The sequence below is a fragment of the Microbacterium sp. genome, from assembly GCF_041641055.1.
GTDB lineage: Bacteria > Actinomycetota > Actinomycetes > Actinomycetales > Microbacteriaceae > Microbacterium.
This window is the reverse complement of sequence record NZ_JBEPZB010000001.1, coordinates 251,743-299,822: the sequence shown is the minus strand read 5'-3', so window position 1 is coordinate 299,822 and position 48,080 is coordinate 251,743. Positions and strand designations below refer to the sequence as shown.

At 69.8% G+C, this 48,080-nt stretch carries 45 protein-coding genes and 2 pseudogenes (1 of these 47 running past the window's edge); 25 read left to right on the top strand and 22 right to left on the bottom strand.

Annotation, left to right across the window (positions count from 1 at the left end; genetic code table 11):
* Together ACESK8_RS01385 and ACESK8_RS01380 are read left to right on the top strand one after the other, a co-directional pair.
* Positions 1 to 213: pseudogene (locus ACESK8_RS01385) on the top strand (transcriptional regulator); the annotation flags it as partial.
* Position 214: 1 nt separating this feature from the next.
* Positions 215 to 1,192 carry an SRPBCC domain-containing protein gene (locus ACESK8_RS01380; RefSeq protein ID WP_372966971.1) on the top strand — a complete coding sequence of 326 codons (978 nt, stop codon included), beginning with the start codon at positions 215 to 217 and terminating at the stop codon, positions 1,190 to 1,192.
* Between the two features lie 78 nt (positions 1,193 to 1,270).
* On the opposite strand, the gene ACESK8_RS01375 is transcribed toward ACESK8_RS01380, so the two are convergent.
* The 3 genes and pseudogenes from ACESK8_RS01375 to ACESK8_RS01365 form a co-directional block, all read right to left on the bottom strand.
* A complete protein-coding gene (locus ACESK8_RS01375; protein ID WP_372966970.1) occupies positions 1,271 to 1,690 on the bottom strand; it encodes a DoxX family membrane protein in 420 nt (139 codons plus the stop codon).
* 21 nt (positions 1,691 to 1,711) lie between these two features.
* Complete coding sequence (locus ACESK8_RS01370) at positions 1,712 to 2,086, bottom strand: hypothetical protein (protein WP_372966982.1); 375 nt, start codon at positions 2,084 to 2,086, stop codon at positions 1,712 to 1,714.
* A gap of 3 nt (positions 2,087 to 2,089) precedes the next feature.
* Positions 2,090 to 2,269 (bottom strand): annotated as a pseudogene (locus ACESK8_RS01365) (TetR/AcrR family transcriptional regulator); the annotation flags it as partial.
* 38 nt (positions 2,270 to 2,307) lie between these two features.
* Here ACESK8_RS01365 and ACESK8_RS01360 point away from each other — a divergent pair.
* Positions 2,308 to 3,495, top strand: a complete 1,188-nt coding sequence (locus ACESK8_RS01360) for an FAD-dependent monooxygenase (protein ID WP_372966969.1) — start codon at positions 2,308 to 2,310, stop codon at positions 3,493 to 3,495.
* A gap of 6 nt (positions 3,496 to 3,501) precedes the next feature.
* Here ACESK8_RS01360 and ACESK8_RS01355 read toward each other — a convergent pair whose 3' ends face one another.
* Positions 3,502 to 4,341: a ribonuclease H gene (locus tag ACESK8_RS01355; RefSeq protein WP_372966981.1), complete on the bottom strand. Its 840-nt coding sequence runs from the start codon at positions 4,339 to 4,341 to the stop codon at positions 3,502 to 3,504.
* 312 nt (positions 4,342 to 4,653) lie between these two features.
* Between ACESK8_RS01355 and ACESK8_RS01350 the strand changes: the two genes are divergently transcribed.
* Positions 4,654 to 7,323, top strand: a complete 2,670-nt coding sequence (locus tag ACESK8_RS01350; protein WP_372966968.1) for a hypothetical protein — start codon at positions 4,654 to 4,656, stop codon at positions 7,321 to 7,323.
* Between the two features lie 49 nt (positions 7,324 to 7,372).
* Here ACESK8_RS01350 and ACESK8_RS01345 read toward each other — a convergent pair whose 3' ends face one another.
* The 5 genes from ACESK8_RS01345 to ACESK8_RS01325 form a co-directional block, all read right to left on the bottom strand.
* Positions 7,373 to 7,606 (bottom strand): hypothetical protein, encoded by a 234-nt coding sequence (locus ACESK8_RS01345; protein WP_372966967.1) that lies wholly within the window; start codon positions 7,604 to 7,606, stop codon positions 7,373 to 7,375.
* 88 nt (positions 7,607 to 7,694) lie between these two features.
* Positions 7,695 to 8,021, bottom strand: coding sequence for a hypothetical protein (locus ACESK8_RS01340; protein WP_372966966.1), 327 nt, complete (start codon positions 8,019 to 8,021; stop codon positions 7,695 to 7,697).
* Positions 8,018 to 8,359: a protealysin inhibitor emfourin gene (locus ACESK8_RS01335; RefSeq protein ID WP_372966965.1), complete on the bottom strand. Its 342-nt coding sequence runs from the start codon at positions 8,357 to 8,359 to the stop codon at positions 8,018 to 8,020. Before ACESK8_RS01335 ends, ACESK8_RS01340 begins: the two co-directional genes overlap by 4 nt.
* Positions 8,334 to 9,398 (bottom strand): M4 family metallopeptidase, encoded by a 1,065-nt coding sequence (locus ACESK8_RS01330; RefSeq protein WP_372966964.1) that lies wholly within the window; start codon positions 9,396 to 9,398, stop codon positions 8,334 to 8,336. Before ACESK8_RS01330 ends, ACESK8_RS01335 begins: the two co-directional genes overlap by 26 nt.
* Positions 9,399 to 9,937: 539 nt before the next feature.
* Complete coding sequence (locus tag ACESK8_RS01325; protein ID WP_372966963.1) at positions 9,938 to 10,345, bottom strand: hypothetical protein; 408 nt, start codon at positions 10,343 to 10,345, stop codon at positions 9,938 to 9,940.
* Between ACESK8_RS01325 and ACESK8_RS01320 the strand changes: the two genes are divergently transcribed.
* The 3 genes from ACESK8_RS01320 (at position 10,320) to ACESK8_RS01310 (ending at position 13,849) form a co-directional block, all read left to right on the top strand.
* Positions 10,320 to 10,871, top strand: coding sequence for a hypothetical protein (locus ACESK8_RS01320; RefSeq protein WP_372966962.1), 552 nt, complete (start codon positions 10,320 to 10,322; stop codon positions 10,869 to 10,871). The genes ACESK8_RS01325 and ACESK8_RS01320 overlap by 26 nt on opposite strands.
* Positions 10,872 to 10,944: 73 nt before the next feature.
* Positions 10,945 to 12,150 (top strand): hypothetical protein, encoded by a 1,206-nt coding sequence (locus tag ACESK8_RS01315; protein ID WP_372966961.1) that lies wholly within the window; start codon positions 10,945 to 10,947, stop codon positions 12,148 to 12,150.
* Positions 12,151 to 12,331: 181 nt separating this feature from the next.
* On the top strand, positions 12,332 to 13,849 hold the full coding sequence (locus ACESK8_RS01310) for an SDR family NAD(P)-dependent oxidoreductase (protein WP_372966960.1): 1,518 nt from the start codon (positions 12,332 to 12,334) through the stop codon (positions 13,847 to 13,849).
* A 16-nt stretch (positions 13,850 to 13,865) separates the two neighbouring features.
* Here the strand turns inward: ACESK8_RS01310 and ACESK8_RS01305 are convergent, their stop codons facing one another.
* The gene (locus ACESK8_RS01305) at positions 13,866 to 14,204 is read right to left on the bottom strand and encodes a winged helix-turn-helix transcriptional regulator (protein WP_372966959.1); all 339 of its coding nucleotides are present in this window, start codon (positions 14,202 to 14,204) and stop codon (positions 13,866 to 13,868) included.
* A gap of 79 nt (positions 14,205 to 14,283) precedes the next feature.
* Between ACESK8_RS01305 and ACESK8_RS01300 the strand changes: the two genes are divergently transcribed.
* Positions 14,284 to 14,937 (top strand): FMN-dependent NADH-azoreductase, encoded by a 654-nt coding sequence (locus tag ACESK8_RS01300; RefSeq protein WP_372966958.1) that lies wholly within the window; start codon positions 14,284 to 14,286, stop codon positions 14,935 to 14,937.
* 286 nt (positions 14,938 to 15,223) lie between these two features.
* On the opposite strand, the gene ACESK8_RS01295 is transcribed toward ACESK8_RS01300, so the two are convergent.
* Positions 15,224 to 16,300 carry a sensor histidine kinase gene (locus ACESK8_RS01295; RefSeq protein ID WP_372966980.1) on the bottom strand — a complete coding sequence of 359 codons (1,077 nt, stop codon included), beginning with the start codon at positions 16,298 to 16,300 and terminating at the stop codon, positions 15,224 to 15,226.
* Positions 16,301 to 16,328: 28 nt separating this feature from the next.
* The gene (locus tag ACESK8_RS01290; protein WP_372966957.1) at positions 16,329 to 17,000 is read right to left on the bottom strand and encodes a response regulator transcription factor; all 672 of its coding nucleotides are present in this window, start codon (positions 16,998 to 17,000) and stop codon (positions 16,329 to 16,331) included.
* Between the two features lie 102 nt (positions 17,001 to 17,102).
* Here ACESK8_RS01290 and ACESK8_RS01285 point away from each other — a divergent pair, with 102 nt between their 5' ends.
* Genes ACESK8_RS01285 through ACESK8_RS01270 form a run of 4 tightly spaced genes read left to right on the top strand, consistent with a single transcriptional unit; the run spans position 17,103 to position 20,963 of the window.
* Entirely contained in the window at positions 17,103 to 17,711 is a 609-nt protein-coding gene (locus ACESK8_RS01285; protein ID WP_372966956.1) for a M15 family metallopeptidase, read from the top strand.
* Positions 17,708 to 18,952, top strand: a complete 1,245-nt coding sequence (gene alr / locus ACESK8_RS01280; protein WP_372966955.1) for an alanine racemase — start codon at positions 17,708 to 17,710, stop codon at positions 18,950 to 18,952. The genes ACESK8_RS01285 and alr overlap by 4 nt, the downstream gene beginning before the upstream one ends.
* Positions 18,949 to 19,905, top strand: coding sequence for a D-alanine--D-alanine ligase (locus ACESK8_RS01275; RefSeq protein ID WP_372966954.1), 957 nt, complete (start codon positions 18,949 to 18,951; stop codon positions 19,903 to 19,905). Before alr ends, ACESK8_RS01275 begins: the two co-directional genes overlap by 4 nt.
* Positions 19,902 to 20,963 carry an acyltransferase family protein gene (locus tag ACESK8_RS01270; protein ID WP_372966953.1) on the top strand — a complete coding sequence of 354 codons (1,062 nt, stop codon included), beginning with the start codon at positions 19,902 to 19,904 and terminating at the stop codon, positions 20,961 to 20,963. The genes ACESK8_RS01275 and ACESK8_RS01270 overlap by 4 nt, the downstream gene beginning before the upstream one ends.
* On the opposite strand, the gene ACESK8_RS01265 is transcribed toward ACESK8_RS01270, so the two are convergent.
* On the bottom strand, positions 20,941 to 23,454 hold the full coding sequence (locus ACESK8_RS01265; RefSeq protein ID WP_372966952.1) for a DEAD/DEAH box helicase: 2,514 nt from the start codon (positions 23,452 to 23,454) through the stop codon (positions 20,941 to 20,943). The genes ACESK8_RS01270 and ACESK8_RS01265 overlap by 23 nt on opposite strands.
* 267 nt (positions 23,455 to 23,721) lie before the next feature.
* Here ACESK8_RS01265 and putP point away from each other — a divergent pair, with 267 nt between their 5' ends.
* On the top strand, positions 23,722 to 25,236 hold the full coding sequence (gene putP / locus ACESK8_RS01260) for a sodium/proline symporter PutP (protein WP_372966979.1): 1,515 nt from the start codon (positions 23,722 to 23,724) through the stop codon (positions 25,234 to 25,236).
* Positions 25,237 to 25,270: 34 nt separating this feature from the next.
* Here the strand turns inward: putP and ACESK8_RS01255 are convergent, their stop codons facing one another.
* Positions 25,271 to 25,939, bottom strand: a complete 669-nt coding sequence (locus ACESK8_RS01255; protein WP_372966951.1) for a DNA alkylation repair protein — start codon at positions 25,937 to 25,939, stop codon at positions 25,271 to 25,273.
* A 104-nt stretch (positions 25,940 to 26,043) separates the two neighbouring features.
* On the opposite strand from ACESK8_RS01255, the gene ACESK8_RS01250 reads away from it, so the two are divergent.
* Positions 26,044 to 26,232 carry a hypothetical protein gene (locus ACESK8_RS01250; RefSeq protein ID WP_372966950.1) on the top strand — a complete coding sequence of 63 codons (189 nt, stop codon included), beginning with the start codon at positions 26,044 to 26,046 and terminating at the stop codon, positions 26,230 to 26,232.
* A 360-nt stretch (positions 26,233 to 26,592) separates the two neighbouring features.
* On the opposite strand, the gene ACESK8_RS01245 is transcribed toward ACESK8_RS01250, so the two are convergent.
* On the bottom strand, positions 26,593 to 27,627 hold the full coding sequence (locus ACESK8_RS01245) for an aromatic acid exporter family protein (protein ID WP_372966949.1): 1,035 nt from the start codon (positions 27,625 to 27,627) through the stop codon (positions 26,593 to 26,595).
* 117 nt (positions 27,628 to 27,744) lie between these two features.
* Between ACESK8_RS01245 and ACESK8_RS01240 the strand changes: the two genes are divergently transcribed.
* The 9 genes from ACESK8_RS01240 to ACESK8_RS01200 all read left to right on the top strand — a co-directional run bounded on the left by ACESK8_RS01240 (position 27,745) and on the right by ACESK8_RS01200 (position 37,506).
* Positions 27,745 to 28,200 (top strand): SRPBCC family protein, encoded by a 456-nt coding sequence (locus ACESK8_RS01240; RefSeq protein WP_372966948.1) that lies wholly within the window; start codon positions 27,745 to 27,747, stop codon positions 28,198 to 28,200.
* A gap of 174 nt (positions 28,201 to 28,374) precedes the next feature.
* The gene (locus ACESK8_RS01235) at positions 28,375 to 28,794 is read left to right on the top strand and encodes a hypothetical protein (RefSeq protein WP_372966947.1); all 420 of its coding nucleotides are present in this window, start codon (positions 28,375 to 28,377) and stop codon (positions 28,792 to 28,794) included.
* A 68-nt stretch (positions 28,795 to 28,862) separates the two neighbouring features.
* Positions 28,863 to 31,769 (top strand): AAA family ATPase, encoded by a 2,907-nt coding sequence (locus ACESK8_RS01230; protein WP_372966946.1) that lies wholly within the window; start codon positions 28,863 to 28,865, stop codon positions 31,767 to 31,769.
* Between the two features lie 76 nt (positions 31,770 to 31,845).
* On the top strand, positions 31,846 to 32,049 hold the full coding sequence (locus ACESK8_RS01225) for a cold-shock protein (protein ID WP_056310329.1): 204 nt from the start codon (positions 31,846 to 31,848) through the stop codon (positions 32,047 to 32,049).
* 521 nt (positions 32,050 to 32,570) lie between these two features.
* Positions 32,571 to 33,605 carry an iron-siderophore ABC transporter substrate-binding protein gene (locus ACESK8_RS01220; protein WP_372966945.1) on the top strand — a complete coding sequence of 345 codons (1,035 nt, stop codon included), beginning with the start codon at positions 32,571 to 32,573 and terminating at the stop codon, positions 33,603 to 33,605.
* Between the two features lie 32 nt (positions 33,606 to 33,637).
* Complete coding sequence (locus tag ACESK8_RS01215) at positions 33,638 to 34,681, top strand: FecCD family ABC transporter permease (RefSeq protein ID WP_372966944.1); 1,044 nt, start codon at positions 33,638 to 33,640, stop codon at positions 34,679 to 34,681.
* Positions 34,678 to 35,763: a FecCD family ABC transporter permease gene (locus tag ACESK8_RS01210; RefSeq protein ID WP_372966943.1), complete on the top strand. Its 1,086-nt coding sequence runs from the start codon at positions 34,678 to 34,680 to the stop codon at positions 35,761 to 35,763. Before ACESK8_RS01215 ends, ACESK8_RS01210 begins: the two co-directional genes overlap by 4 nt.
* Positions 35,760 to 36,560, top strand: coding sequence for an ABC transporter ATP-binding protein (locus ACESK8_RS01205; protein WP_060928660.1), 801 nt, complete (start codon positions 35,760 to 35,762; stop codon positions 36,558 to 36,560). Before ACESK8_RS01210 ends, ACESK8_RS01205 begins: the two co-directional genes overlap by 4 nt.
* Positions 36,550 to 37,506, top strand: coding sequence for a siderophore-interacting protein (locus tag ACESK8_RS01200; protein ID WP_372966942.1), 957 nt, complete (start codon positions 36,550 to 36,552; stop codon positions 37,504 to 37,506). The genes ACESK8_RS01205 and ACESK8_RS01200 overlap by 11 nt, the downstream gene beginning before the upstream one ends.
* Before the next feature lie 272 nt (positions 37,507 to 37,778).
* Here the strand turns inward: ACESK8_RS01200 and ACESK8_RS01195 are convergent, their stop codons facing one another.
* Both ACESK8_RS01195 and ACESK8_RS01190 read right to left on the bottom strand, forming a co-directional pair.
* Positions 37,779 to 38,180, bottom strand: coding sequence for a hypothetical protein (locus ACESK8_RS01195; protein ID WP_372966941.1), 402 nt, complete (start codon positions 38,178 to 38,180; stop codon positions 37,779 to 37,781).
* A 325-nt stretch (positions 38,181 to 38,505) separates the two neighbouring features.
* Positions 38,506 to 39,348 carry an alpha/beta fold hydrolase gene (locus ACESK8_RS01190; RefSeq protein ID WP_372966940.1) on the bottom strand — a complete coding sequence of 281 codons (843 nt, stop codon included), beginning with the start codon at positions 39,346 to 39,348 and terminating at the stop codon, positions 38,506 to 38,508.
* Positions 39,349 to 39,442: 94 nt separating this feature from the next.
* Between ACESK8_RS01190 and ACESK8_RS01185 the strand changes: the two genes are divergently transcribed.
* Positions 39,443 to 40,006 carry a TetR/AcrR family transcriptional regulator gene (locus ACESK8_RS01185; protein ID WP_372966939.1) on the top strand — a complete coding sequence of 188 codons (564 nt, stop codon included), beginning with the start codon at positions 39,443 to 39,445 and terminating at the stop codon, positions 40,004 to 40,006.
* A 288-nt stretch (positions 40,007 to 40,294) separates the two neighbouring features.
* Positions 40,295 to 41,089 (top strand): tryptophan-rich sensory protein, encoded by a 795-nt coding sequence (locus ACESK8_RS01180; RefSeq protein WP_372966938.1) that lies wholly within the window; start codon positions 40,295 to 40,297, stop codon positions 41,087 to 41,089.
* A 496-nt stretch (positions 41,090 to 41,585) separates the two neighbouring features.
* Here the strand turns inward: ACESK8_RS01180 and ACESK8_RS01175 are convergent, their stop codons facing one another.
* The 5 genes in view from ACESK8_RS01175 to kdpA are tightly spaced (at most 41 nt apart) and all read right to left on the bottom strand, a layout consistent with a single transcriptional unit that may run on beyond the window.
* Complete coding sequence (locus ACESK8_RS01175) at positions 41,586 to 42,257, bottom strand: response regulator (RefSeq protein ID WP_372966937.1); 672 nt, start codon at positions 42,255 to 42,257, stop codon at positions 41,586 to 41,588.
* Entirely contained in the window at positions 42,254 to 44,794 is a 2,541-nt protein-coding gene (locus ACESK8_RS01170) for an ATP-binding protein (protein ID WP_372966978.1), read from the bottom strand. Before ACESK8_RS01170 ends, ACESK8_RS01175 begins: the two co-directional genes overlap by 4 nt.
* Before the next feature lie 14 nt (positions 44,795 to 44,808).
* Positions 44,809 to 45,408 (bottom strand): potassium-transporting ATPase subunit KdpC, encoded by a 600-nt coding sequence (gene kdpC / locus ACESK8_RS01165; protein WP_372966936.1) that lies wholly within the window; start codon positions 45,406 to 45,408, stop codon positions 44,809 to 44,811.
* Positions 45,409 to 45,449: 41 nt separating this feature from the next.
* On the bottom strand, positions 45,450 to 47,594 hold the full coding sequence (gene kdpB, locus ACESK8_RS01160; protein WP_372966935.1) for a potassium-transporting ATPase subunit KdpB: 2,145 nt from the start codon (positions 47,592 to 47,594) through the stop codon (positions 45,450 to 45,452).
* Position 47,595: 1 nt separating this feature from the next.
* A protein-coding gene (gene kdpA / locus ACESK8_RS01155) for a potassium-transporting ATPase subunit KdpA (protein WP_372966934.1) crosses the window boundary here: on the bottom strand, positions 47,596 to 48,080 show its end. Its footprint extends 1,201 nt past the window's final position; only the last 485 of its 1,686 coding nucleotides appear in the window; the start codon falls outside the window, past its right edge; its stop codon occupies positions 47,596 to 47,598.

Sequence of the window (48,080 nt, the reverse complement as noted above, 5' to 3'; positions counted from 1 at the left end):
GCGAACCTCATCGTCAAGCGCGCCGAGGGACGCGAGCGGCTCGTCCGCGCGAACCCCGAGATGATCGCCCGCGCCAGGGCGCTCCTCGCCCGATACGAAGAGCTGTGGCGGTCGCGCATCGCCCGACTCGACGACCTGCTGGCCGAGACGCCGGCTCGTCGTCCCGATACCCCCGACACCACCGATGATTCACGAACCGAAGAAGGAGACTGACATGCCCGTCACGGATGTCACCACCGATGCCGACAACCTCACCATGACGGTCGTCGCCGATTTCGCGGCGCCGATCGAGCGCGTCTGGGCCGCCTACAGCGACCCGCGTCAGCTCGAGCGCTTCTGGGGCCCTCCCGGATGGCCGGCGACCTTCACCGCCTGGGACCACACCGTCGGAGGCCGCGCGGTCTACACGATGAACGGCCCTCGCGGTGAGCGGTCGTCGGGCTCGTGGGAATTCCTCTCCATCGACGCCCCGCACGCCTTCGAAGTACTCGACTCGTTCGTCGACGAGAACGGTGCGCCTCTCGAGGACTTCCCCGCGCAGCGCATGTCGTTCGCTTTCGAATCGACCGCCGACGGCACACGCATGGTCACGACCAGCCACTTCGACTCGGTCGAGGCGATCGAGCAGGTCGTGTCGATGGGCCAGGTCGAGGGCATCACGATGGCGATGAGCCAGCTCGACGCCGTGCTGCAGGACCTGCGCGACTACGCACAGAGCAAGGGCACCCGGGTCGAACTGCTCGACGACACCCACGTGCGCATCACGCGTCTGGTCGAGGGCCCGCGCGAGCTGGTCTGGCGTGCGCACAATGACCCGGAGCTGATGAAGCAGTGGCTGCTCGGCCCCGACGGCTGGGAGATGACGGAGTGCACCGTCGCGACCGAGGTGGGGCAGACCTACCGCACGTCGTGGGCGCCCGTGGGCGACACCGAGGGGCAGCCGTTCGGCTTCGAGGGGGAGGCGCTGCTGATCGACGCTCCCCGCCGGTCGGTGCAGACCGAGCGGATGATCGGAATGCCGGTCGAGACGCTCAACGACCTGAACCTCTATGAGGAGGACGGGGCAACGCTCATCACGCTCCACATCGAGTACCCCGACAAGGAGACGCGCGACATGATCCTCGCCACCGGCATGGCCGACGGCATGGAGACCTCGTACGCACGACTCGAGCGGGAACTGCTCGCGGTCTGACTTTCACAACTCCGGAAGACCGGTCTGCTCCTGGAGGAGCGGCCGGTCTTCTGGCGTGACAGACGCGTATCTCCGGAGTTATGGAGCGGAGGGGTCGGTAGCCGCTGGCCGGCGGCGCGGAGAGCGCGTCGACCAGAGTGCCAGGACGATGAGCACCGGCTGGAAGAACAGCCGGACGAAGCGCTTCATGTCGGTGTCGAGCCCGAAGGCGTCGCGGTGCTCGACCCACTGCGCGATGTTGCCGGGGAAGACCGCGACGAAGAACAGGGCCGCGATGATGCCGACGAGTCCGCGGCGCTTGCGGGCGACCAGGAGCGCGGCTCCGAGGCCGATCTCGACGACGCCCGACGCGAGCACGGTGACATCCGGATCGAGGGGGACGAAGTCCGGCACCTGGGCCTGGAACTCCTCGCGGGCGAACGTCAGGTGAGAGACGCCGGCGAAGACGAGGGCGGATCCGAGGAAGATCCGGCCGATGGTGCGGGGGACGGTCGACATGGTGCGAGTGTACGCGGCGACTCACCGCAGCATCGACGCGAGCAGCCGACCTGCCTCCTCCCGTGAGAGGCGGGCGAAGATCGGCAGTGCGATGACATACCGGCCGAACACGAACCCGATGATGGCGGTGGCCATCCGTCGAGCGTGCGCCCGGCCGAGATCCTCGACCAGCGGTTCGTAGACCGAGGTCTCGATGTAGTCGCCGATCGTGGACGATTCCACCGTGGCTGACGCGAGCCGCCGGGCGAGGGCGGCGAGCCGGTCGCCGTGCTCGGGGTGCTCCCATACCGCGAGGATGCCGTGCGCGAGCCGGTCGACATCGATGCGTCCCCATTCGTCGCGCGACAGCGCGATGACGTCGTGCGGAGCCGCGTGCAATGCGATCGTGGCCGCCACCAGTCCCTCTCGAGAGCCGAAATGATAATTGACCAGTGTGTGGCTGACCCCGACTTCGGCGGCCAGCTCCCGCGACGAGAGTGAAGCGAGATCGCCCCTTTCTGCGTGCGCCTGCGCAGCGCTCAAGAGCCTCTGGCGCGCGGTCGAGTCACCGCGCGGCCGTCCCGATCGTTTATTGACCATCGTCGTATCGTGGCACTCCGCAGGCGGATGCTCTACCCATGGACACTCGAATCGACACCACCTGCGTCATCGTCGGCGGGGGCCCCGCCGGGCTCATGCTCGGTCTGCTGCTCGCCCGCCAGGGACACGACGTCACGGTGGTCGAGAAGCACGCCGACTTCCTCCGCGACTTCCGCGGCGACACGATCCATCCGTCGACGCAGCAGCTGCTCGCGGAACTGGGGCTGCTCGACGAGTTCCTCGCCACCCCGCACTCCGACATGAGCAGGGTGACGCTCAGCTGGCACGGCTCGGAGCTCACGCTCGCGGACTTCTCGCGTCTGCCCACCATGCGCAGAGTCATGTCGTTCATGCCGCAGTGGGACTTCCTCGACCTGCTCGTGGCAGCAGCGGCCAGGCATCCGGGGTTCCACCTGCTCCGCTCCACGCTCATCGACCAGGTCGTGCGCGACCAGGACCGTCGGATCGTCGGCGTCGCCGGATCCGGACCCGAGGGTGCGGTCGTCATCCGCGCGGCACTCGTCGTCGATGCCTCCGGTCGGGACTCCGTGCTCCGCGCGGCAGCCGGGCTCGTGCCCGTCGGCGTCGCCGCGGCCATGGACGTGCTCTGGTTCCGACTGCCGAAGGCCGCCTCCGAGACGTACCCCTTCGTGCAGGCCGGTGCGGGGATGATCATCACGATCGACCGCGAGGACTTCTTCCAGATCGCGCACGTCATTCCGGCGGGATCATGGACCGGATCCGAGGACGACGTCGTCCGGATGAAGGAGCGCATCCGGTCGATCTCCCCGCGGCTGGGCGAGGCCGCGACCGGACTGGACGCCGAGGACGTGCACCTGCTGCGCGTGCGGCTGGAGCGACTGCGCCGGTGGTGCACCGATGGGATGCTCTGCATCGGCGATTCCGCTCATGCGATGTCGCCCGCGGGAGGCGTCGGGATCAACCTGGCGATCCAGGATGCCGTGGCGACCGCTCGGATCCTGGGGCCTGTCCTCGGCAGGCGCGTGCCTCATCCCCGTGATCTGCGACGCGTGGAGCGGCGTCGCACCTGGCCGGTCCGGGTGACTCAGGCGGTGCAGCGCGCGCTGCAGAGACCGCTGCTGACGACGACCGAACCGGGGGCTCCCGTGCCGTTGCCGCTGCGGATGCTCCGCGACCATGCTGCGCTCACCCGCGTCACCGGACGCTTCGTCGGCCTCGGCGTGCGACCGGAGCGCGTGAGGTGACCCGGATCAGATGAGACGGCGGAGCGCTTCCTCGAGCGGGATGCCCTGGGCGTCGGCGCGGTCGGCGAGGCGGGCATGCTCATCTCCGGTCAGCATGATGCGCAGCTCGATCGGTGTCGCGGTCGGCTCGTCGTCGAGGCCTTCGAACAGGTCGGAGGCCTCGGCCCAGAGCGGCTCGGCGGCGGAGGATCCGGCTCGCGCGGCATCGGCCTCGACAGCATCGGCCCACGCGGCATGGTCATCGGACGGGGCGGGGGCGGCCGTCGTTCCCGCCGGCGCTCCCGCACTCGCACCGGCACCTGCACCTGCCGTGGTGGCACCGGCGCGACCGGCGGCCGCGGCGATCGGAGCGGATGCTGCCGCGGCCGCCCCGGCATCCGTCGCCATCGTGAACCCGGGACCCCGTCGGGGCTCCTGCTTCTGCTGATACGCCTTCGCCGCGGCATTGGCCCGCTCGTCGGCCGCCTCGTTGAGGGGGTGACCCGCGTGGCCCTTGACCCAGGAGAACTCGACATCGCGGCCTCGGATCGCCTCGTCGATGCCCTCGAGCAGGTCGCGGTTGAGCACGGGTCCGCCGTCGGACTTCCGCCACCCCTTGCGCTTCCATCCCGGCATCCACTTCGTCACCGAGTCGATCACGTAGCGGCTGTCGCACTCGATCAGCAGCTTCTCGGAGATGCCCGCCGTGGCCTGCAGCAGCTCGAGCACGGCACGCAGCTCGCCCTGGTTGTTCGTGCCGTGCGGCGAGCCGCCGGCCGCCCAGTTCGCGTCGTCGATGTACCAGGCCCAGCCGTTGGGGCCGGGGTTGCCCAGGGCGGAGCCGTCTGCGGCGGCGGTGATCGTCATCCTTCCACCGTAGCCGGGGCGGACGACGCCGCCGTGCGCGGGGCGGGTGAGGGTGCTGCGCACCACGTCCTCCCGCATCGGCCGACATTCTTTCGCATTTCGCGTCACGAAACGCCTCCGACGTGATCTCGATTGTGTCGACGCCGATGCGGATCGGCAGGGGAGGCGATCATGGTGCGTTCGGGTTCGTGTCGGACCGATCCGGGAGTGCCGCTCGAGATTCCGCGCGATCCCTGGCGAAGGCTCGGGGAACGCTTCGCCCCGGCCCGGGGAACTCGCGGCCCGACAGCGAGACGAGGAACCGCCGCGCTGGTGCTCTGGGCTCTGGTGACGGGTGTGCTCACGGGCGTCGTCGTGCTCACCGCATCTGCGCCCGCGGCCGCTGCCACGATCGAACGGGGAACGATCTACGGTCTCGACTGGACGGGCACGGGGTCTCGCTGGATCTGGTCGATCACCCCGACCGGCCGGAACGATCACCTCTTCGCTCTCACGCAGGTGGCCGCCCACCCGTGGAACTCGACCAACGCACTGGCGGTGAACGTGTCGGCCGATGAGTTCTACTTCGCGAGCCAGTCCGTGAACGCGACGTCGATTCCGATCTACCGGGTGGACGCGGCCGCGGAGACCACCCGATGGATCGCCGACATCCCGATGGGTCCGTTGACCGGGGTGAACAGCTCCGGCGCCTTCACCGGGGTGTACGACGCGAGCAGCGGCATCTACTACGTCGGGGTGCGATCCGGGAGCACCGGCTACGTCTACGGCTACGACCTGACGACGAGCACCGTGCTCGGTGTCGTCGCGACGATCCCCATACCCGCCGGGGACGACAACATCGCCGACTTCGCGATCGACTCGACCGGGCGGCTCTACTACGTCGCCGACGCGACGGACGGGTCGATGCCGCGGTCCCTGATCGTCACCGACCGGCGACTGCCCACCACCGGATCCTCGGTGCCGCCGGCGATGTCCGTCACGACGATCGCGAAGGGTGCGGACGCGCAACCCTCGACGGGTGCGATCGCCTTCGGAAGCGACGGGTATCTCTACGTGGGCGGATCCGCGAACGACCGCCTGGACCGGGTCGACCCGACGACCGGCGTCATCGCGGACACGTACAGCTACAGCGACACCTCTGCGACGATCGCCGACTATGCCTCCGACGTCATCCCGAACACGATCGAAGTCGTCAAGAACCTGCCGGACGGGCGCGCGTCCGCCACCGACCAGTTCGGCCTCCGCATCACCGGCGGCGGGGCGGACCTCGGCACCACCGGGACCACGACCGGCACCGAGAGCGGTCTGCAGAACCAGGCCCCGTCGGAGGTGGCGGGGCCCATCGTGAGCCTGGTCGGCACCACCTTCTCCATCGGGGAATCAGCAGCCGGATCGACGGATCCGGCGGACTACACGTCCTCGTGGTCGTGCGTGAACGCCAACGCGGACAACGCGAGCGTCGCATCGGGGACGGGGACCGGTGGGGAGGTCACCATGCCGGCCAGCGCCGGGACGGGCACCCGCCTGGTCTGCACGATCACGAACATCCCGGTCCGGAACGACCTCGTGGTCGAGAAGACGTCGACGGCCACGGCAGACACGCGCCCCGGTGATGAGGTCACGTACACGGTGCGGGCGACGAACCCTGGGCCCGCCGCGTACACGGCTGCGGACCCCGCTGTGGTCTTCGACGATCTGTCCGGCGTCCTCGACGATGCGACGTACGCCGCCGACGCCGATGCCGATCAGCCCGGCACGGTGTCGTACGCGGTGCCTCTCCTGTCCTGGACCGGGCCTCTCGCCGCAGGCTCGAGCGTCGAACTCACGTACACCGTCAGGGTGGATGCCGAAGGCGACGGCGATGTGCGGAACGTCGCCTGGCAGCCGACCGACCCGGAGACCCCGACCACGCCGGCCTGCGACCCGCCGACGAATGGAGCGGACCCCGCCACCGGTGAGCCCTGTGCCGTGGTGGAGTATCCGCTGCCGCGCCTGTCTGGGACGTTCACCGTTGAGAAGACCGCCAATCCGGGGTCGGCCCTTCCGGGCGACATCGTCACCTACACGGTCGCGGTGACCAACACCGGGCAGATCCCCTTCACCGATGAGGAGCCGGCATCGTTCTCCGACGACATGTCCCACGTCCTGGACGACGCGAGCTATAACGGCGATGTGTCCGTGGGGGGATCGCTGACCGGGTCCACGCTGACCTGGGCCGGTCCGCTCGACGTGGGCGAGGTGCTGCAGGTCACCTACTCCGTGACCGTCGACGACCCGATGACGGGTGACTCCTCCCTCCGCAACGTGGTCACTCCGTCGTCTCGGGGCGGGGAGTGCGCGGATGCCGGATGCGTCGCCGTCACCCCGATGGCCGGATACACCGTGCAGAAGGACGCCGATGTCGAGGACATTGGTCTCGGCGGAGTCGTCACCTACTCGGTGACCGTCACGAACGTGGGCAGCGTCGCATACACCGTCGCCCGCCCCGCCACGTTCGAGGACGACATGACCGGTGTGCTCGACGACGCCACCTACAACGACGACGCCACGGAGGGCGCGACGGTCTCGGGCGCGGGGGTGAGATGGGCCGGTCCGCTCGACATCGGCGAGACCGTCACCGTGACCTACTCGGTGACGGTGGATGCTCCGCCCGCCGGCGACCTCTCGCTGCGCAATGCGGTGATCGCGGACGGTCCCGGCGGCCGTTGCGTCACCGCGGACGGCTGCGAGACGGAGACGTCCGTGGCGGGTCGCGCCGAGGTCACGCCCGAGGGCTCCGGCGCGGACTGTCCGACGGGAGCGGACGGCCCCGACTGCGGGACGCCCGTGGTGGCGCCTCCGGGGTTGGCCATCACCGGAGGTGCGCTGTGGGTCGGCGGGGTCGCGGGCGCTGGCGCGCTGCTCGCTCTCGGCCTATGGCTCGTCGCCCGACGTCGGCGCGAGGATGCCGATCACGGTGAGACGCGAGCATCCGTGCGGTGAAGGTGCGGTCCGGGGCTCGGCGCGCGCGATCAGTCCTCGTCGCGTGCGGTCAGTCCTCGGCGTCGGGTTCGCGATTCTCGACCGAGAAGGCGTCGGGTGCCGGGGGAGCGACCGGGAAGACGATCGAGCTCACCGACGCCCCTGCGCCCAGGCCGAGGCCGAGGGTCAGCGGATCGACGGCCGGCGCGGTGTCGAGCACCTCCGACTCCGAGCGCTCCAGTGGCTCGGAGGGCAGCGCCCATTCGTTCTCTTGCTCTTCGGGTCGCTGCTGGAAAAGTCCCATGCGCCCATTCTCGCCCTCGACCGCGGCCGAGGCGACGATTCGCACCGGATCGATCGATTCGCGCAGGATCGATCGATTCGCGCAGGGGTCAGTCGACGCGGCGGAACGTGAAGTACCCCGAGACGGCCCCGTGGTTGACCACTCCGGTTCCGGTGCTCAGCATCCGCGCCGAGGTCGTGGCCCCTGACTCCACGAACGTGTAGCCGGTCTGCTCGAGTCTCCAGCCGACGCGTTCGACGTCGCTGAGGAAGTACCCGACGCTGTCGTCGCTCACGAATGCGTTGTCGGCGGACCCCCACGACGACGCCTCGCCGGTGAGGCGACTGACTTCCAGTTGCAGGTGCAGCAGGACGTCGCCTCGTCGGTGCGCATCACGCGCGAGCTGCAGCAGCCGGGCGGCCTCGTCGGTCGTCATCGGGGCGACTCCTCATCGTCGGTGTCTCTGGTGGCGGAGGCGGCACGCACGGCCTCGACGAGGTCGCGCCAGGGGCCGTCGAGGGCGGAATCGGGCAGTTCGCGCTCGCGCTCTTCCGAGGGCGTCCGCACGCGGATCACCCAGACGAAGCGGTCTGCGCCGGCGTCGGCATCCGCGTCGTCGTCCCACGGACAGCTCTCGATCATCGCGATCCAGCGGTGCGTCTGGGCAGGCTCGGGTTCGACCCGCCACTTGCGACGGATGCCGGCGATGCCGCCCGTGCGCACCACCGCGATGACGACCTGCTGCGGCTCAGTCGGTGGAGGGGACTCGCTCATCTCCATAGACTCCCACGGTCGTCCACGCGCGTCGAGCGGCCGCGGCGGTCGCGTCGTCGATCGCCGCCGCTGCGGCGACGGTGGCGTCGGCGAACTCCGTGAACGTCGCGGTGCTCGAGAGGCCGCCTGTGAGGGCGCGGTACCAGACCCTGCCCGCCGTCTCCCATGCGTTGCCGCCGAGGTCGATCGCGAAGAGGGCGAAGGCGCGGTTCGGGATGCCGGAGTTGATGTGCACGCCTCCGTTGTCCTCCGTGGTGCGCACGAACCCGCTCATGTGGGCGGGCTGCGGGTCTTTGCCGAGCTCGTCGTCGTCATAGGCGGTGCCCGGTTCGATCATCGACCGGAGCGCGCTGCCCTCGACGGCATCCGTGAAGATCTCGGCCCCGATGAGCCAGGTCGCGTCCGCTGCGGGCTGACCGAGCAGGTACTGCTCCGTCAGCGCTCCGAACACGTCGGCGATCGACTCGTTCAGCGCACCGGGCTGGCCCTGGTACTCGAGGTTCGCGGTGTACTGCACGACGCCGTGGGCGAGCTCGTGACCGATGACGGTGGTCGACGAGGTGAATCCGACGAACACCTCGCCGTCGCCGTCGCCGAAGACCATGCGCTCGCCGTCCCAGAAGGCGTTGTCGTAGTCGATGCCGTAGTGCACCGTGGCGTCGAGAGGTGCGCCGGCGTCGTTGAGCGAGTTGCGGCCGAAGGCGGCGAGCAGCATCTCGAACGTCGCGCCCAGCCCGTCGTAGGCCTCGTTGACCGATGCGTCGTCGACCGGCGCCTCATCTTCACTGCGGACGATCGCGCCGGGCAGGTTCTGCGTGTTGCCGGCGTCGCTGATCGTGCGGTTGGGGGCGTCGGAGAGCTGGGCCACCAGGTCGCCGTTCTCGTCGATCGAGAGGTCGATGCGCGCGCGGAACGGCGGTCTGCCCGCCGTCAGCGTCTGCCGCGCGGCGGCTGCGGCGCGAGGGTAGCGACCCGACTCGGCGAGGCGCGCGAGCAGGTAGGACGGGACGACTCCTGGGGCTGCGGTGTGGCTGCTCATGTTCAGACCCTACGCCGGGGATCGGACGTTCTCGCAAGGGCGGGGTCGATCGGATGCCGCCGCCGAGGGCGCGCCACCCACGGCGAAGTGCGCCCCGGAAGGCCGAATTCCCGGCATCCGGACTTCCCAAGCGCGGTCGGACTTCGCAGGCGCACGCGCATGGGGCGAAAGGCGGAGCGACCACGAACCGAAACACCCCGACTTGAGATTGAGAATCGTTCTCAATAGGGTGAAGTCTCGTGACCCCCTCCCTGCGCACCGGCCGCACGCTGCTGCTCGCCTCCTTGCTCACCGCCACGTTCATCGCGACGGCGTGCGCGGCATCCGACGCTCCGGCGCCCGCGTCGAGCGCTTCGGTTCCGCCGAACCACGGCATCGACGGCGGGGGAGCCGCAGAGGTCGCATCGCCGGCCCGCGCGGTGATCGCGGCCGACGAGCACGGCGACCTCACACTGCTCGACCTAGACACCGAACAGCGCTCGGAGCTCGCGACGGACGAGACGGCGACCGAGGATGCCGACGCGGCACCCGTTCCGGGCTCAGGGCGCTTCGCCCACCTGGTCCGCGTCGAGGAAGACCGCACGGTCGTCGAGGTGCTCGACTCGGGCCGCTGGACGGTTCCGCACGGCGACCACTCGCACTCGTTCCTCGGCGACCCCGGGCTGCTCGGCACGGTCGAGGGAAGCGGCGCCCCCGACGTCCGCGTCGGCGACACCGCCACGGCGATCCGCTTCGGGCGAGAGGTCGTGCTCGTCGATCACGAGAGGCTCGCCGAGATCGACGACGCCCCGCGCATCGATCTCACCATCGACCCGGCAGGCCCCGTCATCCCGTTCGCCGGGCACCTGCTGGCCGCCACCGGCGAGACGATCGACGTGTTCGACGACGCGGGCACAGCCACGGGGGTCGCCGCGCCCTGGCGTGAACGCGACCGATGTCGACCTCACGCGCGTCGGCGCCGTCTTCTCGTGCGACGCCGGAGCCGTGCTCATCACCCGCGAAGTCGGCGGAGCGCTCACCGCCGAGTCGATCCCCTACCCCGCGGGCGCCGCCGCGGCACCGGATCTCGCCGGTCGCGCGGACCGCCCCGACCTCGCAGGCGTCGCCGGAGACCGGGGTGCCTGGCTGCTCGACTCCCGAGCTCGCGAGTGGATGCTGCTCGCCACCGACACCCCACTGATCCGTGCCGGCGCGATCGGGGACGACGACAGCCGCAGCGTCGTGATCGCGGCAGACGGCACCGTGCGGGTGCTCGCCGCCGACGGCGCGGAACTCGCCCGAACCCCGCCGCTGCTGCAGGCATCCGTTTCCGATCCCATACTGCGCGATCAGGTGCAGCTCATCGTCGACGCCCGGCACGCCTACGTCTCCGACCCGGCCACCGGCGCCGTGCACGAGATCGACCACGGCGACGGGACCGTCGCCCGCACGTTCGACGACCTCGACGCCCGGTACATCCAGCTCGTCGGCTGACCCCTCGTCATCCCCTCGGCGGCATCCGTCGCGTCGCGCATCCCGCGCATCCATCCAGTAGAAGGAGAACCCCATGCATCGACCAGCCCGCAGCCGCCTCGCGGCCGGCACGATCGCCGCGCTCGCCGCGGTCGCGCTCGCCGGATGCGCGACCGCCGCCCCGACGGCCTCCGGCGAGAGCGACACTTCCGACGCTTCGCATGACGGTGACACCCGCGTCGCCATCGCGTACGACGGCGGCATCGTCGTGCTCGACGGCGACACCCTCGACACCGTCGCCTCGGCGCAGCTCGACGGGTTCCTGCGCGTCAATCCGGCCGGCGACCACGACGGCCACGTGTTCGTCACCGCATCCGACGGCTTCCACGTTCTCGACAGCGGCCTCGCCTCGGGGTCCGTCGAGTTCACGGGCGAGGTGTTCGACGCCGAAGCCCCCGGCCACGTCACCCCGCACGCAGGCCGCACCGCCCTGTTCGATGACGGCACGGGCCGGATCACGCTCTTCGACACGGACGCGGTCGGCACCGGCGCGCTGCCTGAATCTGAGACGGTCGAGTCGGAGCAGGCCCACCACGGCGTCGCGATCGAGCTCTCGGACAGGACACTCCTGTCGACGATCGGCACCGCGGAGTCTCGTAGCGGGGTCCGTCTGCTCGACGCCGGAACCGAGGTGGCTCGCAACGAGGAGTGCCCCGGCGTGCACGGAGAGGGCGCGCTGAAGGGCGAGACGATCGTGTTCGGCTGCGAGGACGGGGTGCTCGTCTTCGCGGACGGGGAGTTCACCAAGCTCGCCGCGCCCGATGCGTTCGGCCGATCGGGCAACGCCTACGTCACCGACACGAGCGCGATCGCCGCACTCGACTACAACGCCGACCCCGACGCGGAGGGCTACCTGCACTCTCAGCTCGCCCTCGTCGACACGGAGGCGCGGACCCTGTCGGTGGTCGACCTGCCCGACGGTGTCGAGTACACCTGGCGCGGGGTCGGTCGCGACGGTCATGACAACATCGTCGTCCTGGCATCCGACGGCACGCTGAACCTGCTCGATGAGACCGGCGCCGTCGTGGACTCGTGGGAGGTCATCGAACCGTGGGAGAGCCCCGCAGAATGGCAGGACCCGCACCCCGGTCTCCGCGTCGTGGGGGACATCGCCTACGTGACGGAGCCGGCGGAGAACCGCATCCTCGCCGTCGATCTGCACACCGGAGAGGTCTCGGCCGAGGCGACGCTCGACGTCGTGCCCGGCGAGTTCGTGGTGGTCGGCGCGGCCGGGCACTGACCGGCGCGAGGTACCTCTCCACAACTCCGGAGATCCACGTGGCTCTCGTTCCCCAATGTGCGCCGTTCCGGGGAGCGTGAACCCGGTGGTGCGCGCTGCTCCGGAGTTGTGGAGGTCCGGCCCCGGTGCCCTGCCCGCGTTCCCAGGAAGACACCCCGAGAACTCGCGTAAAATCAGCACAATGACCGACGCACCCGACGCCACCTCCGACCTGGGTGCCGGTATCGACCCCGACGATCTCGCCACCACACTGCGCGTCCTGTCGGAGCTGCATCAGATCGACAACGAGCACCCCGACTTCGTGGCCGTCCGCCACGCGACCGCCGCGATGTTCAAGGCCGTCAAGCGCGTGCGCCGCAAGGAGATCCGCGACGCGATCGCCGAAGCCGACAAGGCCGTCGTCGCCCGCACCGCCACCGGTGCTCCCGACCGCATCGACGATGAGACCCGCGGCCACGACCTCGCGACCAGCGTCGTCGACGCACCGATCGCCGGCGAACTGCTCAAGCCCCGCAACTGCTACATCTGCAAGCAGCCCTACACCGTGGTCGACGCGTTCTATCACCAGCTCTGCCCGGACTGCGCCCGCTTCAGCCACGGCAAGCGCAACGCCCGCACCGATCTGACCGGCAAGCGCGCGCTCCTCACCGGCGGCCGCGCGAAGATCGGCATGCACATCGCCCTGCGACTGCTGCGCGACGGCGCGCACACGACGATCACGACGCGATTCCCCCGCGATGCGGTGCGCCGCTTCTCTGCGCTGCCCGACTCCGCCGACTGGCTGCACCGCCTGCGCGTGGTCGGCATCGACCTCCGCGACCCCGCCCAGGTGATCGGCCTCGCCGATTCGGTCGCGGCGCAGGGTCCGCTCGACATCCTCATCAACAACGCCGCGCAGACGGTCCGCCGCTCACCCGGCTCGTATTCCCTGCTGGCGGATGCCGAGCTGCAGCCGCTTCCCGACGGTCCCCTGCCCGAGATGGAGACGTTCGGCCACACCGCCGATCCGCATCCTCAGGCGCTGCAGGCCTCGGTCGATGCGCATCCGCTGCTCTCCGTCGCGGCGCTCGGCGGCACTGTCGCCGAGCAGGGCGGCCAGGCGCTGACGGCCGAAGACCTCGCGCGCCTCGCGATGGCCCCCGGATCGTCGTCGCTCGAGAAGCATGCCGATGGCACCGCCATCGATGCCGGCGGCCTCGTGCCCGACGTCAACCGCACGAACAGCTGGGTGCAGTCGATCGACCAGGTCGATCCGCTCGAGATGCTCGAGGTGCAGCTGGCCAACACGACCGCGCCGTTCCTGCTCATCAGCCGGCTTCGCGCATCGATGGCCGCGTCGTCATCGCACCGCAAGTACGTGGTGAACGTCTCGGCGATGGAGGGGCAGTTCTCGCGCCGCTACAAGGGGCCAGGACACCCGCACACGAACATGGCGAAGGCCGCGCTGAACATGCTGACGCGCACGAGCGCCGGCGAGATGCTCGAGACCGACGGAATCCTGATGACCGCCGTCGACACCGGATGGATCACCGACGAGCGCCCCCATTACACGAAGGTGCGTCTGGCCGAGGAGGGCTTCCACGCTCCGCTCGATCTCGTCGACGGCGCTGCCCGGGTGTACGACCCGATCGTGCGCGGCGAGGCCGGCGAGGACATCCACGGCGTCTTCCTCAAGGACTACGAGCCCAGCCCCTGGTGAGGGGAGCGCGCGCCGCTCAGCGCGCGCGGATCTCGAGGTTCTCGGACGCCCAGGTGCCGAGCTGGTCGAGGATGGGCAGCAGGCCGCGTCCGCCGTCGGTCAGCGAGTAAGAGACGGTCACGGGCGGGCCGGCGTCGACCGCGCGGGCGACGAGGCCCGCATCCGCGAGTTCGGCCAGCCGGTCGGACAGCACGGTGTCGCTGATGCCTGACACCCCGCGGCGCAGCGCGACGAAGGTCGAGGGGCCGCCGCCGAGGGACGAGATGATCATCCCGTTCCAGCGCTTGCCGAGCACGCTGAAGGCCAGTGTGACGGCGGCGTCGCACACATGACTCTCGTCGTCGATCTCGGCCATGCGCCCATCATACCTGTGCTACGTTAACGCAAGTCGCTAAGAAAAACAGAGTGACTACGAAAAAAAGAAAGGCAGTCTCATGTCCCTGTTCCGCCTGGATGCCAGCATCCTTCCCGCGTCGTCCGCCAGCCGATCGCTCGCCGACCTCGTCGAAGCCGAATGGACGGCATCGCACCCCGACTCCACGGTCACCCGCCGAGACCTCGCCGCCGACCCGGTGCCCGCGACGGCGTGGGCGGATGCGGTGACCGGCGGCTTCGTCGACGAGGCGCAGCGCACTGATGGCCAGCGCGCAGCGCGCGCCCTCGCCACCACCTTCGCCGACGAGCTGATCGGCGCCGACGCGCTGCTGTTCGCCGTGCCCCTCTACAACTACGGCGTCTCGCAGCACTTCAAGACCTGGTTCGACCTGGCCTACACCGACCCCCGCATCGACCCGCAGGGCACCGCATTGCGCGGCAAGCCGGCCACCCTCGTCACGGTGCTCGGCGGCAACTACGCCCCCGGAACGCCCAAGGAGGGATGGGACCACTCCACCGGATGGCTGCGCCGCGTGCTCGAGGATGTCTGGGGTCTCGACCTCCGCATCGTGGAGCGGCCCTTCACCCTCGTGGGCGTGAACCCGGCGCTCGACGCCTTCACCGACACCGCGCGTGAGCTCAAAGAGAACGCCGAGCAGTCGGCACGGACGTACGGCCGTGAGCTTGCCGCTCTGCGGGGCGAGGTCGCCTGACCCCAGGACGAATGCAGGAGGTCAGCGCGGATGCAGGACGGGAACCGGCTTTCCGGTCCTGAATCCGCGCTGACCTCCTGCGTTCGGGGCCAGAGGTGCAGCCGGGTCTGTACCGTCGTCGAAGCCAGGCCCGTGCCAACCGGTCACTGCGGCTGCACCGAGTACAGATGCATGCCCAGATCACAGATGCATGCCAGAGCTGGCGAAATCAGTATGCATCCGTGATCCGAGCATGCAGATGTGCAGCCACACTGTGCAGCCGAACAAAGCAGACGGACGCGCCGGCTCAGCCCCACGGCCGGGGGAACGGATGCGGCAGCCACACCGTCACGTTGAGACCGCCGCCGTGCCTGGCGGTGAGCACGAGCGATCCGTCGTGCGCCTGCGCGATGCGCTGCGCGATCGCGAGCCCCAGGCCGACACCGACGTGATCGTCGCTGCGTGCTCGTTCGGCCCCGCGCTGGAAGGGTTCAGCCAGCGTCCCCACGAGGTGTGCGGGTAGCACGTCGCCCGTGTTCTCCACCACGAGCGCCACCGCATGCGGCAGCACGTGCGTGCGGACGACGACCGTTCCCGCCGCCGGCCGATTGTGCACGATGGCGTTGTGCACGAGATTGGTGATCAGCTGCTGCAGCAGTGCCGACGACCCGAGTACATGCGCGGCGTCTCCCCCCACATCGATCGTCACGTCGCGGCGCTCGGCGAGAGGCAGCAGCGTCTCGGTCGACTCCTCGGCGAGCAGCGACAGGTCGACCGGCTCGCGGGTGAACGTCCGGCGCTCGGCACGGCTCAGCACCAGCAGCGCCTCGGTCAGCTCGATCGCCCTGGCGTTGACCTCGTGCAGCCGGTCGATCAGCGCATCCACGTCGCGCGCGGGATCGTTGCGGGCGACCTCCAGCATCGTCTGCGAGATCGCGAGAGGGGTGCGCAGCTCGTGCGAGGCGTTGGCGGCGAACCGCTGCTGCTCGCCCATGTGCGCCTCGAGCTGCTCGAGCATCGCGTCGAACACGTCAGCCAGGTCGCGGAACTCGTCGCGCGGTCCCTCGAGAGCGACCCGGTGCGACAGCGACCCCTGCGCCGCGAGCTGCGCCGCCCGTCCGATGCGGTCGAGCGGGGCCAGCATCCGTCCGGCGATGATCCACCCGCCGCCGAGGCCGATCGCGAGGAGCACGAGCATCATCACCACCGCCGCGGGGATGAACGCGCGGATCAGGTCGGAGCGGTTCGGGACGAATCGGTCGGCGATGATCGCCGCGTCCGGCACGTAGCGCAGGAGGTACACGGCGACGGCGGCGAGCAGGCCGATTCCCGACACGACGACGACGCCCGCGTAGCTCAGGGTGAGCTTCCAGCGGGCGCTCATGCCGCGGCGGCGGGGCACGCGCACCGGGTCAGCCATCGGCATCCGTCCCGATGCGATATCCGACGCCGGGCACGGTGAGGATCAGCCAGGGCTCGCCGAGGCGCTTGCGCAGCGAGGAGACCGTGATGCGGACGGCGTTCGTGAACGGATCGGCGTTCTCGTCCCACGCGCGCTCGAGCAGCTGCTCGGCGCTGACGACGCCGCCCGCCGCGTCAACGAGCACCTCGAGCACCGCGAACTGCTTGCGGGTGAGCGCCACGTATCGTCCGTCGCGGAAGACCTCGCGCCGGAACGGGTCGAGACGGAGCCCCGCGACTTCCAGCACCGGGGGCCTGGCGCGGTGGCGCCGACGGTCGAGCGCCCGCAGGCGCAGCACGAGCTCGCGCAGCTCGAAGGGCTTGGTGAGATAGTCGTCGGCGCCGATCTCGAAACCCGACTCCTTGTCGTCGAGGCGATCGGCCGCCGTGAGCATGAGGATCGGGATGCCGCTGCCCGAGGCCACGATCGACCTGGCCACATCGTCTCCCGACGGACCCGGGATGTCACGGTCGAGCACCGCCAGGTCGTAGGAGTTGACGCTGAGGAGCTCGAGCGCCGTGTCGCCGTCGCCGGCGATGTCGGCGGCGATCGCCTCGAGCCGCAGTCCGTCTCGCACGGCCTCTGCGAGGTAGGGCTCATCCTCGACGATCAGTACGCGCACGACACAGCTCCCATGTGCTCAGAGCTTACGCACCCCGGCATATCGGGAGCATATGAAAAAACGCATACGTCGTCGCAACAGCCGCCCTCCTTGACTGAGGACATGAACACACGCACTGCCCTCGGGCGTCGCCGCCTCACCGCACTGGTCGGTGTCGGGCTTCTCGCCGCCGCCATCACCGGCTCGGTCGTGTTGATCGGCCAGCAGTCGCTCGCCTCAGCATCCGTGCCTCCGTCCGTGCCGCCGTCGTCGATCACCGAGGCCGACGGCCTGATCCGCGACGAGGGTGCGGTGTCGGTGTTCGACGACACCCCGGCCGTCACGAACCTCGACTCCGACCTGCTGGCCGCCGTGCGGGCGGCGGCGACCGCCGCGGAGGACGACGGCGTCCGCGTGCACGTGAACAGCGGATGGCGTTCGGCGGACTATCAGCAGGTCCTTCGTCAGGAGGCGATCGCCGAGTACGGGTCCGAGCAGGAGGCGGCGCGCTGGGTCGCCACGCCGGAGCACTCCGAGCACGTCTCGGGGGATGCCGTGGACCTCGGACCCGTGGCCGCCCAGGACTGGCTGTCGCGGCACGGCTCGGACTTCGGGCTCTGCCAGATCTACGAGAACGAGCGCTGGCACTTCGAGCTGCGCCCCGCGGCCGTCGCCAACGGCTGCCCGCTGATGTACGCCGACCCGACCGCCGATCCGAGGACCCAGCGATGACGACCGTGCTGCATCCTGCTCGCGAGACCACCAGCGTCGGCACGCGCGCCGACACCAGTGCCTCGATGCCCGCGACGACACCGGCGCAGTCGCCGACACCGGCGCAGTCGCCGACGACACCGGCTCACCCGCCGACCCTCTCGCGGCTGCACGCGCCGACCCTGACTACGCTGACCGACGCGGTGGCCGCGAACGTCGAGCGTATGCGCCTCGCCACGGACGCCACGATCATGGCGGTCGTCAAGGCGGACGGCTACGGGCTCGGGGCCGTCCCGGTCGCCCTGGCTGCGGTCGCGGCAGGGGCGGAGTGGCTCGGCATCACCGACGTCGGCGACGCGGCGGAGCTGCGCGCGGCGGGAATCGACGTGCCGATCCTCGCCTGGTTGAACCCCTCGGGAGTGGATGTCGCCCGAGCCCTTGCTCATCGCGTCGACGTCGCCGCGGGCTCGGTCGAGGAGCTACGGCAGCTGATCGCCGACGCCTCGACTGCGGACGCAGGGCGCCTGCGCGTGCACCTGCACCTCGACACGGGCATGGCGAGAGGCGGGGTGCCGGTGGCGGACTGGGCCGAGCTCCTGCGCGTCGCTCGGGCGGGGAATGCGCAGATCGAGGTGGTCGGCGTCATGGGGCACCTGCCGGGAGCGGATGCGGCGGATCCTTCCGTCAACGCGCCGGCGGTGCTGCGCATGAGACAGGGGAGGGATGCCGTGCTGCGCGCCGGATTCGGACCGCTCATCGTGCACCTGGCGGCCACGTCCGGCACGCTCACGGACCCGGCGACGCACTTCGATCTGGTCAGGGTCGGAGCGGGGCTCGTCGGCATCGACCCGTCGGAGAGCGTGGCGCTGCAGGGCGCCGCACGGCTGACGGCCTCGGTCGTGCACAGCAGCGTCGTTCCCGCGGGGACGCCGATCGGCTACGGCGGCACCCATGTGACGCAGCGGCAGACGGGGATCGCGGTCATCGGGGTCGGGTATGCCGACGGCATCCCGCGGGAACTCCTGCCGGGGGCCGCCGTCGCGATCGACGGGGTGCGCTGCGAGATCGTCGGACGGGTGTCGATGGATCAGATCGTCGTCGACACCGGCGGGCGGAGGATGCCGCGCGGCTCGACGGCCGTGGTGTTCGGCCCGGACGGCGGCGCCGTGCCGAGCATCCAGGACTGGGCGCGCTGGGCGGGGAGCATCCCGCACACGATCGTCACGGGGATCGGGCCCCGCGTCGAGAGGAGGACCGCGTGAGGGTGCTGGTAATCGGCGGTGGGCAGAACGCCGAGCATGAGGTCTCGCTCGCGTCCGCCGCGGCGGTGTCGGCCGCGCTGCGGTCGGGGGGTCACGACGTGAGCGGCGTGACCATCTCGCGCGAGGGCGTCTGGGAGGTGGCGGGCGTCTCGGAGGGTGCCACCGCCGCCGACTCCCTCGCCCTCGCCGTGCCCACAATCGCTCGGGCGGACGTCGTATTCCCCGCAGTGCATGGAGCGCTCGGGGAAGACGGCGTGCTCGCGGCGCTGTGCGCACTGGCGGGCGTGCGCGTCGTCGGCTCCGGCACACGGGCCGGCGCGATCGGGATGGACAAGTGGGCGACGAAGCTCGTCGCGGAGGCGGCGGGGCTGCGCACGGCGCGAGGGCGGCTGGTCGGAGCGGCTGACTCCGGGGATGCCGAGTTCGACGGGCCCGTCGTGGTGAAGCCCGTCTCGGCGGGGTCGAGCTACGGGGTGTCGCTCGTGCGCGAGGAGCGCCTGCTCGGGGCAGCGCTGCGGGAGGCCGCGCGATTCGACTCGCGCATCCTCGTGGAGGAGGTCATCGAGGGGCGCGAGATCGACGTGGCCGTCCTGCGTGAGGCCGGCGGCGTGCGGTGGGCCGCGCTGCCGCTGGAGATCCATGCGCCAGGGCTCTTCGACACGGCCATGAAGTACGACGGCAGCGCCCGGTTCACGGTTCCGGCCGAGTTGTCGTCCGCGCAGACGTCCGCGCTCACGCGGGCGGCGTTGACGATGTTCGATGCGCTCGGCTGCGCCGGAGTCGCCAGGATGGACTTCTTCCTCACCGCCGACGGCCCGGTGCTCAACGAGGTGAACACGATGCCCGGCCTCACCGCGGCATCCCAGGTGCCCCGGATGTTCGAGGCAACCGACGTCTCGTATGTCGAATTGGTGTCGCGTCTGGTGCGCGCCGCCGAGGTGCCGGGGCGGTGACGGCGCGCGTCGGCTGGCCCGATGTCGCGAAGGGCGTCTGCATCATCCTGGTGGTGCTCTGGCATGTGGTGACCAAGCACGCGATCGGGCTCGACGGCGCCGGCGCGATCACCGAGGGGTGGGCGAGGCTCAACGCGCAACTGCTGCCGCTGCGGATGCCGTTGTTCTTCCTCATCTCCGGCGTGTTCGCCGGCCGCGCCGTCTCGGCTCCTTCCGGCTCGTCCTGGCGCCGTCGCGCCGGTCGGCTCGCTCTGGTCTACGTCGTCTGGGTCCTCGTCCAGACGATCGCGCTCGCGATCACGCCGGAGTTCGACACGGCCAGGGCGACGGACGGATGGCAGCTGCTCGCCCAGCTCACGATCAGCCCCACCAACCTCTGGTACCTGCTCGCGCTCGCCGTCTACCTGGTCGTGGCCCGGCTCGTGCGGCAGGTGCCGACCGAGATCGTGCTGCCCCTCGCCTTCGCACTGGCCGCGGTCGCCGCGTCCGGCCTCCTGCCGGACCTCGGCAACCTGTGGCAGGTGCTGCAGAACCTCTTCTTCTTCCTCGCGGGCCTGCGACTGCGCTCCGTCGTGGAGAGGTTCGCCGCGGCATCCGGTGTGCTGAGCACTGTCATGCTCGGACTGGCATATGTCGTGACCGTCGGCACGGTCGGCGTTCTCGGCATGCGGCAGTGGCCGGGCATCTGGCCGCTGCTCGCGATCGTGGCGGTCGCGTTCGGCGTGGCGGCGTGCGCGCTGCTCGACCGGCACATCGACGTGATCGCACGCCCACTGCGATGGGTGGGACGACGAACGCTCCCGATCTACGTGATCCACATGGTGCCGCTCGCCCTGATCGACGGAGCGCTGCGCGGGTCGGGTCTGGTGGTGACGCCTCTCGTCGAGGCTCTCTGGCCCGCGCTGCTGGCCGCGCTGGTGATCGCGATCTGCCTCGCCGTGCACGCCCTGCTCGTGCGCGTCGGGCTCGGGATGCTGTTCGACCCGCTGCTCGTGACCGACCGCCTCACGGCGCGAGTGAAGGAAAGGCGAAGATTCAGAGTCGGTCGACGCTCGTGACCGTGAGCACCGCCGCCCCCTCCTCGTCGGAGGCGGCGAGGTCGACCGTGGCGGAGATGCCCCAGTCGTGGTCGCCGGCGGGGTCGTCGAGGATCTGACGGACCGTCCACTCCGTTGCGCCCTCCGTGATCAGGAGCAGCTGAGCGCTGCGCGCGTTGCCGCCGGTGAGGATCTCGTCGTGGTCGGCGAAGTAGCCGTCCAGCGCATCCGACCAGGCGTCGGCGCCGAAAGCGGGATCGATCTCGCCGAGGGCAGTGACGTCCTCGCGTGCCGCGAGCTGCACGCGGCGGAACAGCTCGTTGCGCACCAGCGTGCGGAAGGCACGGACGTTCGAGGTCAGACGCTTCGGCGCCGGCGGGACGATCGGCTCCTCGTCCGGATCCTGGAGCACGCCGTTCACGAGCTCCTCCCATTCGTCGAGCAGGCTCGAGTCGACCTGGCGCACGAGCTCGCCGAGCCACTCGATCAGGTCGCGCAGGTCCTCGTCCTTCAGCTCTTCGGGGATCGTCTGAGACGCCGCGCGATAGGCGTCGGAGAGGTAGCGCAGCACGACGCCCTCGGAGCGCGCGATCTTGTAATACGCGACATACTCCCCGAACGACATGGCTCGCTCGTACATGTCGCGTACGACGGACTTCGGATGCAGTTCGAAGTCGCGGATCCACGGCTGCGCCGCGCTGAACGTCTCGAAAGCGGCGGTCAGCAGCTCGTCCAGAGGCCGCGGATACGTGATCTCCTCGAGCAGCTCCATCCGCTCGTCGTACTCGATGCCCTCGCGCTTCATGACGGCCACGGCCTCACCGCGGGCGAGGAACTCCTGCTGCCCGAGGATCGCGCGCGGGTCATCGAGAGTCGACTCCACGATCGAGATCATGTCGAGGGCATACGACCCCGTCCCGGTGCCGGCGGCAGGGTCGGGGTCGAGCAGCTCGAAGGCGGCGAGGGCGAACGGCGACAGCGGCTGGTTCAGGGCGAAGTTCGGCTGGAGGTCGACGGTGAGGCGGATCTCCCCGGCATCCGTCTGCTCCACGACGCCCGACTCGAGCAGCGTCCGGTAGATGCCGATGGCGCGCAGAGCCAGCTCGCGCTGCCTCTTGCGGGGCTCGTGGTTGTCGTAGACCAGTGCGCGCATGTTGCCGAAGACGTCGCCGCCGCGGCCGATCACGTTGAGCATCATCGCGCTCGTGATCTGCATGTGCGAGGTCAGGGTTTCGGGCTCGGCGTCGATGAGCTTGCGGAACGACGGCTCGCCCCACGAGACGAAGCCGTCGGGAGCCTTCTTGCGGACGATCTTGCGCTTCTTCTTCGGGTCGTCTCCGGCCTTCTTGATCGCGGCGACGTTCTCGGTCTCGTGCTCCGGGGCCTGAGCGACGACGGTGCCGGCGGTGTCGAAGCCGGCGCGGCCGGCGCGCCCCGCGATCTGATGGAACTCCCGAGCGCTGAGCTGACGCATCCGCGTGCCGTCGAACTTCGTCAGCGCCGTGAGCAGCACGGTGCGGATGGGCACGTTGATCCCGACGCCCAGAGTGTCGGTGCCGCAGATCACCCGCAGCAGGCCGCGCTGCGCGAGCTGTTCGACGAGGCGACGGTACTTCGGCAGCATCCCGGCATGGTGTACTCCGATGCCCGCCCGCAGGAAGCGGGAGAGGGTCTTGCCGAACGCGGTCGTGAAGCGGAAACCGCCGATCAGGGCCGCGATCTCATCGCGCTGTTCGCGCGTGGCGACCTTCGTGCTCGACAGCGCCTGGGCCCGCTCCATCGCCGCAGCCTGCGAGAAGTGCACGACGTAGACCGGAGCCTGGCCGGTGCCCAGCAGGTCGTCGATCGTCTCGTGGATCGGCGTCGTCTCATAGAAGTAGTGCAGGGGAACGGGACGTTCGACGCCGGTGACGGATGCCGTGTCGCGGCCGGTTCGGCGGGTGAGGTCGCTCGACAGCTGCGACACGTCGCCGAGCGTGGCCGACATGAGGATGAACTGCGCCTGCGGCAGCTCGAGCAGCGGCACCTGCCACGCCCACCCGCGGTCGGGGTCGGCGTAGAAATGGAACTCGTCCATCACGACCTGATGCACCGCGGCATCCGTCCCCTGGCGCAGCGCGAGGTTCGCGAGGATCTCGGCCGTGCAGCAGATGATCGGGGCATCCGGGTTGACCGAGGAGTCGCCCGTGATCATGCCCACGTTCGAGGCGCCGAACACGTCGACGAGCGCGAAGAACTTCTCGCTCACGAGCGCCTTGATCGGGGCGGTGTAGAACGAGCGGCGGCCCTCGACGAGCGCGGCGAAGTGCGCGCCCACGGCGACGAGCGACTTTCCGGTGCCGGTCGGCGTCGACAGGATGAGATTGTTGCCCGAGACGATCTCGATGACCGCCTCGTCCTGGGCGGGATAGAGGGTGATCCCGGTGGACTCCGCCCATTCGACGAACGCCGTGTAGACGGCATCCGCATCGGATCCGTCGGTCAGCGTCGTATGGTCGAGGATCGCAGGCATGGTGTGTCGATCATCCCACCTCCGGTCAGGCACCTCGTGCGAAGGGGAACTCGTGCTGCGAAGGAGCGGATGCTCGATGCGGTCCTTCGCTGCGTGAGATCTCCTTCGCTGCGAGTCATCGAGGGAGGGAGCGAGCGCGCAGCGGATCGCCCTCAGCGTAACGAGCAGTGTGATGAGGGGTCTCTGCGTGGCACCTGCGGTGACGGCATCCGCCTGGCATCATCGGAGCACGAGAGGGGTGATCGGCACCGCTCAGGAGGGACGATGATGTCCGACCAGATCTTCCTGTATGGGGCACTCGCCCTGTACTTCGCCGGAATGCTGCTCATCGGGTATTTCGCGTACAAGCGCACGTCCGACCATGAGGATTACATGCTCGGCGGCCGCAACCTGCCGTCGTGGGTGGCGGCGATCAGCGCCGGCGCCGCGGACATGTCCGGTTGGCTCGTGATGGGCCTGCCCGGCGCCATCTACGCCGCCGGTCTCATCGAGGCCTGGATCGCGATCGGCCTGACGATCGGCGCGTACCTCAACTGGCTGCTCGTCGCTCCGCGGCTGCGCGCGTACACCGAGGTGTCACGCAACTCGATCACGATCCCGAGCTACTTCGAGAACCGGCTGCGCGACACGAGTCGGTCGCTGCGCATCGTCTCCGGGCTCATCATCCTGGTCTTCTTCACCCTCTACATCTCGTCGGGCATGGTCGCGGCCGGCGTCTTCTTCGAGAGCTCGTTCAACGGCGACTATCTGTTCGGGATGCTGCTGGTGGGCGGCATCACGCTGCTGTACACGCTGTTCGGCGGATTCCTCGGCGCCTCCCTCACCGACGTCGTGCAGGGGCTGATGATGCTGATCGCGCTGATCGTGGTGCCCGTCGCTGCGATCATCGCGATCGGCGGCCTCGACACGACATCGACGCTCATCACCGAGAACGGCGGAGAGGGCTTCCTGTCGCTGCTGGGCGGCGGGGCCGTCACCGGCGGTACCTTCCTCGCCATCGTCTCGGCCCTCGCCTGGGGCCTCGGCTACTTCGGGCAGCCGCACATCATCGTCCGCTTCATGGCGCTGCGCTCGCCGCAGGAGGCGAAGAGCGCCCGGCGCATCGGCATCTCGTGGATGGTCGTGTCCATGTGCGGTGCAGTCGTCTCGGGTCTCGTCGGCATCGCCTACATGGCGCAGCGGGGGATCACCCTCGACAACCCCGAGACCGTGGTGCTGCTGATGTCGCAGACGCTCCTGCATCCGTTCGTCGCCGGCCTCGTGCTCGCCGCGGTGCTGGCGGCCATCATGAGCACCGTGTCCAGCCAGCTGGTGGTGTGCTCGTCGGCGCTCGTCGAGGACCTCTACAAGGTGGTGCGCAAGACGCCGCCGTCGGACAAGCGGCTGGTGCTGATGGGCCGCATGGCGGTGCTGGTCGTCGCGATCATCGCCATCCTGCTCGCGATCACGCCGAACGACTCGATCCTCGGCCTGGTCTCCTTCGCATGGGCGGGATTCGGCGCCGCGTTCGGGCCGATCATCCTGCTGAGCCTCTTCTGGCGCAAGCTCACCAACTGGGGCGCGCTGGCCGGCATGTTCGTCGGCGCCGCGACCGTGTTCATCTGGAAGGCGCTGAACACCGGACTGTACGAGCTGCTCCCCGCCTTCGTGTTCGCGTTCATCGCCGCAGTCGTGGTCAGCCTCTTCACCTATAAGCACAACGACGAGATCCAGCAGGAGTTCACCGACACCGGCACGATGCTGGCGCTGCCGCGTCCGCACGCGGTGGGCGACACCCCCTGACGCCAGGAAGGGCTGGGCGTCAGGATGCCGTCGCTCAGCCCTCGCGGCGCCGCACGATCTCGCCGATCCAGGCCGGGGCGAACGGCGAGGTGCAGCCGGGGGCCGTCGGGTAGTCGGCGAGCACCTGCAGGCGCTCGCCGATCTCCAGCGCCCGCGCCCGCAGCTCGGGGTGGAAGATGCCGATGTTCGCGAGGGTCTCGTTCATCGCCCACTGCAGTCGCGCGGGAGCATCACGGAGGTCCCGCTCGATCAGGTCGAGCAGGTGCGGGAGGTCGAGCCCCTCGGGATCCTTGGCCACTCGCACCGTCGTGAGCGACCAGGCGGCGGCCGCGACCGTCGGATCGGGGTCGTCGAACCAGCGCAGGCGCAGTTCCTCGGCGAGCGGCGTCTTCTTGGCGACGTAGTTGACGAACCAGTCGTTGACCTTGGGTGGGTCGGTCTCGCGCAGCATCGCGTCGAGCTCGTCGGCCGTGAAGGCGCGAGGCGTGCAGATCAGCAGCGCCAGCAGACGGGCAGCGGTGTCGCCGGTCGCCCACAGCTCCTTCGCGAGCGGCTGATCGGTCTTGATGCGCTTCGCGAGGGCGCGCATCCTGCTGAGGTTGATGCCGTGGTCGTCGCCGCGCTTCTCGTTCGCGGCGCGCATCTTCGGATCCTCAAGCGCGGTGAGCTCGGACAGGGCTTCGGCGACGGTCGTCTCGGGCATGCACCCAGAGTAGGCCTCGAGGGCTTGTCAAGGCCCGCGCGGGCACGCGGATCCGGCCGTAACGTCGCTCGGGAACACGACCGCACGCCGAGGAAGGGAACGTCATGAGCCACGACAGCGACGACATCAGCACCGATCGGAACGACATCAGCACCGAGCCGTCCCCCGGGCCTGAGGAGAACGACAACCTCGGTGCCGAGGACAACAAGGGAGAGCCGCCGACGGTCGTCCCCTCCGACCCGGCTTCCGACGACGACGGCGACGTGCTCGCCGACGATCCCGAGCAGGACTGACCGGGGGCGGCACCGGCTGCCGCCTGCGTTCAGACGCTCACGCCTGCCGATCTTCCGCTGCTCGCCACAACTCCGGAGATGAGTCCCGGAATTCGACGATCCAGGCGCGGATCGGCCCGGATTGGCCAGATCGCCGGAGTTGTGGAGCCCCGCAGCGACTCACTCGTCCTCGACGAGCTCGCCTGAGCCGCACGGCCACCCGCCTGAGTCAACCGCTCTTGGCGGCCACAACTCCGGAGATCAGTCATCTATTCCGCCGCGCGGGCCCGGGTCGGGCTGAAACCGTCCGGATCTCCGGAGTTGTGGAGCCGCGCGACGACTCACTCCTCCTCGACGAGTTCGCCTGAGCCGCGCGACGACTCACTCGTCCTCGACGAGCTCGCCGCGGATGCGCCGCAGGTCCTCCATCAGGGAGCCGATCAGGATCCAGTGCGCCGACGACGGCGGGCGGATGACGAGGGGCGCCGTGAGCGCGGGGATCGCCGAGGTCAGGGTCTCAGGCTCCGGTGACACGTCGGCGATCTGCACAGCCAGACGCACATCATGCCCGGCCCGTCGCAGCTGCTCGGCGATCGCCGCCACGGCAGGCTCCTCGCCGATCGAGTCGTCGTAGTGGTCGAAGTAGGCCCTCGTCATGCCGATGGTCTGCGTCACGATGGGCGACAGCCGCTCGAGCAGCGCCCGCATCTCGACGAGTTCCGCGCGGTGCGTCGACCGGCGGGGGTTCAGTGTGAGCGACTCCTCGCCCGCGGCGATCGACGCCTCGGCAGCGTCTTTCATGGGCCGCAGCAGACGCGCCTCGAGCAGCAGCTCCTGCAGCTGGGCCGGTGTCTGAGCGTCGGGCAGGGCGGCGGCCAATCGATCGAGGCTCGCCGCGAGCTCGCTGCCGAGGAGCCCGAGATCGCGCCGCGCGGGAGCGACGAGCACCGGCGGCACGATCAGAGCGTTGACGACGATCCCGATCACCACGCCGATCAGGGTCTCGCCGATGCGGGCCAGCGCATAGTCGGGGGTCGATCCCAGAGCCAGTACGAGCATCGCGGAGATCGCGACCTGGTTGCCGGTGCCCGGCGTCGCCCGGAACGCCCACGCGACCAGCATCGCCACGACGATCGCGAGCAGCACGATCCAGCTCGGTGAACCCAGCAGTAGGCCGAGCGCCACGGCGATGACGACCCCCACGATCACGCCGATGCTGCGCTCGAGCGCCTTCGACAGCGACTGGTTGACGCTCGGCTGCACCACGAGCAGCGCGGCGATCGCCGCGAACACGGGCAGTTGCCCTGGCACGACCCACCCCGCCAGCATCCATGCGGCGATCGTCGCTGCGGCGGATTTCACCACCTGCAGCAGGGGTGCGCGCTTCGAAGCGCGGATCGCGGCGTGGATGCGCATGAGCCCCACGCTACTCGGCTAGCGACTGTCGCCCGTCGAGATGTCAACCCCGTCGCGCAGACTCGTCGGCCGGCGTCGAATGGATCCACACGAACGACGACAAGTGAGGAGCATCACATGGTGCAGATCATCGAGACCATCGACGTACACGTTCCCATCGACATCGCCTACAACCAGTGGACCCAGTTCGAGAGCTTCCCGAAGTTCCTCGACGAGGTGGAGTCCATCGTCCAGCTGGACGACACCCACACGCGCTGGAAGGTCAACGTGGGCGGCGCCACGCGCGAGTTCGACGCGGAGATCACCGAGCAGCACCCCGACGAGCGCGTCGCGTGGAACAGCATCGGCGGCGAGACCGAGCACGCGGGCGTCGTGACCTTCCACAAGCTGGAGGACCTCACCACGCGAGTCACCGTGCAGATCGACTGGGAGCCCGAGGGGCTGCTCGAGAAGGTCGGCTCCCTCGTGGGGGCCGGATCGCACGCGGTGAAGAAGGACCTGCAGAACTTCAAGGAGTTCATCGAGAAGCGCGGCACCGAGACCGGTGCATGGCGCGGCGACGTCGACGCCTGACCTCTCGACCACAGACCCGGGGCCCGGGCGGTGATGCCCCCATCACCGCCCGGGCCTCGTTGTGTGCCCGGCGCGTTGTCTAGGGTGCGGGGCTGCGGAAGATAGGACATCCTCCCGATGCCGACGGGGTGCCTCAGAGCGGAGTCTGAGGACATCACACACCGAGGAGATGTCATGTACGAGCACCCGTACCTCGCCTACAGGGTCACCGAATTCGAGCAGGAGCAGGTCGCACAGGCCGCGGAACGGCGGCGTTTCCTGACCGAGCATGCCGATCAGATCGTTCCGCGCGCCGCCGGTCCGATGCGGCGACTGGTCGATCGGATGCTCGGCCGCGCCGGATCGCACAGCGCGGCCGCATCCCGCACTGCTGCATCCCGCACCGCGGCGCAGGCCGCACCCGCATCCCGCAGTGCTGCCGCATCCCGCACTGCCGCATCCCGCACTGCCGCATCCCGTGATGCTGCGGAGCTTGCACCCGCATCCCGCCGTGCAGCATCCCGCGGTGCAGCCGCATCCCGCACCACCGCGCTGCCGGATGCCGCGGCAGACCGACGCGTGCCCGCAGGGTGCGAAGCCGTACCCGCGCGGTGATCGTCGCTCCGCTCTCGGCAGACGGATTCCCGGCCCCGGATGTCGGTGGTCGGTGGCACGATGAATCCATGCCCCCGTCCGCTCCCAGCGCCGCGATGGTCGGCCGTGACGCCGAGCTCGCGATCGTCCGCGAGCTCTTCGGCCGCGCGGTCGAAGGGATGCCGGTCGCCGCGCTGATCGAGGGAGAGGCAGGCATCGGAAAGTCGCGTCTGCTGCGCGAGTTCGGCTCCGAGGTGGCAGCGCGGGCCGACGTGCATGTCGGCTGGTGCCTCGACCTGGGGGCGTCTCGCACGCCGTTCGGGCCGCTCACCGGCATCCTGCGGTCCATCGTCACGAGCATGGGTGCTGATCGCGTGCGTGAGGAGATCGGCGTCGGCGTCGAGGCGCTGGGGATGCTCCTCCCCGAGCTCAACCCCACGGAGCGGTCACAGACGAGTCCTGACCGCCTGCGCGACGCGATCGCCTCGCTCATCGAGGCTGCGGCAGCGCACGCCCCGCAGGTTCTCGTGGTCGAAGATCTGCACTGGGCAGACGAATCGACCCTCGCACTGCTGTCGTTCCTGCTGCGCACCCTCGGTCACGGCCGTGTCCTACTCCTGCTCACGTGTCGCTCCGACGACGTGCGTCGCGGCGACGCGGTGAGCCGCTTCATCGGCGAGTCCACTCGCGCCCGCCTGCTCGAACGCGTCACGGTCGAGCGCCTCGAGACGTCGGCCGTGCGCCGGCTCGTCGAGTCGATCACCGGACAGCCGGTCAGCGATGCGGCGCTCGAGCGCATCCACGAGCGCGCCGAGGGCGTCCCGTTCTTCGTAGAGGAGATCGCCGGATGCTCCGCAGGCCCTCTGCCCGGGTCGCTGCGCGACCTGCTCCTGGCTCGGTTCGACCGGCTCGGCGACGACGCGCGGCGGGTCGTGCAGGTCGTCTCCGGTGCCGAGCGTCCGCTGACGCACCCTCTGGTCACGCGGCTCGCCGGCCTGCCGGAGGTCCGACTGGACGAGGCGATCCGCGAGGCGACCCTCAGCGGCATCCTCGTCGTGGTCGACGATGACTACCGCTTCCGACACGCACTGCTGCGCGAAGCCGTGCACGACGATCTCCTTCCCGGCGAGAGGGCCCGCCTGCACCGGGCCTACGCCGAGGCGCTGGAGGAGAACACCGACGACCCCGAGGTCGCCGACCCGGCCGCGCTCGCGTACCACTGGCAACTCGCGCAAGACGACCGTCGCGCGCTCGCTGCGGCCGTCGCCGCGATGCTCGATGCCAAGTCCCGCTTCGCCTTCGCGAGCGCGGCGCGCTTCGGCGAGCTCGCTCTCGACCTGTGGATCCAGGTGCCCGATGCCGAGAGCGTCGCTCGGATCGAGCGTCTCGAGATGCTCCGCTCCCTCGGATCCGTGCTGAGGAACGGAGGAGACGGCGAGCGGGCGCTCTCCGTCGTGAACCTCGCGCTCGACGAGGTCGACCCCGCGACGGTCGACCCGCGCATGCACGCGAGACTGCTGCGCGACAAGGCGTACTACACGATGAATCTCGCTCGGCGGGGCGCGATCCCGCTGCTGCAGGAATCCCTGGCGATCCTCGAGGGTCGCGTCGACGACGATCGACTGCGCGCATCGCTCCAGAATCAGCTCGGCAGTCGGTACATGGTCGCCGGACGGTTCGAGGAGGCGATCGCGTTGGCGACGGAGTCCGGCGAGCGGGCGGCGCGCGCGGGTTCCGACGACGAGGCCTCGATCGCCGCGAACGTGCGAGGCGGATCCCGGGCGCAGCTCGGTGACCTCGCCGAGGCGCATCGCGAGTATGCCGTTGCGCTCCGTCTGGCGAAGAGCGCCAACGCCGAGCTGCGCTATCGGGTCAACTACTCAGACCTGCTCGGGCTGCTCGGACGCTATCGGGATGCGGTGAGCGTCGCCGAAGAGGGGATGGCCCGGGCCCGGGCCTTCGGAGTCGAGCGCACGACCGGCGCCGTGATCACCCAGAACATGGCCGTGCCGCTGCTCGAACTCGGTGAGATCGAACGCGTCGAGGGGATGCTCGAACGGGAGCTCGCCCAGGGGACCCTGCGCATCTTCCACCTGTACTCGACCATGACGCGGGTGCGCGTGCTCGCCTGGCGAGGTCGGCACGACGAGGCTGCGGAGAACCTGCGTGCGTGGCATTCGGCATTCGTCGAGGCGAGCGGGGACGAGCGACAGATCTGGTACGACGAGGTGATGATGCGCGTCTCGGTGGCGCAGAGCCGGGGCGATTTCGCGGAGGCGCTCGACGAGATCGTGCGCATGCTCGACGATGCGGGCCCCGTCTGTCTGCACCAGAGGCGTCTGCTCCTCGAGGGCGGATGGATGATCGCCGAGCTTCGTGCGTCTGGCGGCGACGTCGATACCGCAGCCGAGGCGTTGCGTCGAGCCTGGTCGTCGCAGCCCGAACAGCTGCGGGGCGGAGCGTGGGAGGTGATCCTCGAGGCGCTGCTTGCCCGATCGATCCCCGCGCTGCGCGGCGCGGTCGCTGTGGTCGACCGCGACGACGTGCCCGTGACCTTCCGCGTGGTGGTCCGGCTCGAGCTCGCCCGACTGCTGGTCCACGAGGGGGAGCGCGCCGAGGCGGCATCCCTGCTCGAGCATGCTCTGCGTGAGGCCGCGCGCCTCGGACACGTCACGCTGCAGAGGATCGTCGGCGCGTTCGCGGTTGCGGCGGGTCTGGCGACCGTCGCATCCACCGGCTCTGTGGCCGGCTCTGTGGCGGGTGCATCGGCGGAGGTCGAGTCCCTGACAGCGCGCGAGAAGCAGGTTCTCGCGCTGATCGCCGAGGGGCTGAGCAACCGCCAGATCGGCGAGCGACTGTTCATCAGCGTCAAGACGGTGAGCGTCCACGTGTCGGCCGTCTTGCGCAAACTCGGGGTGAGCACGCGCACCGAGGCAGCCGTTCTGCAGCAGAATCCACCGTTCACGGCTGAACGTCAGCCTGCCGTGGTACGTTGATCAGGCGCGTGTGTCGGACGTTCCGTCACGGCGCAGGCCGCGCAAGCGGCCGTTGAAAACAGAAAGTAGAAAACACATGGCCACTGGCACTGTGAAATGGTTCAACGCGGAAAAGGGCTTCGGCTTCATCGCTCCCGATGACGGCACGGACGACCTTTTCGCCCACTACTCGGCAATCGCCGGCTCCGGTTTCAAGGAGCTCCGCGAGAACCAGAAGGTCGAATTCGACGCTGAGCGTGGCCCCAAGGGCATGCAGGCGGCGAACATCCGCGCTCTCTGAGCGCGCGCTGACTTCCTGAAGCCGGTCGGATCCTCACGGATCCGGCCGGCTTTCTGTGTGCCCGGGGCGACTGCCGGTTGCGTGGATGCCATGCGGGGTCGATTGTGCATCGGAACGCGGCGTTTGCGGTGCGCAACTGGCCCCGCATCGCCGGGCGCGGGGCGCGGGGCGGGGATGCCGTGCGGGATGCCGGGCGGGGATGCCGGGCGGGGTCGATTGTGCATCGGAACGCGGCGTTTGCGGTGCGCAACTGGCCCCGCATCGCCGGGCGCGGGGCGCGGGGCGGGGCGCGGGGAGGGGGCGCGGGGAGGGGCAAGGGGCCGGGATGCGGGCGGGGTCAGTACGGCACCCGAATGAGGTGGATGCGGTGCGCAACTGGCCCCGCACGAGGGACGACCATGCCGCTCGCCCAGGCGCCCAGAGATGAGGCTTGCCTAACTTTCTGTTAGATTAGGCCAGGCTTACCAAAGCCTGGCGCCCTTCTGCGCCGCACCCCCCATCCCAACCCGAAGGGAACGCCTGTGCGCACTTCTCGTCTTCTCGCCCTCGGCGTCGCCGCGGCCCTCGCCGTCGGCCTCACCGCCTGCGCGACTCCGTCGACCGGCACCGACTCGGACTCGGCCGGGGGCAACCCTGCTGACGACAGCGCCTTCCCCGTCACGGTCGAGCACGCGTACGGCGAGACCACGATCGAGGAGAAGCCCGAGCGCGTCGCGACCATCGCGTGGGCGAACCACGAGGTGCCGCTGGCCCTGGGCATCGTGCCCGTCGGCATGAGCAAGGCCACCTGGGGCGATGACGATGACAACGGCATCCTGCCCTGGGTCGAGGAGAAGCTCGAAGAGCTGGGCGGCGACGAGCCGGTGCTGTTCGACGAGTCCGACGGGATCGACTACGAGGCCGTCGCCGACACCCGCCCGGATGTCATCCTGGCGGCCTACTCCGGCCTGTCGCAGGAGGAGTACGACCAGCTCTCGAAGATCGCTCCGGTCGTCGCGTTCCCCGAGGTCAAGTGGGGCACCCCTCTCGACGACATGATCGAGCTGAACGCCAAGGCGCTCGGGCTCGAGGAGGAGGGCGACGCCCTCATCGACGAGCTCCACGCCGACGCCGAAGCCGCCCTCGAGGAGAACAGCGCGCTCAAGGACAAGAAGGTCCTGTTCGCCTACGTCGACCCGAGCGACCTCAGCCAGGTCGGCTACTACACCGCGATCGACACGCGCCCCGGCTACCTGCACGACGACCTCGGGCTGCCGCTCCCGTCGATCGTCGAGGAGAACGCCGACAGCGAGGAGTTCTACCTCTCCGTCAGCGCGGAGGAGGCCGACACATTCGACGATGTCGACGTCTTCGTGACCTACGGAGACGAGTCGCTCATCGACACCATGCAGGCCGACCCGCTGCTGTCGAAGATCCCCGCGATCGCCGAGGGCAACATCGTCATCCTTCCCGACTCCACGCCGATCGCAGCCTCGGCGAACCCGTCGCCGCTGTCGATCCAGTGGGGCCTGTCCGACTACCTCGGCCTGCTGGCGGCACCGCTCGCCGCGAAGTGACCGTCAGCGTCACCCTCGCGCACTGAGTCCTCGTGACCGCTGTCACCATCCCCGCGCCGGGCACCGCAGACCTGCGGCGCCCGGCGTGGGCGCGCACCCTCTGGCTGCTCGTCGGACTCGGCGTGCTCCTCGCACTCTGCATCCTGTCGATCTGCTTCGGCGTGCGCGCGGTGAGCATCGACGACATCTTCGCTGCCCTCGCGGGGCAGGATGACACGCTCGCGCAGGCCGCGATCGTCAAGCGCCTCCCGCGCACACTGCTCGCGATCCTCGTGGGTGCAGCCCTCGCGCTCTCCGGCGCGACGATGCAGGCGGTGACCCGCAACCCGATCGCCGACCCCGGCATCCTCGGGGTCTCGAACGGCGCATCGCTCGCCGTCGTCATCGGCCTCGCCTTCGTGGGGCTCAGCGACCCGTACAGCCAGATGACCCTCGCGATCGTCGGCGCGGCGATCGCCGCCACGTTCGTCTACACGGTCGGCTCGCTCGGACGCGGCGGCGCGACGCCGCTCAAGCTCGCCCTCGCCGGAGCCGCGACCTCCGCCGCATTCGCCTCATTGATCAGCGCGATCATGCTCCCCCGCGTCGACCTGCTGCAGGCCTTCCAGTCGTGGCAGATCGGCGGCGTCGGCGGAGCCGAATGGCCGCGCATCGCGATAACCGCCCCGGTGCTCGCGCTCGGTGCGCTCATCTGCTTCCTCAGTGCCCGCGGCATGAACTCCCTCGCCCTCGGCGACGACATGGCCAAGGGCCTCGGCGAGCACGTGTTCCGCACCCGCTTGATGTCGGCGCTCGGGGCGGTGATCCTCGCCGGAGCCGCGACCGCGATCGCGGGACCCATCGGCTTCGTCGGACTCGTCATCCCGCACGTCTGCCGGATGCTGATCGGCACCGACCACCGGTGGCTGCTGCCCTTCTCGGCCATGGCCGGGGCCGCGCTCCTCCTCGCGAGCGACGTCATCGGACGGGTGATCGCGCCCACCTCGGAGGAGATCCAGGTCGGCATCATCACCGCGATCATCGGCGCCCCGTTCTTCATCTGGATCGTCCGCCGACAGAAGGTGCGCGAACTGTGACCACCACGCATCCGACATCCGCATCGCCGACCCCGGCGGCGCCGGATCGCGCGCCCGACGGGATCGCCGCGATCGTGGCCGGTCGCCGTGCGCGTCACCGCCGCCACGCCGTCGCGACCATCGTGCTCGGCATCCTGCTGCTCGCCCTGTTCGCGGTGGCGCTGATGATCGGCAACACGTTCTATCCGCTCGACGAAGTCGTCCGCGTCATCCTCGGCCAGACCGTGCCGGGCGCATCGTTCACGGTGGGGGAGCTGCGCCTGCCCCGCGCCGTGCTCGCGGTCCTGTCGGGCATCGCGTTCGGCATCGCGGGCGTCTCGTTCCAGACGCTCCTGCGCAACCCGCTCGCGTCCCCCGACATCATCGGCATCTCCAACGGGGCCGGCGCCGCAGCAGTGCTCGCCATCGTCGTCCTCTCGCTGAACGGCCCGCTGGTGTCGCTGTTCGCGCTGGGCGGCGCCATCCTCACCGCCGGCGTCATCTACCTGCTGTCCCTCAAGAACGGCTTCGCCGGCACGCGGCTCATCCTGATCGGCATCGGGGTCGCGGCGATGCTGCAGAGCGTGATCTCGTATGTGCTCTCGCGCGCGGCGAGCTGGGACATCCAGACCGCGATGCAGTGGCTCACCGGCAGCCTCAACAACGCCTCCTGGGATCGGGTGGTGCCCCTCGCGATCGCCGCCGTCGTCATCCTGCCGCTGATGTTCTCGCAGGGCCGGGCGCTGGGTGCGCTGCAGCTCGGCGACGACTCGGCATCCGGTCTCGGGGTGCGCGTGAACGTCACCCGGCTGCTGTTCATCCTGGGCGCTGTCGCGATGCTCGCGTTCGCGACGGCCGCCACCGGACCCATCGCGTTCGTGGCGTTCATGGCGGGGCCCATCGCCGCGCGCATCACCGGACCCGGCGCGAACCTGCTGCTGCCGAGCGCCTTCGTGGGTGCGGTGCTGGTGCTGGGCAGCGACCTGCTCGGCCAGTTCGCGTTCGGCGAGCGCTACCCCGTGGGCGTCATCACCGGCGTGCTCGGTGCCCCGTACCTCATCTATCTGCTCGTCCGCTCCAACCGCTCGGGAGGCTCACTGTGACCGAGGCGCACACCCTGACGGCCGAGGCCGTCACCCTCGCCTACGGCGACCGCACGATCATCGAGGGCCTCGACCTCGCGATCGCCCCCGGCAAGATCACGACGATCGTCGGCGCGAACGGATGCGGCAAGTCGACCCTGCTGCGCTCGCTCGCCCGCCTGCTCTCTCCGACCGCCGGGCAGATCGTGCTCGACGGCAAGTCGGTACATGCGCGACCCACCAAGGAGGTCGCACGGATCCTGGGGCTGCTGCCGCAGTCGCCGGTCGCCCCTGAGGGGATCGCCGTCGCCGATCTCGTCGGTCGGGGCCGGCATCCGCATCAGAAGATGCTCGCGCGGTGGAGCGCCCACGACTACGAGGTCGTGGCGGATGCTCTCGCCGCCACCGGCACCACGGACCTCGCCGACCGCAGCGTCGACGAGCTCTCAGGCGGCCAGCGTCAGCGCGTGTGGATCGCCATGGCGCTCGCGCAGGAGACCGACATCCTGCTGCTCGACGAGCCGACCACGTTCCTCGACGTCGCCCATCAGGTCGAGGTCCTCGATCTGCTCACCGACCTGAGCGTCTCGCGCGGCACCACGATCGTCATGGTGCTGCACGATCTCAACCTCGCCGCGCGGTATTCCGACGAGCTCGTCGCGATGAAGGAGGGCAGGGTGCACGCCACCGGCGCTCCGCAGGATGTCGTGACCGCCCAGCTCGTCGAGGAGGTCTTCGACCTCGCGAACCAGATCACCATCGACCCGGTCTCCGGGAAGCCGATGGTCACCCCGATCGGAAGGCATCATGTCCGCTGAGACCACCACCGAACGCCCGACCTACGTGCTGGCACGCGCCGAGGTGCGCGCGGTCGACCGCGTCTCGCCGAACTTCGTGCGGGTCACACTCGGCGGCGACGAGCTGTTCGAGTTCGGCACACCGGGTGACGTCTTCGACTCGCGCATCAAGATCGTCTTCCCGCCGGCATCCGGCGTCCTGCCCACCCTCGATCGCGAGACCGGGGACTGGTGGGGATCGTATCTCGCCGTGCCGGAGGAGGAGCGCGGATCGATGCGCACGTACTCCGTACGGGACCTGCGGGTGACGGATGCGGGCACGGAGCTGGATGTCGACTTCGTGCTGCACCTGGCGCCGGGGCTCTCCGGTCCGGCGTCGCGCTGGGCGGATGCGGCCGCCGTCGGCCAGGAGCTGTTCGTCGTCGGACCCCGCCGCGGGGTTCCGGCCGCCGCGCACGGCGGCGCCGAGTACGAGCCGGGCACCGCGTCATCCGTGCTGCTCGCCGGCGACGAGACCGCGGCGCCCGCCATCGCGCGCATTCTCGAAGACGCTCCGAGCGATGTGAAGGGCTGCGCGTTCATCGAGGTGCCGTCGCCCGCGGACATCCTGCGCATCGACGTGCCCGCCGGGGTCGAGGTGCACTGGCTGCCGCGCGATGTCGGCGAGCCGCACGGCGTGCGCCTGATCCCGGCCGTGCTCGAGTACCTCGGCGATGCGGATGCCGCCGATGAGATCGACGTGAAGGACATCGACACCGAGGACCTGCTCTGGGAGACCCCCGACTACTCGGGTCTCGGCGAGGAGATCGCGGAGGCGGATGCTCCCGCCGAGCGCTACTTCTGGATCGCGGGGGAGAGCGGTGTCGTCACGACGCTGCGCCGACACCTGGTCAAGGACCTGGGCATCGACCGCTCGCAGGTGGCCTTCATGGGCTACTGGCGACGCGGCGTCGCCATGCGCGGCTGAACCCGCCCGCTTCGGCGCTCGGATCGAAGGAGGGCGCTCGGATCGAAGGAGGGCGCTCGTGCCGAGGGAGGGCGCTCGTACCGAAGGAGGGCTCTCGTACCGAAGGAGGGCGCTCGGATCGAAGGAGATCGCTCATAACGAAGGAGATCGCTCGTAACGAAGGAGATCTCTCGTACCGAAGGAGATCGCTCATAACGAAGGAGCGGATGCCGGATGCGGTCCTTCGGGGCGCGAGATCTCCTTCGGAGCGTGAGGGGTAGCCGAGGCCGAGGCTACTCGGCGTACACGTTCTCGGAGATCCGAGTCATCCCCTCGGGAGCCGGCGAGCCGTCCGGGGTGAGCTCGAACGTGTGACCGAAGCTGCTGAGCCGGGTCGGCAGGCCCCCGCACGCGATGGCCCATTCCTCGTCCGGGTCGGCGATCGCGATGAGACAGGCCGGGGAATCGATGCCCTTCGCGACCCAAAGCGAGACGCCATCGTGCTCGCCGACGTAGCGGCTCGTCGCCGTGTCGACCGGGTCGTACGAGTCGGCTTCGAGCGGCGGCAGCTCGTCCTCGGCCTCCCGCTCGGTCTCGAGCACCGCGAGATTCGGCGATGAGAAGCTGCATCCCGTCAGCATCACCGCAGCGATGAGGGCGAGTGCGGATGCTGTCAGACGAGTGCGGCGGCTCATCGCCCCATCCTGTCGCACCAGATCGACCCGTAGGGGCGCCGCGCGCAGCATCCGCCGTAGGCTCCGCCCGTCGGCACGCCGGCCGCCCCGTCCGCCGGCAGCCCCGGAACAGGACGACCGCTCCGCCGCCGGCAGCCCGGAAGAGGACGACCGCCTCGTCCGCCGGCAGTCCCAGAACAGGACGACCGCCCCGTCCGCCGGCAGTTCCAGAACAGGACGACCGCCCCGTCCGCCGGCAGTCCCAGAACAGGACGACCGCCCCGGATCAGGAGGATCTGCGTGATCCTGTCCTGATGCGGAGCGGTCGGCCTGTTTTCGGCGGTGACTACTTGCTGAGGAAGTCCTTCAGCGCGGCGTTGACCTCGTCGGCGTGGGTCCAGAGCAGACCGTGGGGTGCGCCCTCGACCTCGACGTACGTCGCCGCGGGAACGGCCTGGTGGAATCGGCGGGCCGTGGCGTCGATCGGCAGGATGTTGTCCTTCGTGCCGTGCAGGATGAGGGTGGGCTTGCCGGCGTCGCGCACGGCGTCGACGTCGCCGCGGAAGTCCTCGATCCAGGTCGGGACGACCGCGTAGGCCGCGACCGGAGCGCTGGTGACGGAGAGGTTCCAGTTCGCGTCGACGACCTGCTGGCTGATGCGGGTGCCGAGGTTCTCGTCGAGGTTGTAGAAGTTCTTGTAGAAGTCGGTGAACCAGGCGTAGCGGTCGCCCTTGGCTGCGGCCTCGATGCCGTCGAAGACCTCCTGCGGCACGCCTTCGGGGTTGTCGTCGCGCTGCACGAGGAACGGCTCGAGCGAGGCGAGGAAGGCGAGCTTGGCGACCCGGTCGTGGCCGTAGGTGCCGACGTAGCGGGCGAGTTCGCCGGTGCCCATCGAGAAGCCGACGAGCACGACGTCGCGCAGGTCGAGGGTCTCGAGCACCGTGTTGAGGTCGGCGGCGAAGGTGTCGTAGTCGTATCCGGTGCCGACCTTCGAGGACTGCCCGAAGCCGCGGCGGTCATACGTGATGACCCGGTAGCCCTGGGCGAGCAGCTCGCGGGTCTGGCGCTCCCAGCTGTGGCCGTTCAGCGGGTACCCGTGGATCAGGACGACGGGCTGGCCCGAACCCTGGTCTTCGTAGTAGAGCTCGATCGGGGTGCTGTTCTCGTTTCCGGCGGTGATGTAGCCCATGGTCCTGATCCTTTCGGTGCGGTGAGAACGATCGTTCTCGCTCGATGTCTTCACTGTAGAGAACGCTCGTTCTCGTGTCAAGTACACTGGGAGGATGACCGAGGAAACGGTACGTGAACAGATCCTTGCGGCGGCCGACGAGCTCTACTACCGCAAGGGATACGCCGCTGTCGGCATGGACGAGCTGCGTGCGGCGGCCGGCGTGTCGCTGCGTCGCCTCTATGCCCTCTTCCCATCGAAGACCGACATCGTCACCGCCGTCCTCGCGCGCAAGCACGCCGAATGGGAGTCGGGTCTGACGGGGGCGGTGGCGGATGCCGGGGCAGACCCCCGCGATCGCCTGCTCGCCGTGTACGGCTACCTCGAGAACTGGTTCTGCACCGACGACTTCCGCGGCTGCGCCTTCATCAACGCCTTCGGCGAGCTCGGCGGCACGAACCCGGAGGTGGCGACCATCGTGCGCGACCACAAGGCGTCGTTCCAGGCGTACATGGCCGACCTGGTCGTGGCCGCCGGCGCACCCGCATCCCTCGCGGCCCAACTGTCGATCCTCGCCGAGGGGGCGCAGAGCACGGCGGCGATCGCCGCCGATCCGCAGGTCGCGGTGCAGGCGCGCAATGCCGCCGAGGTGCTGATCGACGCCGCCGTCGCCGCCTGACCCGCGGCGGGCCTGCTCTGCGCTCGGCTCCATCGGGGCGATCTTCCCGTTCGTGCTTCCCTGTTGCCCGCCACCGCCGTCCTTTCTCCATAACTCCGGAGATCGGCGCGAGGTGGCGGGCACAGCCGACGGGGTGGCGGATCTGCACGCGTATCTTCGGAGTTGTGGATCTGCGTCGCGCCCGCCCTGAGCCTGGGGACGCAGGGTTTTTGCTAGCTTGGCTAGTCTTTTGGCACTGCCCTGTCAAGGCTGGTGCGTTTCCGCGCTCGCGCGCGTAAGTTGCGGAACATGGAATCCCGGACGAAGGACATCGCCCGCCAGACGATCATCATCGCCTCGGCCGCTTTCATGCTGATCGCGGCCGCCGTCGGTTCCGGCGCCTTCGGCGGCACCTCGGTCAGCGAGCTGCAGGACGGTGCGCTGTCGGCGCAGGGTTCCTATCTCGCTCCGGCGGGGCCGGCCTTCTCGATCTGGTCGCTGATCTACCTCGGCCTGATCGCCTACACGGTGTGGCAGGCCCTCCCGGCACAGCGTGCCGACGAACGGCAGCGCGCGGTCGGCGGGTGGATCGCGGCATCCATGATCCTCAACGGCCTCTGGCTCGTGACCGCGCAGTTCTGGTCGCTCCCGATGACGGTCCTCGTGATCGCCCTGCTGCTCGCAACCCTTGCTCGCGTGATCGTGATCCTCGGACGCAGCCGAGCCCGCACCTGGCCCGAGCGGATCGTCGTGGACGGCGCCAACGGTCTGCACTTCGGCTGGGTCACCATCGCGACGGTCGCCAACACCACCGCCTGGCTGACACAGATCGCTCCCGCCGCGTGGGCGGAGCAGGCCGAGATCTGGGCGATCGCCGTGCTGGCCGTCGTCCTGGTGATCGGCGTCACCAGCGCGCTCGTGACCAAGCGCATCGCACCCGCCCTCGCGACGGCCTGGGGACTCGGATGGCTGGCTGTCGGCCGATTCACGGGCGAACCCGAGAGCACCGTCACGGGAATCGCCGCGATCGTGGTGGCCATCGCGCTGGTCGCTGCGGGCGGCTGGGGACTGCTGCGCAAGCCGCGGGCCGAAATCGCGCTCTGATCGCCGTGCGTTCAGGTTCACGACTCAGCATGAGTGTGAGGCAGACGAGCGAAACCTGCTGATCTCGGACGCCGACCGCAGTTTCGTGCTGAGTTGTGAACCGCGCCGGGCGGCCATGCCGGATACCCGCAGGGCGACGCACACGGCGGGCCCCTCGGTGCGAAAACAGGACGACCGATCGGGATCAGGACCATCCGGCGAAATCTCTCCTGATCTCAGCCGGTCCTCCTGTCCTCGCGCACCGAAAGCTCAGGCTCAAGGCACCAGTCGGTCCTCCTGTCCTCGCGCACCGAAAGCTCAGGCTCAAGGCACCAGTCGGTCCTCCTGTCTTCGCGCACCGGGAGGTCGGGCGCAGAGCACCAGTCGGTCCTCCTGTCCTCGCGCACCGAAAGGTCAGGCTCAGAGCACCAGCCGGTTCTCCTGACCTCGCGCACCGAGAGCACCGGCTCAGAGCACCACCCGGTTCTCCTGACCTCGCGCACCGAGAGGGACGGGCTCAGAGCACCAGCCGGTAGCCCATCCCCGACTCGGTCAGCAGGTGCGCGGGGGCGCTGGGCTCCGCCTCGAGCTTCTTGCGCAACTGCGACATGTACAGCCGCAGGTAGCCCGAGTCCGACACCTGCTCACTGCCCCAGATCTCCTTGAGCAGGTCCTGACGGGTGACCAGGGCGCCGGGATGCCGCGCGAGGTGCTCGAGCATGCGCCACTCCGTCGGCGTCAGGTGCACGCGCGCACCGGCGCGGGTGACGGTCTTCGTCGCGAGGTCGACCACCACGTCCCCGAACCCGACGGTGGATTCCCCACCCGCAGGCGCCGCTCGACGCGACAGCGCCCGCAGCCGGGCGAGCAGCTCGTCGACCTGGAAGGGCTTGGTGACGAAGTCGTCGGCTCCGGCATCCAGGGCTTCGACCTTGTCGGCAGACCCGGTGCGGCCGGAGACCACGATGATCGGGACGGTCGTCCAGCCGCGCAGTGCCTGGATGACCTCGATGCCGTCGAGACGCGGCATGCCGAGGTCGAGCATGATCAGGTCGGGATGCGTCTGGGCGGCGGCGGCCACAGCGGCGGCACCGTCGGGCGCGACGACGACCTCGTATCCGTGGGCGGCGAGCGTGATGCGCAGCGCGCGCACCATCTGCGGGTCGTCGTCGGCGATGAGGAGCTTCACTCCGCCTCCTCCTGCGTGAGATCGGGCTCTCCCGCGAGGGGCAGGGAGATGACCATGGTGAGTCCACCGCCGGGGGTGTCCTCGGGTGTCAGGGTGCCGCCCATGCCTTCGGCGAATCCGCGCGACAGAGCGAGGCCGAGCCCCAGCCCCGTCGTGTTGTCGGTGTCGCCGAGCCGCTGGAAGGGCTGGAAGATCTGATCGCGTTTCTCGGCGGGAACGCCGGCACCGCGGTCGATGATGCGGATCTCGGCGTGGTCGCCGATCGTGCTCGTCGACACGATCACCCGGCTGTCGGCGGGCGCGTGTCGGTGCGCGTTCGCGATGACGTTCACGAGCACGCGCTGCAGCAGCACCGGATCGGCCGACACGGCGGGCAGCTCGGCGTCGAGCGCCAGTTCGAGATCCGACGGGCCGAGGCCGAGCTCGTCGACCGCCGCGAGCACGGGGCCTGCGATGTCGAGGCGCATGGTCGAGACCGCGAGAACTCCGGCCTGCACCCGGCTGACGTCGAGCAGGTCGGTCACGAGCGACGACAGCGTGGCGAGGCTCTCGTCGGCGGTCGCGAGCAGTTCCTCCCGATCGGATGCCGACAGCGAGTGCGCCCCGCGAAGACCGCCGATCGCGGCGACGGCCGAGGCGAGCGGGCGACGCAGGTCGTGGCTGACGGCGGAGAGCAGGGCGCTGCGCACCTGGTCGGTCTCGGCGAGCGCGGCGACCTCGCGCGCCGTGGCACGCAGGTCGGTGTGCTCGATCGCCGCCGCCAGCTGCGCGACGATCGCGTCGAGCAGGCGCCGGGCGGGGGTGTCGAGGGGTTCGCCGTGCAGTTCGAGAACGGCGGGAGCCGAGCCGCCGGCCCCGCCGGCCGCTCCGCCGCCGACCGGGATCGAGGTGGACCGCCCGTCGGGGACGGGTTCTCCGTCGCTGGCGAGCACCTCGCCGTCGGCGGTGAGAAGCCGCACCCCGGTGAGCCCGAACGCCTCACGCGTGCGGCTGACGAGAGCGAGCACGGCGTTGTCGCCGCGCAGCACGTTGCCGGCCACCGCGGCGAGCAGCTCGGCCTCCGCCGCAGCGCGCTGAGCCGTGCGCGCGCGGCGGGCCGCCTGGTCGACGATGATGCTCACGAGCACCGCGATGACGACGTAGAGGGCGAGCGCGAGCACGTGCAGCGGATGTGCGATCGTGATCGTGAACTGCGGCGCGACGAACAGGAAGTCCAGGGTGATGCCCGAGAGCACGGCCGCGAAGACAGCCGGTCGCACCCCGCCGATGAGCGCCACGACCACGACGAGCAGCTGATAGGCGAGCACCTCGGCCGTGATCGACTCGGGGCTGCGGAAGGTGAACAGCAGCCACGAGAGCAGCGGTCCGAACACCAGGGCGATGACGAAGCCGAGCACCTGCCGTCGCCAGCCCAGGGCGCCGCCGGTGATGCGGGGCAGCGCGACCCTCCCTCCGGCGGCGGCGTGGGTGACGATGTGCACGTCGATGTCGCCGGATCGGCGAATGACCTCCGAGCCGATGCCCGGGCCGGTCAGCGCCGCCGCGAGTCGGCCGCGCCGGCTGACGCCGATGACGAGCTGGGTGGCATCCGCCACCTGCGCGAACTCCACGAGCGTGCCCGGGATGTCGTCCCCGACGATCTGGTGGAAGCTGCCGCCGAGCGACTCGACCAGGGACCGCTGTGCGGCGAGCGCTCCGGGGGTCTCGTCGCGGAGGCCGTCCTGCGTGGCCACGTGCACGGCCAGCAGCTCGCCGCCGGCCGATCGTGCGGCGATCCGCGCGCCTCGTCGCAGCAGCGTCTCGCCCTCGGGTCCGCCGGTGAGGGCGACGACCACCCGCTCGCGGGCCTGCCAGGTGCCCTCGATGCCGTGGTCGGCGCGGTAGCTGCGCAGGGCGCTGTCGACCTCGTCGGCGAGCCAGAGCAGCGCGAGCTCGCGAAGGGCCGTGAGGTTGCCGAGGCGGAAGTAGTTCGAGAGTGCGGCGTCGATCCGCTCGGCCGGATAGACGAGACCGGCGGAGAGACGGTCGCGCAGCGACTGCGGTGCGAGGTCGACGACCTCGATCTCGTCGGCCGCGCGCACCACGGCATCCGGGATCGTCTCCTGCTGCGCGATGCCGGTGATCTTCTCGACCACGGCGTTGAGCGATTCGATGTGCTGCACGTTCACCGTGGTGACGACGTCGATCCCCGCATCCAGCAGGGCGCGCACGTCCTGCCAGCGCTTCGGATGGGCGGACCCGGGGGTGTTCGTGTGGGCGAGCTCGTCGACCAGCGCGATCTCGGGTCGGCGCGCGAGCACGGCATCCAGATCCATCTCGCTCAGCGGCACGCCGCGGTGCAGATCGGTGCGGCGGGGGACCTCGGGGATGCCGATCGTCTGCGCCGCGGTCGCCGCCCGCTCATGCGTCTCGACGATCGCGATCACGACGTCGCGGCCCTCGTCGAGCAGGCGGCGCCCCTCGACGAGCATCTCGAACGTCTTGCCCACGCCGGGGGCTGCGCCGAGCAGCACGCGGAGTCGGCCGCGCCGCGGCATCCGCTCTGCCGTCATCAGCCCTCCTGCTCATCGAGCGCGAGATTGAGTTCGGCGACGTTGATGCGTTCTGCGCCGAGGAATCCCAGATCCCGCCCTTGAATCCTAGACTCCACGAGGTCGCGCACCTGCTGCTCGGGTATGCCCCGTTCGGCTGCCACCCGAGGCACCTGCAGCAGCGCGTAGGCGACGCTGATATGCGGGTCGAGGCCCGAGCCCGAAGCGGTCACGGCGTCGGCCGGCACGGCGTCGGCGCTCACCCCCTCGCGCTCGGCGATGGCGGCCCGGCGGTCGCCGATCGCCGCGACGAGGTCGGGGTTCTCCGGGCCCAGGTTGCTGCCGCTGGACGCGGCTCCGTCGTAACCGTCGCCGGCGGCGGACGGGCGCGACTGGAAGTACTCGGGCAGCGCCTCGCCGTCGGCATCCGTGAAGGACTGGCCGATCAACGCGCTCCCCTTGTCGTCGGCCAGCGACGAGCCGTTCGCCTGGTACGGAAGCAGCAGCTGGCCGATGCCGGTGACGACGAGCGCGTAGCCGACGCCGAGCACGAGGGTGAGCACGAGCATCGCGCGGATGGCGACGCCGGCCGTGCGGACGGCGGTGCGGGAGGAGGACATGGGAGGCCTTTCGATGCGAGAAGGACGAGGACGGATGCCGGTCAGAAGCCGGGGATGAGGGTGATGAGGAGATCGATCAGCTTGATGCCGATGAACGGCGCGATCACTCCGCCCAGGCCGTAGACGAGCAGGTTCCGCTGCAGGATCTGCGAGGCGCTCGCCGGCCGGTACTTCACGCCGCGCAGGGCGAGCGGGATGAGGAAGACGATCACGATGGCGTTGAAGATGATCGCGCTGGTGACGGCGGATGCCGGCGAATGCAGCTGCATGATGTTGAGCACCGCGAGCCCGGGGAAGACGCCCATGAAAATCGCCGGGATGATGGCGAAGTACTTGGCGATGTCGTTCGCGAGGGAGAACGTCGTGAGGGCGCCGCGGGTGATGAGGAGCTGCTTGCCGATGCGCACGATGTCGATGAGCTTGGTCGGGTCGGAGTCGAGGTCGACCATGTTGCCGGCCTCCTTCGCGGCCGACGTGCCGGTGTTCATCGCGACGCCGACGTCGGCCTGAGCCAGCGCCGGAGCGTCATTCGTGCCGTCGCCGGTCATGGCGACGAGTCGGCCGCCCTCCTGCTCGCGCTTGATCAGCTCGAGTTTCTGCTCGGGCGTCGCCTCGGCGAGGAAGTCGTCGACTCCGGCCTCCTTCGCGATCGCGGCGGCCGTCAGCGGGTTGTCGCCCGTGATCATGACCGTGCGGATGCCCATGCTGCGCAGTTCCTCGAACCGCTCCCGCAGGCCGTCTTTCACGATGTCCTTGAGGTGCACGACGCCGAGCACCTCACCGGTTCCCGCCGCACGCGTCACGGCGACCACGAGCGGGGTGCCGCCGCTCGAGGCGACGCCGTCGACGAGGCCGGTGAGTTCGGCATCCGCTCCGAGCCCGAGCCAGGCGCTGACCGCCGATCCGGCGCCCTTCCGGATCTGCGTGCCGTCCGGCAGGTCGAGGCCCGACATGCGGGTCTGCGCGGTGAACGGCACGATGACCGCATCCGCCGGTTCCTCGACCCGGATGCCGTGCGCCGCGGCCAACTCGACGATCGAGGCGCCCTCCGGAGTGGGGTCGGCGAGGGATGAGAGGGCAGCGACACGCAGCAGCTCGTCGGGGTCGACCCCTGCGAGGGGCAGCACCTCGTGCGCGCGGCGGTTGCCGTACGTGATCGTGCCGGTCTTGTCGAGCAACAGCGTCGTGACGTCGCCGGCGGCCTCGACCGCGCGGCCCGACATCGCGAGTACGTTGCGCTGCACGAGACGGTCCATCCCCGCGATGCCGATGGCCGAGAGCAGGGCGCCGATCGTGGTGGGGATGAGGCAGACCAGCAGAGCGATGAGCACCGGGATGCTGACGGGCGAGGCCGCATACGACGCGATCGGGTTGAGGGCGAGCACCACCACGACGAACACGATCGACAGGCTCGCGAGCAGGATGTTCAGCGCGATCTCGTTCGGTGTGCGCTGGCGGCTGGCGCCCTCGACGAGCGCGATCATCCTGTCGACGAAGGTCTCGCCGGGCTTCGAGGTGATGCGCACCACGATGCGGTCCGACAGCACCCGGGTGCCTCCGGTGACGGCGCTGCGGTCGCCGCCGGACTCGCGGATGACCGGGGCGCTCTCGCCCGTGATCGCCGACTCGTCGACGGTCGCGATGCCCGCGATGATGTCGCCGTCGCCCGGGATCAGCTCGCCCGCGGTGACGATCACGATGTCGTCGCGCTGCAGCTCCGCCGACGAGACGTCGACCGTCTCGGTGCGGTCGGCCGCGGCATCCGCACCCGCGTCGTATCCGACGACGCGGCGGGCCATCGTGCTGGTGCGGGTCTTGCGCAGGCTCGCGGCCTGAGCTTTGCCGCGCCCCTCGGCGACCGACTCGGCGACGTTCGCGAACAGCACAGTCAGCCACAGCCAGATCGCGATGCCCCAGGTGAAGGGGGCGGGCACGGGTGTGCCGCCGGAGTCTGCCGGGCCGCCGAGGAACGGCTCGGCGATCGCGAGCACCGTGGTGAACGCGGCGCCGACCCAGACGAGGAGCATCACGGGGTTGCGCACGAGCGACGCCGGGTTGAGCTTGCGCAGGGCGCCGGGCAGGGCCTGGGTCAGCTGCGCCCAGCCGAACGAGCGGGGCGGTTCGGTGGAGGAGGGCGTGGATGCCGCGGCATCCTGCTGTTCCGATGGCGTGGTGGTGAGGGTCATGTCAGACCAGTCCTTCAGCGAGGGGTCCCAGCGCGAGCACGGGGAAGTAGGTGAGTGCCGTGATGATGACCGTGACGGCGGCGAGGAGGCCGACGAACTGCGCTCGATGGGTCGGGAGCGTGCCCGTGTTCTCCGGCACGCGCTGCTGCGCGGCGAAGGATCCGGCGAGAGCCAGGACGAGCACGATCGGGAGGAACCGGCCGAGCAGCATCGCGACGCCCAGTGCGGTGTTGAACCACGGGGTGTTCGCGGTCAGCCCGGCGAAGGCGGAGCCGTTGTTGTTCGCCGCCGAGGTGAAGGCGTAGAGCACCTCGCTCATGCCGTGCACCCCGGGGTTGAGGATGCTGGTCGCCTCGACGTCCGCCCGGATGCCGGGGACCGCGAAGCTCAGCGCCGTGCCGATCAGCACGAGAGTCGGCGTCACGAGGATGTACAGGCTCGCGAGCGTGATCTCCTTCGGGCCGATGCGCTTGCCGAGGTATTCCG

Coding starts and splice junctions, on each gene's coding strand:
- ACESK8_RS01380 (WP_372966971.1), top strand. CDS start 215: ATGCCCGTCACGGATGTCACCACCGATGCCGACAACCTCACCATGACG.
- ACESK8_RS01375 (WP_372966970.1), bottom strand. CDS start 1,690: ATGTCGACCGTCCCCCGCACCATCGGCCGGATCTTCCTCGGATCCGCC.
- ACESK8_RS01360 (WP_372966969.1), top strand. CDS start 2,308: ATGGACACTCGAATCGACACCACCTGCGTCATCGTCGGCGGGGGCCCC.
- ACESK8_RS01355 (WP_372966981.1), bottom strand. CDS start 4,341: ATGACGATCACCGCCGCCGCAGACGGCTCCGCCCTGGGCAACCCCGGC.
- ACESK8_RS01345 (WP_372966967.1), bottom strand. CDS start 7,606: ATGGGACTTTTCCAGCAGCGACCCGAAGAGCAAGAGAACGAATGGGCG.
- ACESK8_RS01340 (WP_372966966.1), bottom strand. CDS start 8,021: ATGACGACCGACGAGGCCGCCCGGCTGCTGCAGCTCGCGCGTGATGCG.
- ACESK8_RS01335 (WP_372966965.1), bottom strand. CDS start 8,359: ATGAGCGAGTCCCCTCCACCGACTGAGCCGCAGCAGGTCGTCATCGCG.
- ACESK8_RS01330 (WP_372966964.1), bottom strand. CDS start 9,398: ATGAGCAGCCACACCGCAGCCCCAGGAGTCGTCCCGTCCTACCTGCTC.
- ACESK8_RS01315 (WP_372966961.1), top strand. CDS start 10,945: ATGCATCGACCAGCCCGCAGCCGCCTCGCGGCCGGCACGATCGCCGCG.
- ACESK8_RS01310 (WP_372966960.1), top strand. CDS start 12,332: ATGACCGACGCACCCGACGCCACCTCCGACCTGGGTGCCGGTATCGAC.
- ACESK8_RS01305 (WP_372966959.1), bottom strand. CDS start 14,204: ATGGCCGAGATCGACGACGAGAGTCATGTGTGCGACGCCGCCGTCACA.
- ACESK8_RS01300 (WP_372966958.1), top strand. CDS start 14,284: ATGTCCCTGTTCCGCCTGGATGCCAGCATCCTTCCCGCGTCGTCCGCC.
- ACESK8_RS01295 (WP_372966980.1), bottom strand. CDS start 16,300: ATGAGCGCCCGCTGGAAGCTCACCCTGAGCTACGCGGGCGTCGTCGTC.
- ACESK8_RS01285 (WP_372966956.1), top strand. CDS start 17,103: ATGAACACACGCACTGCCCTCGGGCGTCGCCGCCTCACCGCACTGGTC.
- alr (WP_372966955.1), top strand. CDS start 17,708: ATGACGACCGTGCTGCATCCTGCTCGCGAGACCACCAGCGTCGGCACG.
- ACESK8_RS01265 (WP_372966952.1), bottom strand. CDS start 23,454: ATGCCTGCGATCCTCGACCATACGACGCTGACCGACGGATCCGATGCG.
- putP (WP_372966979.1), top strand. CDS start 23,722: ATGTCCGACCAGATCTTCCTGTATGGGGCACTCGCCCTGTACTTCGCC.
- ACESK8_RS01255 (WP_372966951.1), bottom strand. CDS start 25,939: ATGCCCGAGACGACCGTCGCCGAAGCCCTGTCCGAGCTCACCGCGCTT.
- ACESK8_RS01250 (WP_372966950.1), top strand. CDS start 26,044: ATGAGCCACGACAGCGACGACATCAGCACCGATCGGAACGACATCAGC.
- ACESK8_RS01245 (WP_372966949.1), bottom strand. CDS start 27,627: ATGCGCATCCACGCCGCGATCCGCGCTTCGAAGCGCGCACCCCTGCTG.
- ACESK8_RS01240 (WP_372966948.1), top strand. CDS start 27,745: ATGGTGCAGATCATCGAGACCATCGACGTACACGTTCCCATCGACATC.
- ACESK8_RS01235 (WP_372966947.1), top strand. CDS start 28,375: ATGTACGAGCACCCGTACCTCGCCTACAGGGTCACCGAATTCGAGCAG.
- ACESK8_RS01230 (WP_372966946.1), top strand. CDS start 28,863: ATGCCCCCGTCCGCTCCCAGCGCCGCGATGGTCGGCCGTGACGCCGAG.
- ACESK8_RS01225 (WP_056310329.1), top strand. CDS start 31,846: ATGGCCACTGGCACTGTGAAATGGTTCAACGCGGAAAAGGGCTTCGGC.
- ACESK8_RS01200 (WP_372966942.1), top strand. CDS start 36,550: ATGTCCGCTGAGACCACCACCGAACGCCCGACCTACGTGCTGGCACGC.
- ACESK8_RS01195 (WP_372966941.1), bottom strand. CDS start 38,180: ATGAGCCGCCGCACTCGTCTGACAGCATCCGCACTCGCCCTCATCGCT.
- ACESK8_RS01190 (WP_372966940.1), bottom strand. CDS start 39,348: ATGGGCTACATCACCGCCGGAAACGAGAACAGCACCCCGATCGAGCTC.
- ACESK8_RS01185 (WP_372966939.1), top strand. CDS start 39,443: ATGACCGAGGAAACGGTACGTGAACAGATCCTTGCGGCGGCCGACGAG.
- ACESK8_RS01180 (WP_372966938.1), top strand. CDS start 40,295: ATGGAATCCCGGACGAAGGACATCGCCCGCCAGACGATCATCATCGCC.
- ACESK8_RS01170 (WP_372966978.1), bottom strand. CDS start 44,794: ATGCCGCGGCGCGGCCGACTCCGCGTGCTGCTCGGCGCAGCCCCCGGC.
- kdpC (WP_372966936.1), bottom strand. CDS start 45,408: ATGTCCTCCTCCCGCACCGCCGTCCGCACGGCCGGCGTCGCCATCCGC.
- kdpB (WP_372966935.1), bottom strand. CDS start 47,594: ATGACCCTCACCACCACGCCATCGGAACAGCAGGATGCCGCGGCATCC.